This is a genomic window from Bartonella sp. AP9QHHD, assembly GCF_042195625.1.
Classification (GTDB): Bacteria; Pseudomonadota; Alphaproteobacteria; order Rhizobiales; family Rhizobiaceae; genus Bartonella.
On sequence record NZ_JBHIOP010000047.1, the window covers coordinates 57,672 to 113,963 of the forward strand.

Annotated in this window: 45 protein-coding genes, 1 tRNA gene and 1 pseudogene (1 of these 47 cut by a window edge); 24 read left to right on the plus strand and 23 right to left on the minus strand. The window is 37.4% G+C overall.

Features of this window, described 5'->3' with window-relative positions; translation table 11 throughout:
• Positions 1-207, minus strand: the beginning of a protein-coding gene (locus ACFIK4_RS03800) for a superoxide dismutase (RefSeq protein ID WP_375668539.1). Its footprint begins 396 nt before the window's first position; the window shows 207 of its 603 coding nt (coding positions 1-207); its start codon is at positions 205-207; its stop codon lies off the left edge, out of view.
• Positions 208-1,036: 829 nt separating this feature from the next.
• Here ACFIK4_RS03800 and ACFIK4_RS03805 point away from each other — a divergent pair.
• Positions 1,037-1,111, plus strand: a tRNA-Gln gene (locus tag ACFIK4_RS03805).
• 232 nt (positions 1,112-1,343) lie between these two features.
• On the opposite strand, the gene ACFIK4_RS03810 is transcribed toward ACFIK4_RS03805, so the two are convergent.
• The 3 genes from ACFIK4_RS03810 to ACFIK4_RS03820 are packed head-to-tail and all read right to left on the minus strand — an operon-like array spanning position 1,344 to position 4,790.
• Positions 1,344-1,808 (minus strand): toxin-activating lysine-acyltransferase, encoded by a 465-nt coding sequence (locus ACFIK4_RS03810; protein ID WP_375619328.1) that lies wholly within the window; start codon positions 1,806-1,808, stop codon positions 1,344-1,346.
• Complete coding sequence (locus tag ACFIK4_RS03815; protein ID WP_375619329.1) at positions 1,808-3,133, minus strand: HlyD family type I secretion periplasmic adaptor subunit; 1,326 nt, start codon at positions 3,131-3,133, stop codon at positions 1,808-1,810. The genes ACFIK4_RS03810 and ACFIK4_RS03815 overlap by 1 nt, the downstream gene beginning before the upstream one ends.
• Positions 3,123-4,790 (minus strand): peptidase domain-containing ABC transporter, encoded by a 1,668-nt coding sequence (locus ACFIK4_RS03820; RefSeq protein ID WP_375675038.1) that lies wholly within the window; start codon positions 4,788-4,790, stop codon positions 3,123-3,125. The genes ACFIK4_RS03815 and ACFIK4_RS03820 overlap by 11 nt, the downstream gene beginning before the upstream one ends.
• A 223-nt stretch (positions 4,791-5,013) precedes the next feature.
• Here ACFIK4_RS03820 and ACFIK4_RS03825 point away from each other — a divergent pair, with 223 nt between their 5' ends.
• Positions 5,014-5,304, plus strand: a complete 291-nt coding sequence (locus ACFIK4_RS03825; protein WP_375675040.1) for a hypothetical protein — start codon at positions 5,014-5,016, stop codon at positions 5,302-5,304.
• 1,417 nt (positions 5,305-6,721) lie between these two features.
• Here ACFIK4_RS03825 and ACFIK4_RS03830 read toward each other — a convergent pair.
• The 4 genes from ACFIK4_RS03830 to ACFIK4_RS03845 form a co-directional block, all read right to left on the minus strand.
• Positions 6,722-7,507: a DUF1499 domain-containing protein gene (locus ACFIK4_RS03830; protein ID WP_375620675.1), complete on the minus strand. Its 786-nt coding sequence runs from the start codon at positions 7,505-7,507 to the stop codon at positions 6,722-6,724.
• Between the two features lie 531 nt (positions 7,508-8,038).
• Positions 8,039-8,578 (minus strand): hypothetical protein, encoded by a 540-nt coding sequence (locus ACFIK4_RS03835; protein ID WP_375628219.1) that lies wholly within the window; start codon positions 8,576-8,578, stop codon positions 8,039-8,041.
• The gene (locus ACFIK4_RS03840; RefSeq protein ID WP_375675043.1) at positions 8,571-9,167 is read right to left on the minus strand and encodes a DUF1214 domain-containing protein; all 597 of its coding nucleotides are present in this window, start codon (positions 9,165-9,167) and stop codon (positions 8,571-8,573) included. The genes ACFIK4_RS03835 and ACFIK4_RS03840 overlap by 8 nt, the downstream gene beginning before the upstream one ends.
• Before the next feature lie 17 nt (positions 9,168-9,184).
• Positions 9,185-11,335 carry a transglycosylase domain-containing protein gene (locus ACFIK4_RS03845; protein ID WP_375668226.1) on the minus strand — a complete coding sequence of 717 codons (2,151 nt, stop codon included), beginning with the start codon at positions 11,333-11,335 and terminating at the stop codon, positions 9,185-9,187.
• Between the two features lie 346 nt (positions 11,336-11,681).
• Between ACFIK4_RS03845 and ACFIK4_RS03850 the strand changes: the two genes are divergently transcribed.
• The 12 genes and pseudogenes from ACFIK4_RS03850 to ACFIK4_RS03905 all read left to right on the plus strand — a co-directional run bounded on the left by ACFIK4_RS03850 (position 11,682) and on the right by ACFIK4_RS03905 (position 26,147).
• Positions 11,682-11,918, plus strand: coding sequence for a hypothetical protein (locus tag ACFIK4_RS03850; protein ID WP_273723886.1), 237 nt, complete (start codon positions 11,682-11,684; stop codon positions 11,916-11,918).
• Between the two features lie 21 nt (positions 11,919-11,939).
• Positions 11,940-12,605 (plus strand): response regulator transcription factor, encoded by a 666-nt coding sequence (locus ACFIK4_RS03855; protein ID WP_375649356.1) that lies wholly within the window; start codon positions 11,940-11,942, stop codon positions 12,603-12,605.
• Positions 12,605-14,023: an ATP-binding protein gene (locus tag ACFIK4_RS03860; protein ID WP_375668225.1), complete on the plus strand. Its 1,419-nt coding sequence runs from the start codon at positions 12,605-12,607 to the stop codon at positions 14,021-14,023. The genes ACFIK4_RS03855 and ACFIK4_RS03860 overlap by 1 nt, the downstream gene beginning before the upstream one ends.
• Before the next feature lie 240 nt (positions 14,024-14,263).
• Positions 14,264-15,034 carry a tetratricopeptide repeat protein gene (locus ACFIK4_RS03865; protein ID WP_375652309.1) on the plus strand — a complete coding sequence of 257 codons (771 nt, stop codon included), beginning with the start codon at positions 14,264-14,266 and terminating at the stop codon, positions 15,032-15,034.
• A gap of 77 nt (positions 15,035-15,111) precedes the next feature.
• Positions 15,112-15,591: a cytochrome c maturation protein CcmE gene (gene ccmE, locus ACFIK4_RS03870; RefSeq protein ID WP_375611160.1), complete on the plus strand. Its 480-nt coding sequence runs from the start codon at positions 15,112-15,114 to the stop codon at positions 15,589-15,591.
• A 7-nt stretch (positions 15,592-15,598) separates the two neighbouring features.
• A pseudogene (locus tag ACFIK4_RS03875) lies at positions 15,599-17,577 on the plus strand (heme lyase CcmF/NrfE family subunit).
• Between the two features lies 1 nt (position 17,578).
• Complete coding sequence (locus ACFIK4_RS03880) at positions 17,579-17,989, plus strand: cytochrome c-type biogenesis protein CcmH (RefSeq protein WP_375675046.1); 411 nt, start codon at positions 17,579-17,581, stop codon at positions 17,987-17,989.
• A 217-nt stretch (positions 17,990-18,206) separates the two neighbouring features.
• The gene (locus ACFIK4_RS03885; RefSeq protein ID WP_375611163.1) at positions 18,207-19,718 is read left to right on the plus strand and encodes a Do family serine endopeptidase; all 1,512 of its coding nucleotides are present in this window, start codon (positions 18,207-18,209) and stop codon (positions 19,716-19,718) included.
• A 72-nt stretch (positions 19,719-19,790) separates the two neighbouring features.
• Complete coding sequence (locus ACFIK4_RS03890) at positions 19,791-20,477, plus strand: response regulator transcription factor (RefSeq protein ID WP_273791552.1); 687 nt, start codon at positions 19,791-19,793, stop codon at positions 20,475-20,477.
• Entirely contained in the window at positions 20,474-21,856 is a 1,383-nt protein-coding gene (locus tag ACFIK4_RS03895) for an ATP-binding protein (protein WP_375620682.1), read from the plus strand. Before ACFIK4_RS03890 ends, ACFIK4_RS03895 begins: the two co-directional genes overlap by 4 nt.
• Before the next feature lie 90 nt (positions 21,857-21,946).
• Positions 21,947-24,871 carry a bifunctional [glutamine synthetase] adenylyltransferase/[glutamine synthetase]-adenylyl-L-tyrosine phosphorylase gene (locus ACFIK4_RS03900; protein WP_375675048.1) on the plus strand — a complete coding sequence of 975 codons (2,925 nt, stop codon included), beginning with the start codon at positions 21,947-21,949 and terminating at the stop codon, positions 24,869-24,871.
• A 451-nt stretch (positions 24,872-25,322) separates the two neighbouring features.
• Positions 25,323-26,147: an outer membrane protein gene (locus ACFIK4_RS03905; protein WP_375612993.1), complete on the plus strand. Its 825-nt coding sequence runs from the start codon at positions 25,323-25,325 to the stop codon at positions 26,145-26,147.
• A 1,364-nt stretch (positions 26,148-27,511) separates the two neighbouring features.
• Here the strand turns inward: ACFIK4_RS03905 and ACFIK4_RS03910 are convergent.
• From ACFIK4_RS03910 to ACFIK4_RS03930, 5 genes are all read right to left on the minus strand, one after another.
• Positions 27,512-28,396, minus strand: a complete 885-nt coding sequence (locus tag ACFIK4_RS03910; protein ID WP_375611167.1) for a metallophosphoesterase family protein — start codon at positions 28,394-28,396, stop codon at positions 27,512-27,514.
• A gap of 596 nt (positions 28,397-28,992) precedes the next feature.
• Complete coding sequence (locus ACFIK4_RS03915) at positions 28,993-31,089, minus strand: glutamine amidotransferase (protein ID WP_375675053.1); 2,097 nt, start codon at positions 31,087-31,089, stop codon at positions 28,993-28,995.
• Positions 31,086-33,884, minus strand: coding sequence for a DUF4159 domain-containing protein (locus ACFIK4_RS03920; protein ID WP_375638068.1), 2,799 nt, complete (start codon positions 33,882-33,884; stop codon positions 31,086-31,088). Before ACFIK4_RS03920 ends, ACFIK4_RS03915 begins: the two co-directional genes overlap by 4 nt.
• The gene (locus tag ACFIK4_RS03925) at positions 33,881-34,792 is read right to left on the minus strand and encodes a DUF58 domain-containing protein (RefSeq protein WP_375638069.1); all 912 of its coding nucleotides are present in this window, start codon (positions 34,790-34,792) and stop codon (positions 33,881-33,883) included. The genes ACFIK4_RS03920 and ACFIK4_RS03925 overlap by 4 nt, the downstream gene beginning before the upstream one ends.
• Positions 34,793-35,824 carry an AAA family ATPase gene (locus ACFIK4_RS03930; protein WP_375612988.1) on the minus strand — a complete coding sequence of 344 codons (1,032 nt, stop codon included), beginning with the start codon at positions 35,822-35,824 and terminating at the stop codon, positions 34,793-34,795.
• A gap of 245 nt (positions 35,825-36,069) precedes the next feature.
• Between ACFIK4_RS03930 and ACFIK4_RS03935 the strand changes: the two genes are divergently transcribed.
• Complete coding sequence (locus tag ACFIK4_RS03935) at positions 36,070-37,323, plus strand: CCA tRNA nucleotidyltransferase (protein WP_375612987.1); 1,254 nt, start codon at positions 36,070-36,072, stop codon at positions 37,321-37,323.
• A 485-nt stretch (positions 37,324-37,808) separates the two neighbouring features.
• Here ACFIK4_RS03935 and ACFIK4_RS03940 read toward each other — a convergent pair whose 3' ends face one another.
• Positions 37,809-38,285, minus strand: a complete 477-nt coding sequence (locus ACFIK4_RS03940) for a tRNA (cytidine(34)-2'-O)-methyltransferase (RefSeq protein ID WP_375612986.1) — start codon at positions 38,283-38,285, stop codon at positions 37,809-37,811.
• Positions 38,286-39,010: 725 nt separating this feature from the next.
• On the opposite strand from ACFIK4_RS03940, the gene petA reads away from it, so the two are divergent.
• From petA to ACFIK4_RS03960, 4 genes are all read left to right on the plus strand, one after another.
• Complete coding sequence (gene petA / locus ACFIK4_RS03945; protein ID WP_375611173.1) at positions 39,011-39,559, plus strand: ubiquinol-cytochrome c reductase iron-sulfur subunit; 549 nt, start codon at positions 39,011-39,013, stop codon at positions 39,557-39,559.
• A 4-nt stretch (positions 39,560-39,563) separates the two neighbouring features.
• On the plus strand, positions 39,564-40,820 hold the full coding sequence (locus ACFIK4_RS03950) for a cytochrome bc complex cytochrome b subunit (RefSeq protein ID WP_375611174.1): 1,257 nt from the start codon (positions 39,564-39,566) through the stop codon (positions 40,818-40,820).
• A complete protein-coding gene (locus ACFIK4_RS03955) occupies positions 40,814-41,710 on the plus strand; it encodes a cytochrome c1 (protein WP_375668220.1) in 897 nt (298 codons plus the stop codon). Before ACFIK4_RS03950 ends, ACFIK4_RS03955 begins: the two co-directional genes overlap by 7 nt.
• 110 nt (positions 41,711-41,820) lie before the next feature.
• Positions 41,821-42,261, plus strand: coding sequence for a PRC-barrel domain-containing protein (locus ACFIK4_RS03960; RefSeq protein ID WP_375611176.1), 441 nt, complete (start codon positions 41,821-41,823; stop codon positions 42,259-42,261).
• Positions 42,262-42,420: 159 nt separating this feature from the next.
• Here ACFIK4_RS03960 and ychF read toward each other — a convergent pair whose 3' ends face one another.
• Positions 42,421-43,524: a redox-regulated ATPase YchF gene (gene ychF, locus ACFIK4_RS03965; RefSeq protein WP_375661796.1), complete on the minus strand. Its 1,104-nt coding sequence runs from the start codon at positions 43,522-43,524 to the stop codon at positions 42,421-42,423.
• 265 nt (positions 43,525-43,789) lie between these two features.
• Here ychF and ACFIK4_RS03970 point away from each other — a divergent pair, with 265 nt between their 5' ends.
• The gene (locus ACFIK4_RS03970; protein ID WP_375611178.1) at positions 43,790-44,533 is read left to right on the plus strand and encodes a L,D-transpeptidase; all 744 of its coding nucleotides are present in this window, start codon (positions 43,790-43,792) and stop codon (positions 44,531-44,533) included.
• 221 nt (positions 44,534-44,754) lie between these two features.
• Here the strand turns inward: ACFIK4_RS03970 and pth are convergent, their stop codons facing one another.
• Together pth and ACFIK4_RS03980 are read right to left on the minus strand one after the other, a co-directional pair.
• Entirely contained in the window at positions 44,755-45,336 is a 582-nt protein-coding gene (gene pth, locus ACFIK4_RS03975) for an aminoacyl-tRNA hydrolase (RefSeq protein WP_375631640.1), read from the minus strand.
• A gap of 75 nt (positions 45,337-45,411) precedes the next feature.
• Positions 45,412-46,041, minus strand: a complete 630-nt coding sequence (locus tag ACFIK4_RS03980; RefSeq protein ID WP_375611180.1) for a 50S ribosomal protein L25/general stress protein Ctc — start codon at positions 46,039-46,041, stop codon at positions 45,412-45,414.
• Between the two features lie 292 nt (positions 46,042-46,333).
• Here ACFIK4_RS03980 and ACFIK4_RS03985 point away from each other — a divergent pair, with 292 nt between their 5' ends.
• Positions 46,334-47,833 (plus strand): helicase HerA domain-containing protein, encoded by a 1,500-nt coding sequence (locus ACFIK4_RS03985; protein WP_375612981.1) that lies wholly within the window; start codon positions 46,334-46,336, stop codon positions 47,831-47,833.
• Here the strand turns inward: ACFIK4_RS03985 and ACFIK4_RS03990 are convergent.
• From ACFIK4_RS03990 to lgt, 4 genes are all read right to left on the minus strand, one after another.
• The gene (locus ACFIK4_RS03990; RefSeq protein WP_375606345.1) at positions 47,830-48,762 is read right to left on the minus strand and encodes a ribose-phosphate pyrophosphokinase; all 933 of its coding nucleotides are present in this window, start codon (positions 48,760-48,762) and stop codon (positions 47,830-47,832) included. The genes ACFIK4_RS03985 and ACFIK4_RS03990 overlap by 4 nt on opposite strands.
• Positions 48,763-49,234: 472 nt before the next feature.
• Positions 49,235-50,026: a peptidoglycan editing factor PgeF gene (pgeF, locus tag ACFIK4_RS03995; RefSeq protein WP_375612980.1), complete on the minus strand. Its 792-nt coding sequence runs from the start codon at positions 50,024-50,026 to the stop codon at positions 49,235-49,237.
• Positions 50,027-50,128: 102 nt separating this feature from the next.
• Positions 50,129-51,208, minus strand: coding sequence for a class I SAM-dependent methyltransferase (locus ACFIK4_RS04000; protein ID WP_375620698.1), 1,080 nt, complete (start codon positions 51,206-51,208; stop codon positions 50,129-50,131).
• Complete coding sequence (gene lgt, locus ACFIK4_RS04005; protein ID WP_375675061.1) at positions 51,183-52,061, minus strand: prolipoprotein diacylglyceryl transferase; 879 nt, start codon at positions 52,059-52,061, stop codon at positions 51,183-51,185. Before lgt ends, ACFIK4_RS04000 begins: the two co-directional genes overlap by 26 nt.
• Positions 52,062-52,366: 305 nt before the next feature.
• Here lgt and ACFIK4_RS04010 point away from each other — a divergent pair, with 305 nt between their 5' ends.
• Together ACFIK4_RS04010 and ACFIK4_RS04015 are read left to right on the plus strand one after the other, a co-directional pair.
• On the plus strand, positions 52,367-52,612 hold the full coding sequence (locus tag ACFIK4_RS04010; RefSeq protein ID WP_273791228.1) for an accessory factor UbiK family protein: 246 nt from the start codon (positions 52,367-52,369) through the stop codon (positions 52,610-52,612).
• Between the two features lie 405 nt (positions 52,613-53,017).
• Complete coding sequence (locus ACFIK4_RS04015) at positions 53,018-53,518, plus strand: YbjN domain-containing protein (RefSeq protein WP_273724125.1); 501 nt, start codon at positions 53,018-53,020, stop codon at positions 53,516-53,518.
• Positions 53,519-53,563: 45 nt separating this feature from the next.
• Here ACFIK4_RS04015 and ACFIK4_RS04020 read toward each other — a convergent pair whose 3' ends face one another.
• Together ACFIK4_RS04020 and ACFIK4_RS04025 are read right to left on the minus strand one after the other, a co-directional pair.
• Positions 53,564-54,904, minus strand: a complete 1,341-nt coding sequence (locus ACFIK4_RS04020; protein WP_375611185.1) for an ATP-binding protein — start codon at positions 54,902-54,904, stop codon at positions 53,564-53,566.
• 8 nt (positions 54,905-54,912) lie between these two features.
• Positions 54,913-55,617: a response regulator gene (locus tag ACFIK4_RS04025; protein WP_375638076.1), complete on the minus strand. Its 705-nt coding sequence runs from the start codon at positions 55,615-55,617 to the stop codon at positions 54,913-54,915.
• A 144-nt stretch (positions 55,618-55,761) separates the two neighbouring features.
• On the opposite strand from ACFIK4_RS04025, the gene ACFIK4_RS04030 reads away from it, so the two are divergent.
• Positions 55,762-56,292: MBL fold metallo-hydrolase (locus ACFIK4_RS04030; RefSeq protein WP_375675064.1), on the plus strand; the 531-nt coding region annotated here is incomplete at its 3' end.

The window sequence follows — 56,292 nt, forward strand, 5'->3', positions numbered from 1 at the left end:
ATTAAACAAACCAATATTTTTTCCAAAACTTTTTTTAACAATATCTTCAAGGCTTTCATTTTCTAAGCCTAACTCTTTCACAAAATTATTGGTGTTGGTAAGATAAGCAAGGTGATGCTTATCATGATGATATTCAAGCGTTTCGCGTGACATATAAGGCGAAAGGGCATCGTAATCATAAGGCAACGGGGGCAATTCAAAAGCCATTTAAAAATCTCCTCGATTCTAATTGTTAAGCTTATTTCATAAGCCTAATTTGCCATTTACCGCATTTAAAAGCAAATGTTGAATACCTAGTTTGTATGAAATAGTTTTAATGTCTCTCTTTTTGTAAAAGAAGCTTTTAGGAAATGTATATTCATCAATCAAAAAGGGTATTGGTCTACATAAAGATTGCTTCTGAAGATTTTTTTACATCTATGAGTGGGTAATAAATATCATTATCTTTTGAATAAAAAGTAAATGGAAATAGCTATTATTCCTTGTTTTTGTAGCTCTATTTTTTCAAATACCATATAAAATGTTTTTAACAGAATATTAAGTGTTATTTTTTAGGAAATATTTTTCAATGTGCTTGATTTCATTTTATGGTGCTACCCATGAATAATATAATGTAAAAATTAGTGGACATTATCATCTTTATGCTTAATGCAAGAGCACAGCAGCACTATCATACACTTACCGGTTGCCAATGTGGTGACAGCTTTTTTCTTAAATTGAGAAAGATGGGATTTTAATATATCAAGAAAAGTAAATCATATGCAAATTTATTAGATACATGAGTAAACTGCAAGATTTTCATTTTCTGTTCCTAGAAAATCAATACAAAGAGCAAAATAATTGATGGATAAATGGTTCCTTCTTATGTTAAAATCACAACTGTATATCAGTTTCTGCTACGAATTTGTATCGATGGCAATGCCATACAAGACTCAGAAATTTTATGATAAAAAAGTAAAGTCTTTGATTTTCAGATATTGCGTCCAATCACAGGAATCGCTATAAGGTGCAGGAGTCGCTATAAAGCGTGTTTTTTTGGGGTATAGCCAAGCGGTAAGGCACCGGTTTTTGGTACCGGCATTCCCTGGTTCGAATCCAGGTACCCCAGCCAGTTCCGGTAAAATGTTAATAAAAGTTCGGCTTGAGAGTGGATCAATCCCCTTAACCTCTGTATTGCTATTCATAGCAAGTCTGGTAAGTTGAGAAACACTTATTTATAGTGGGTTAGCTCTAAATATGGTAAGGTTTTCTTTTACTATAGCTATCGCTTAAAGAGCTCTTTTAAAAGATTCTTTTCTACAAGACGAGGGGGAAATGATTTATGCGCACTTGCTTTAGAAAAACTATTTGACTGGATTTTTTGCTCTATAGCAACACCAGCGGGTGATTTTCCGTATTCCACCATCTTCATTACGCCGAACAGCGTAGCAATAATGCTGATTAGGAAACACATGCCGCTGCATGTCACGTACCATACCAGCAGCATGTCCATAGGGTGCCACACAATCAATAAACCACATATATTCTCCGCCTTGCCAATTCGCATCGGACAAAAGCTCTCCCTTTTCAAGCATAGATTGATGATTTTTTTCATCTAAAAAAGCCCAAGTGATAAAGGCACAAAATTCTCCACGTTCATTTTTATAGAGTTTATATTGCCCAGTCTGTAAAGCTGGTCCTAAATTTCGTTCGATATCCCAGATTCGCCAGCGGCGGTATAAGGGAGATGTAAGCATTAAAACAACCATAGCTCCTAACGCTGTAAGAGGATCTATGAGTGATGGTGATGGATTTTCATTTACAGACATTATCTTTCCTTTAGAGATTGTTCTAAAATTTTGGTGATAGGTTCAAAGAAATAAGAAATGAGACGCCGTTTTGAGGTAATGACATCCGTTGTCACAGTCATGCCAGGGATAAATTTAAGTTGTTTGTTATTCAAAGTGATGTGATCTTGGTCAATTTTGATTAAAACAGCGTAGACACCATTAATTTCTTTATCATAGCGTGCTGTAGCGCCTACATTAACGACTGTACCGTGGATAACACCGAAACGTTCAGGCGGAAAGGCAGAAAACTTGATGTAAGCGCGTTGGCCCTTTTCTAAAAAGCCGATATCGCTGTTATCAAAAAACGCTTCGACAATGAGTCCGCCGGCACCAGGGACAATGCGCATGAGAGTTTTACCAGCCTCTACAAAGCCGCCCAAAGTATGGATACTTAAATCATCGATACGTCCATCAACAGGTGCATAAAGTGATAAGTGGTCAAGATGGTATTGAGTGCTATCAAGCTTTGCTTTTAATCCTTGAAGATTCAGTTCTGTTTCACGCGAAAGTTGCCGATAGCGGGCGATTTCATCGGAAATGAGACTTTTCCGTTGTTGGCGGAGGGTGTTTATTTCGGCGGCATTTTCTTCCAAACGTCTTTGATTGGTTAAAATTTCATGCTCGACATTTTTAAAGTCATGTAAACGCTCTAAATAAACTGCTTGGCTAATGACTTTTGTTTCCATTAGGCTTTTTGCAGCCTTTAATTTCCCTTGGCTTAATTGACGATCATCTTCCAACCTATCTAATTGCGCATGTTGTGTTGCACCGCTGCGCTCGACGCGGTCCGCCTGTGCTTTTAGCGCTCTTAATTTATCTTGGAGAGATTGAAGGGTAGCGCTAATGAGTTTTTCCCCTTCTATTCTTGCAGTCGTGTTGCCAGAAGGAGGAACTGGCAGATAGGCAAGCCCTTTGGTCACAAAATCTTTATCCAAAGGATCACTTTCATGTAAAGCTGTTAAAATAGCTGTTGCGATTTGTGCTTGAAGAGTTTGTTGCGCGATATCTGCTTGAACACGTGCGCACTCATTGAGGGCTTCACGAGGATCTAATTGAATAAGGAGATCGCCTTGATGAACAAATTGCCCTTCTTTTACAAGAATTTTCTCAATGCGTCCTGTATTTTGCGCTTGGACCAGCTGAACGTAAGCGGTGGGAATAACACTTCCTTGCCCCCGTGCAACAATCTCTGTTTTTGCGATAAAGCTGCCGATCACAATAAAGAGAAATAAGGTGACCAAAACAGCAACAACCATATGAAGCGTTGGTGACAAAGGGCGCAAATAGGGAGCTTTATCTGCCATTTTTTGCCTCCAAATCAGTAAAGTTTAAGACGGTTGCATGCCGAGGAAAGAGGTCACTTTTGTGGGTAATAACAAGAACAATACGATCTTGTGAAAGTTTATATAAATGCTCAACAATTTGTGCACTGACAGCGTCATCCAATGCGGAAGTAGGTTCATCCAAAATAAGCAGGCTTGGGTTTATCAGAAAGAAACAAGCTAAAGCCAAGCGTTGGCGCTGACCACCTGATAAAAAACCACCTTGCTCTCCTACTTGAGTATTGAGTCCTAAAGGCAACTGAGCAATCAAATCATGGCAAGCACTAACATATAGTGCAGCGTCGATTTCATCTTTAGTGGCATCTGGTTTAGCAAGAAGCATATTCTCAAGAATAGTTCCGGAAAAAAGGCAAGGATTTTGAGGAAAATACGCGATTGTTTTACGCACGCTACGGACATCAAAATTCTGTAAAGGTTGGGCGTTAATCAATATCTTTCCGCTTGTTGGGGGGGAGAGTCCACAAAGGAGCTTCGCCAAGGTTGTTTTTCCGCACCCTGAAGGACCAAGTAACATAATTGGTTGCCCAGGTTGTAAACAGACATTAAGATGATTGATAATGGACTTATCTCCATAAGAAAAACAGAGATCGTTGGCTTCAAGATGAGGAGGAGCGCTGAGTTGAAGAGGCGGCTTTTCTTCTTCCCATTCTGAAGGGGAGTTAAGAATATCGCCCAAACGAAGACGAGAGATTTTCAAATGCTGCCATTCTTCCCATAGGGATGCAAGGCTTAAGATAGGACCAGAAACATTTCCAGCGAGGAGATGAAAGGCAATAAGTTGTCCTAGTGTAATCTGGTTTTGAAGAACTGCCTGAGCACCAAAAAAGATAATAAAAATAGTGAAAAGATCACCAAAAATATGGCTCATGGCTCCATTGAGAAGATGCAATTTACTGGTTGTAAGGCTTTGATCTAAACTACGGGCTAAAGTTTCTTGCATGCGTATTGTATGAGCTGGCTCCTTTACATGCGCTTTTATGGCTTCAAGATTGGTAAAACTTTCAATGAGGCGCGATTGATGGGCGGCTTGCAGAGTGAAAGCACGGCGTAATTGGCGGCGCAAGAAGGGACCGACTAGCGCTAAAGAACCCATTTGTAAAGGTAAAATGATAAGGACAATAAAGGTCAGTTTCGGACTAATGGAAAAGAGTGCCGCAAGATAAATGATTGCGAACAGAACATTTAGAACAGTTGTGGCGATGGTTCCTGTTAGAAACCCGCGAATTGTATCAACCTCTCCGATTCGCGTGAATAGTTCTCCCACTTGCCAAGTGCGTAAGACAGGCAAGGAAAGACTTAACAGATGGCTGTAAATGCGCCGCCCAAATTCTAATGTAAGCCGATTGGCTAAATAAGCGCCTAGGTAACCTGATAGAGTGCTAAGAGCCGTGCTAAACAGCATAATAGCAACCATCAAGACAACGATAGCATAGAGACTTTCAATACGTTGAAAAGGGAGAATACGGTCGATAATCGCTTGAAAAATAAAAGGATTCACCAAGCCGAGCAAACGTAAAACAACAGCAACGCAACTAAGTTCGATGACATAATAGATATATTTCTTTGTTGTTCTTGTAAACCAAGAGAACGATACTAGTTTTTCTTGTGAATGACTCATTTGAATTTATGATTTTGTTTAAGAGAAAGAGCGATGGATGTCGCATATTTAAACAGTATTGTAAATAGTATTATATACAAACAAAATGTATATTTTATTTATACAGTATTTTTATTGTTATTTATACAAATTATATTTGACATTTGCTAAAATGAACAATAATGAATTTTCCACTGTATCTTTGTGATACAGTTATTTTTAACAATAATTAAAGAGGTTTTATATGTTTCGTTCATTTGGTTCTAGTTTTTCTAATGGTTGGTCTCATGTTTCATCAATGAATTTTTCAAGCAGTGGATCACGACCTGGGTGTACTGTTGGAGATTATCTCTCTGCAGGATTTTCAATGGGACATAGGGGACATGATATGGGAGTGGTAATTGGTGGAGTTATGGGGGGGGTAACTGGAGGACCAATAGGCGCTGCGGAAGGTTTATGGTTAGGAGGAAGAGTTGGCTCTGGAGTAGGATTTGCCACAGGTATAGGAAATACAGCCTATGGATGTTATCGCTAATATAAAAATCAGCAGATATTTCTAAAATGAACAAGCTTGTAGGCATAATTATGTGTCTACAAACTTGACAGGAAGATTTAGGTGCATAATTTTACAAAATTATATATTTAATTTGGATTTTTTTTATGAATGATCTTATTCGTATTATTGTAGAATTATTATTTTCTATAGGTGCTTTATTTATATTTTTCTATACATTGTTTTCATATTATAAATCTAAAGGTTATAGTAAAAAAGAAATTTGGAAAAAAATTTTGTTAATAATATTTTTGTTCGTTATATTATTTTCTATAACATTTTTTATTTATATACGTTATTTCTATGAACAATGATTATTCATTATTAATTTATAATTATAGATTAATTTGGAAATTTTATTTTTTATATTATTTTACTTTATTAACTTTTGTATGATATAATATATGTTAATGTTTATTGTTTTTATATATATTTAATTTGGATTTTTTTATGAGTGATATTATTCGTATTATTGCAGAATTATTATCTTCTACATGTGCTTTCTTTATATTTTTCTATGCAATGTTTTTACGGTATAAATTTAAAGGTTATAGTAACAAAGAAATTGTGAAAAAAATGTTGTTAAGCACATTTTTGTTCATTATATTTGTTATATTACTTTCTATAACAGTTTTTATTTGTATACGTTATTTATATGAAAAATGATTATTTATTATCTTTATATAATAATGTTTTTGATATTTTATTATTTTGGAATTTTATTAGTTAAATATATGGGAATTTTATAAAGATTTTTTATATATAAAATTATATTTAATTAAGTTAAGTTTATTATTTGAATTATACTCTATTGCTCTCTCTCTTAAATCATTCATAAAGTAGATGAAATTTCAGTCTGGATTTTTTGTTATGCATACTTTTACTAGCTCCTTAATGACAGCAATTGGATTTGGACTTTGCATGTTTTTTTACAATAGATTTAAAGGTAAGAACTGGAGTATAAAAAGGACAATATTAACAACAATTAGGTTTTTTATATTATATTATGCTGCAAATTTATTAATTGAATATATGGGAATTTTAAAATAATATAAAATCAAGTTGTTATATTATTTTAAAAATATAATTATAAGGTGTTATTTGTAGAGTTATTTATAAAAAATAAGTTATTATTTTTATATAATATTAAACTTTAAAAAATATTTACTGATTACAGTTAGACAGAGACTTTAATATTATTATCAATATTTCTGTTTTTTATTTCCTATTTTTTTAATCTTTTTCATTATTTCAAGCATGGGTTGTTTTGAGATTATTATCTTTTGTATAAGGATTATCAATTTATAGTTTTTGAAAAGTGATTGTTTGCTTATGTATCATGATTTATTGAAAAATAGGCAACTTTTATGAAATAAAATGCCTTATTTCTCTTAGATTGTTATTCATCGTCTTGTGAGAGAGGAAGTGAGGCGATTTCTGTATCAAGGGCATCCATAAAATCGATAATAAAAGCAGCATTCGTTCCCAAATCTCTTAGCAAATAACGAGAAGCAGAACGCATATCAACAAAAGTTGTATCCCCTTCATTGGTTAAGCGTATCACAATGTCTGAAATAAAACCAAGGTAAAAAGTTTTTGCCATTGTTTCAATATAAAGCGCATTTTCTTCGCCTTTGAATTCTCGTTGCGCTACAACAGGCCAATCATACGCAGCTAAAACATTAAGAACAGATTCGCGAATACGGTCAGGTGAGCCATCATAACGGCGCCCCGATATTTCTGGCCATTGTGACATCTGTATTGCTGCTTGTTCAGTCAAAACACTTTTGAGTGGTAAAGCATCGCTGGGACGTATTGTGCGAAAAAAAGCCGGTGGTCTTTGTGTATCGGTAGAAACGTCGTAAAGAGCCGGTAAGGTAAACCAAAGTCCAAAAAAGAGCATCAATGGTGTGGCTGTTATCAACGAATAAATGATCCCTTTTAAAGCTTTCATTCCCCCTAGAGCACCATAGACCCACAAACTATGAAGTGCTTTAATAGCCAGAAAAAGAGAAATAATTACACAGCCAGTAGAGATTCCGATCAAAATTATGAAGTCAGTTACGTTAATGACGGAAAAACGTTGTAAAATGACTGAAAATAATAAAATAAAGAACGACAATCCACCAAATCGAGGGGACCATACTGCTGCTCTTGAAACGAACCGAACATATCTCTTCTTCATGAAGTTTTTCCCCTCGATTGTAAACTATAAGCCAAGTTTTTTCAGAGTGCTATCTTACAAAAAGCTTCTGCTCATAAACCAAAAATAAAGCACTTATTTTTGAGGTCAAGGATGCGTAATGTCTTATAAGTTTCCAGCGGTTATTTTAGCACTTCATTGAAAGTGATCAGTATTTCTTCTATAGTTTATCATGTTATTGATGCGAATTTTATGGGAATGTTTGTAAATAAAAAGAAATAAACTCAAATAACAAGTTCTACGGTTGTTAGCAGCATATATTTTTAGAACTTTACTCTTGATTTTTCTCTTCTGATTGCGGGGAGTTTTTTCTGTCAGATAATGCGTATCAAATAGGATATGATGATGTGCAATAGAGATTTCATTCTATCTCAATAAAAAATTTAGGGATCTACAATCAGATAAATCTGAATTCGAATATTTGATTAATAGAGAAAAAAGATAACCATTTTGATAGGCTTCATGTATTTTATAGAAAGGAAGGTGTTGTACAAATGAGAGGTTAGTCCGTTTTTATTCATAAAATATGCGGCAGGTTGCAGATGAAAGAAAAGCTTCACTTTCTTTTTTTGCAAGGGAAGAAGGGACAAAAATACGTAAAATAACAAACCCTTCATTCAAATTTTTAGCAACCAAAACTGAATTGGCATTTTTTTTAGGTTTTGATTTTTTGAGTTCTATGATTTGTATTGGTTTTCCAATAATAAGATCGAGTGTCGCATCAGGGGCGGTTCGGTCATTAAGGCTATAGAAAATAATTCCGTCGTGTGTGTAGGCTGCTAGTGACCAAAATTGGCGTGTTTTCAAAGCTTTTAAATGAACAGGTCCATTTTCAAGATTAAATCTGCAGACTTTAAGAAGAAAGAGTGGATCAGCAGATTGCTGAATAGGATTATTGGGCGTAAAATCAACAAATTGATAAGGGGCTCCGGATTTTTTTAGTGCTGTCCATATATTATTTTGTGCCCAATAGGGGATGAGAAAGAGAACGCAAATATGAACGATAATAGCGCCAATGATTGCAAGAAGTGCGGTATAAATAAATCTAGTCACAATTTATTTGTCCTGATGGGATTTGTTCTATTGATGGCATTGTAAGCTTTTGTAATGCCGTTGCAGAGATGATTGAGGTATCGTATAAGGTAAGAATAAGCCCGAATTCTTTTTGACTAACTGTTGCAAGCCAATTGCCGGCTTGCGGTGTGAGTGAAATATTGATGCGCAATGAGCCATCATGCTCATAGATAATATTGTCAGTGTGGAGTTCAAAAGGTATTTCTTTGGATGAAGTATAGGGTTTAAGGGATTTGTCAGCTGTATAAAGGGTAAAAAGACGGGTTTCAGGGATGGTGCCTTTGAGCAAATAATGACAGTGAGGATGAAGTGGACGCCCTTGGTTATCTTGCCAAATCTGGAATTGAATACCTTCAGTTCGTCCGAGTGAAACAATGCCTCGTTTAGCGGTGTGGGCGCGGGTATAAGGATCCATATTAGCGGTTCCCACCTGTGGATAAGCACTCCATTTTCCAATTCTAAAGAGTCCAAAATGAGGAAAGGAATTGAGCACATAATCGACACTCAGTGTTCCACATAAAATGGAAAAAGCGAAGATAAAAAAGAAAATGGTGATATTAAAAAACATCAGTGAATATCTTGAATTCAAAATGTTGAATCTCCAGTTGTTTTCATTTTCAAAGAAATTACAGATGTTTTTTTCAGATCTTTGTTAATCAATCGCACAATATTCAATGTTTCAGGAGAAAGCGTAGAGGGTATTGGAGGAGGAACTTCAGAATCTGCATGGGAAGAAAGTACTGGGGGCTGATAAGGAAGGAGAGAATCTTTAACACCATAGAGCTGTTTGAGCATGATATTTTGATGTGCAGCAAGCATGATGCGATGCCATATCATGGCAGGAACGCCACCCCCAAAAGCACGATTCATCGGTGAAAAGTTATCATTTCCCATCCATACCGCTCCTGTATAATTGCCTGTAAAGCCAACAAACCAAGCATCACGATAAGATTGTGATGTTCCAGTTTTCCCAGCGACGAGAGTCATGGGTAGAGCAGCACGCTTACCAGATCCTCGTGTCGTGACACCCACCATCATTTGGTTCATATAAGCTGTTGATTGTTCATTCAGAACTCGGTGTAGTTTTTTTCCGTTATGTTCGAAATCCCACACGACACGACCATCAATTGTTTTGATTTGCGTAAACCCATGACGATTACCAGCTATCCCGCCATTCGCAAAGACATTAAAGCCAGTTGCTTGATCCATGGGGGTCATGTTGGAAGTGCCCAGAACCATCGTTTTGTGTGATAAAATATGCGCGTTAATCCCCATATTCTTGATGAGATCTATGATGGGTTGGGTATCACGGTTAAGATATTGATAGGTGAGATACACAGGGACTGTATTAATAGAAAAAGCTAAAGCTGTTGCTAAATCAATTTTCCCCAAATAACGGCCAGAATTATTTTTTGGTGTCCAACCTCCCCAATTGATAGGAGCATCTAAAACGATTGTCGAGGGAGACAGTCCGTGTTCCAGTGCGGTTGCGTAAACATAAGGTTTGAATGAAGAACCAGTTTGCCGTCCGCCTTGTGTTGCTCTGTTAAATTGGCTCTTTTTATAATCTTGTCCTCCAACAATTGCGCATACGGCACCGTTATTATCGAGTATAACGGTGGCAGCTTGGGTTACGCGATATTGTTGACCATATTGATGTAAATGATATGCGATTGATTCTTCTGCTGCTTTTTGAATATTCGGATCAAGGGTCGTTTGAATAATGAAACTATGGCTTGGAAGTTGATTACGCATTTTTTTGACTTCCTCGAATGCCCAATCAAGAAAATAATCTGGCTGATTATTTTCTCTTTGGGGAAGTGCCTTAGCAGGGTGGCGATGCGCATTGATAATTTGGCTCTTCGTCATAAAGCCACTATTAACAAGATTAGAAAGGACGATATTGGCACGTGTTTGAGCTGCAAAGAGATGACTATGAGGAGCATATTTTGTTGGAGCTTTAAAGAGTCCTGCTAACATAGCAGATTCACTTAAAGAGACATGACGTATGTTTTTTCCAAAATAAAATTTTGCCGCTGCGGCAATACCAAAATTGTTTCCTCCCATATAGGCTCGGTCAAGGTAAAGTTGTAAAATCTGCTTTTTGCTAAAATTTGCTTCTAGCCAAAGAGCAAGATAAGCTTCTTTGATTTTACGTGTTATGGTTCTTTCGTTTGTTAAAAATAAATTTTTAGCCAATTGTTGTGTGAGAGTTGAACCACCTTGCACCACACCTTTAGCTTGCATATTTTGTGAAATTGCCCGTGTAAGTCCTTGAAAATCAATGCCCCAATGATCAAAAAAACGACGGTCTTCTGTAGCGAGAACCGCTTTAATAACAGTGTCAGGCATTTCTTCAACGGGGACAGAGATTGCCGGCAGTGCACCACGGTGCCCAATGGAATTTCCATAGCGATCTAGAAAAAGAATGGAAAAGTTTTTAGGAGAAGACCAATCTGTTTTGGTCAGTTCAAAAACAGAAATGCCCAAAATAGTGAAAAGAGTAAATCCCAACAACCCTAATGTCAGTATTTCATCGAGAACTTCAACGATAAAACGTTTCCATCCTTGAAGATGAAAATTTTGTGAGACGATTTTTGCCTTTTTCCAGAAAAAACTGTTAGCAGAACGAATGTGATAAAGCGCTGTGTCTAATCGTGCGTCTAATTCAATGAGAGCAGGACTATGAAATGGCTTACGGTGTTGCCCTTTCTTTTTTTTAAAAAAATCAAACATTTAAAGAGAGCCTATGGCAAAGCAATACAACCAAACAAATCTACAATAATTATATGGAGTAGAAGTATTTTTTTTCTATAGTTCTAACAGAGAAAGAATTTGTTTTAGAATTATGCATTTTTTGTAAGATAGTATATTAATATTTTATTATTTTATTGAATAAATTTTATTCTCATTATTAAAAATATTTTTTTGATTTTTTAAAAATTTGGAGTAATGTTAATATGTTCTTCTGTAAGATAGAGGATAAATTGTTTTCATTTGTGATTTTTTAATCGACTAAAAAAAACCATTATTTCTTTTATCCTTTATCAAGGAAGAGAAGAGATGGGTTATTGAAATATTTATGATGAAAAAAAAATTCTTGTTCGTAATAATAGCAGCTTTTTTAGGAGCAGATTCTGTTCTAGCTTCTGGGTGTGCTGAAGTAGGTAAGAAGGCTGCCGCACAAGAGAGCGGGGTTCTCGTCCGTTCAAAACCGGTTGTTCAGGATGGAAAGGACATGTGTGCAATTGTAGTTGTTGTACCAGCCCGTAATGGTGAAAAGTTACGTCGTGTTGAGTTTTTTGTTCCTGCTGATTAGTCTTTAGCAGATGGTGTTGTGATGCGTATCTTAATCGTTGAAGATGATCGGAATCTTCACCATCAATTAGCAGAAGCTGTAAGACGTGCAGGATATGTTTCCGATAGTGCTTTCGATGGTGAAGAGGCTTATTTTTTAGGGAGCACAGAGTCTTACGACGCGGTGATACTTGATATAGGTTTACCGCAGATTGATGGTATTAGTGTTGTTGAAAAGTGGCGTCAAGAAGGGCTCTCCATGCCTGTTTTAATGCTAACGGCGCGAGACCGTTGGTCTGATAAGGTGCGCGGTATTGATGCTGGAGCTGACGATTATGTTGTGAAGCCATTTCATTTGGAGGAGGTGATGGCGCGCTTGCGAGCATTAATTCGTCGCACTACGGGACATGCGACAAGTGCATTATGTTGCGGAAATGTTTTGTTGGATACAAAGACGTCTCGTGTTTTTGTGGATGGTCAATTGATTAAACTAACATCTTATGAATTCAGACTGCTTTCGTATCTCATGCATCATTGTGACAGGGTCATTTCAAGAACAGAGCTTACTGAACATCTTTATGATCAGGATTTTGATAAGGATTCGAATACGGTGGAAGTCTTTGTAGGTCGGTTACGGAAAAAGCTTGGAGTGAATTTGATTGAAACTATTCGAGGAATGGGATATCGCGTGAGAACGCGAGGTGATTAATGAATGTTTTTGAAGAGAATAATTGGTATAGGAGGTTCTTTTTTGTAATTACTCGATCTCTCAGTTTACGTGTTATGATCTTATCAACATTATGGGTTGTTATTTCTCTTTTATCGATTTCTGCAGTAAGTATTTTATTTTATAAGCGTTCGACTGAACAAAGCCTAGAGCGTATCCTTTCTGCTCAACTCTACAGTCTTATTGCAACAGTGACGGTGTCATCGGAAGGTACTTTGATAGGAGGGGCTGGGATTGATGATATTCGTTATTCTGATCCAACAACAGGATGGTATTGGGAAGTTGTTGCGATATCCCATAATTTAAAAGGAAGATTGACATCTCCCTCATTGGGAACAGGCGAGATATTTACACCAAGTGATGTTGATATACCTTTTGACAATAAATTCTTTCGCTCTTATCGGATAACGGGGAACAATGGTCAAAAGCTACAAGTGATTGAGAGTGATGTTGTTCTTGATAATAAAAATCATATTGCACGTTTTCGGCTTGTTGGGAATATCGATGAAGCTCATGCCCAGGTAAAGGAATTTAAGCGAACTTTGCAAATTTTTCTTTGGAGTTTCGGTATCGGGAGCGTTCTTATTAATATTGCTATTATTTTCTTTAGTTTTCAACCGTTGAAGCTTATTCGATATGCATTGAATGATATTCGCGAAGGAAGAGTTCATTATGTGAATACGGATTTAGTAAGCGAAGTGATGCCGCTTGTACAAGAGATGAATGCTCTCATTAATAATAATCAGCGTATTATCGAGCGATTTCGCACACAGGTTGGTAATCTCGCGCATTCATTGAAGACGCCTCTATCCGTGATTATGAATGAGACAGATAAGATGCGCGGAGAAAAGGCTAGTTTGTTGAGAGAGCAAACGCAAATAATGCAAGCTCAAATCAATCATTATCTTCAGCGTGCGCGGATTGCAGCACAATGCGATAGTGTTGTCTATCATACGTCTGTTCGCAGTGTGCTTGAACGCTTGGTGCGGGTTATGAAAAAGCTTAATCCTGAAAAACAAATTCAATTTATTATGGATGTTGATGATATTGTTTTTTCTGGAGAGAAGGAAGATTTAGAAGAAATTATAGGGAATTTGATTGAAAATGCTACTCAGTGGTCTCGCGCAAAGGTTTTGATCTCTTGTTGTTTAGAAGAAAATGCTGAAGAAACAGAATATTTTAGTATCTTTGTAGAAGATGATGGTCCTGGTTTAACAGAAGACAAAATTGATGAAGCATTAAAAAGGGGGCGGCGGTTTAATGAAAGTAAACTAGGGTCAGGCTTAGGGTTAGCAATTGTTTCAGATATGGTCAGTGAATATGGTGGGAATCTCTTTTTATCCCGTTCTGATTTGGGTGGGTTATATGCAAAAGTTTTATTACCTAAGATGGGAGAATAACATATTTTCTCCTTAAGCAAGAAATGTCTATAAAGTTTGTAAAGCAGTATTTTCAGATAATACATCAAAGAGTAGGGAAACATTGTTTTTAGTTTCTTTGTTTAATTGATATATATATATATAATAGATTTTATAATATTCTCCATGAAAAAATGAATTTTTATTAATTCACATCACTTTTCTCATGAAGAGGATAAAATGTAAGCGAGTTATTCTCTGTTCGTATTGGAAAAAAACGATATGCTCTTATTGATTTTTGCAGCATTTTTTCTGATTTTTCTGGCAAGTGTTCTTTTTCTTTCACTCCGTTTTGATGATGAGATAAAAAAAGAATGGAAAGTTCAAACCGTGGATGGTTATAGAAGCCATAAGCGTATGATTGAGTTTAACAAGCTTTATATGCATTATAAAAAAAGAAATATTCTTAAGGCTTTAAGTATCTTGTTTGTTCTCCTTATGACATGGAATATTTATGGGCTGACAGGCAATCCAGAAGTGAAAAGTTATTTTTTTAGCGAATTAATGGATAAGGATCCTCAAACTCTTAGTAAGCAAGAAAAGCTTATTCGTTTACAAGTGCTTTTTTTCCGTGCACCTCATGATGGCAAGCTAGCAGATGCGTTAGCGGTAGGGTATCTCGAAGAAAGCCTTTTTCAAGAAGCAGTGAATACTTATTTAGATGCACTTCGTTTGAATGGAGAAACAGCTCCAAGGCTTGTAGGATACGGTTTAGCATTGGTTGGTTATGAAGGGGGAGTGATAACGCAAGAAGCGCAAAATGCTTTTCAAAAAGCAGCAGATTTAGCGCCAACAGATTTTTATCCACGTTTATTGTTAGCCGATGCATTGCATCAAGCAGGAAAAACTGCACAGGCAGTGCAATTTTTACAAAGCTTTCTTGATACAATGCCTGAAAATTTTTCAGGACAATCACGTGTTAAAAAAATGATGATTCAGTTACGTGATTTATCGAGTAAGCATACAAAGAAAAGAAATCTTGCACCTATGTAGAAGATGTGCAAAGCTCTTAAAAAATAAAATATTGATACTTAATTATAATGTATTTAAAATTTTTTCGCAGAGTGTCTATGAACAGTCAATCTTTAAAGAATTCTGCCTCATGGAAGGTTATTTTAGAGCAGCGAAAAAAAAAGCGCTTACTGATCATATTATTATGTTGTTTGGTTATGACAATTGCAGCAAGTCTCATAGTGTATGCAATGCGTCATGCGGTCAGTTTTTTTAGAATGCCCTCTGAAATTACAAGAGAAGATATTTTAACGGAGCGCCCTTTGCGTTTGGGTGGCTTTGTTGAAAAGGGAACTGTTCAATATGTTGGAGAGAGAGGCGTTGTTTTTTTTGTAACGGATAACAAAAAACATGAAAAAGTAGTTTTCAATGGTGCCTTACCGGATCTTTTTCGTGAAGGTCAGGGGGTGATCGTAGAAGGGCATTTCGATAAACAGGGCTTTTTTATAGGGATGCGTATTTTAGCAAAACATGATGAAACTTATATGCCTAAAGAAACAGCTGATCGTTTGAAAAAACATTACATTATGGAGAAATAATTCGATTGTGCTTGTCGAACTGGGTCATATTTTTTTAGCTGCAGCATTTTCAGTAAGCTTATTAGGGGCATTTTTACCTGCTTTAGGTTTTTGGTGGAGAGAGCGTTTGTTAATGCAAACAGTTGTTCCTCTAACATATATTACTTTTACATTACTGCTTTTATCTTTTTTAGTGATAATTTATGCTTATGTTGTATCTGATTTTTCTGTTTTGAACGTTGTTGAGAATTCTCATTCAGAAAAACCGATGCTCTATAAAATTACAGGTGTTTGGGGCAACCACGAAGGCTCTATGTTGTTATGGGTTTTAAGTCTTGCTTTTTTTAGCGCATTGATGGCTTTTTTTAGCCAACATTTGCCAGAAGATTTTAAGACGCTTGTTTTAATTTGCCAAAGTTGGATTACAACTGCTTTTCTTTTATTTATTCTTTTTGTATCCAATCCATTTTTACGCGTAAATCCACCAGCATTGCAGGGAAATGGTCTCAATCCTCTTTTACAAGATATCGCATTAGCAATTCATCCACCGCTACTTTATTTAGGTTATGTCGGTTTTTCACTTTGTTTTTCTTTTGCCGTTGCGGCATTGATTATGGGACATGTTGATAGAATTTGGGCGCGTGGGATTCGTCCGTGGCTTTTACTTTCTTGGTGTTTTTTGACATTGGGTATTATGGTTGGCTCTTATTGGGCTTATTATGAGCTAGGATGGGGGGGGTATTGGTTTTGGGATCCTGTTGAAAATGTTTCGTTTATGCCGTGGCTTTCAGGAACGGCTCTTTTACATTCTGCTCTTGTTCTCGAAAAACGAGAAATATTGAAAAGTTGGACTCTGTTTTTAGCGCTGCTTACTTTTTCCCTTTCTCTGATGGGAACTTTTCTTGTGCGTTCTGGGCTTTTAGTTTCTGTTCATAGTTTTGCTGTTGATCCAGCACGCGGGCAAGCAATTCTTGCTCTTTTATTTTTTTTACGGGAGCTGCTTTTCTTCTTTTTGCTTTGCGTACCCCTATTTTAAAAACAGAAAGATTTTTTCAACCAATTTCACGTGAAGGGTTTATTGTTTTAAATAACTTGTTACTGACAACAATAACAGCAACAGTATTGATTGGTACGCTTTATCCTTATTTTATTGAGATATTAACAGGGCAAAAAATTTCTGTAGGGGCTGCTTTTTTTAACCTTACCTGTGGACCGCTAATGGTTTTGCTGTTGTTGTTTGTTCCGTTTGGGACAATGATGGCATGGAAACGCGGTGATTTTCTTGCAGTTTTTGAACGGTTGTGGTTTGTTTTTGTATTGGTTGGTATCGTCTGTTTTATAATATTTTACGCGACATCTGTGCGTGATATTTTTGCAGTTTTAGGGATTGGGCTTTCAGCGTTTGTTTTTTTAGGCAGTTTAGCGGATCTATGGGGAAAGAGTGGATATGGCAAGAGAGCTTTTTCAGTACGCGTTAAGAGATTTCTTGGATTGCCATGGTCTACTTTTGGTGCAGCAATAGCACATATGGGATTAGGCGTTACATTATTTGGTATTGTTTGCGTGGCAAGTTTTGGGCAAGAACGTATTTTAATCATGAACGTAGGGGATAGGGTGACGATAGCGGATAAAACGCTTCATTTTGATGCAGTGTATGATGGTGTTGGTTCGAATTATTCGACAATGGAGTTTTATTTTAAAATATATGAAAATAAAAACATTGTAGGTCATGTAACAGCCTCAAAGCGATTTTATTCAAGCCAAAATACATCAACAACAGAAGTTGGTCTTAAAAATCATGGATTATCACAGCTCTATATTGTACCGGGACATATTGATAATCGGGGTCTCGTTGTGCACATATGGTGGAAGCCTTATGTAATATGTATTTGGTTAGGGGCATTCATGATGGCTATGGGAGGATGTCTTTCTCTTTTGGGGTATTGGTTTCGCATTGGCATGTACAATAGGGTAGTGCTTGCTTTAAATTTTTGGAAAAGACATTGAGATGAAAAAAATTCTTTGGATTGTATTTTTTTTAATGGCAACGTTTCCTTTTCGATTAGCAATAGCAGTAGAGCCGGATGAGATTTTAAAGAATAAGATTCTTGAAGCGCGAGCACGCCATATTTCATCGCATTTACGTTGTCCTGTTTGTCAAAATCAATCAATTGATGATTCAGATTCTGCTTTAGCACGTGATTTACGGCTTTTAATTCGGGAAAGGCTAAAAATGGGCTATAGTAATCAGCAAGTCACTGACTTTCTTGTTGAGCGATATGGTGAATTTATTCTCTTGAAACCACCATTGAATAAGATAACTTGGTTTTTATGGTTCTCGCCTTTGATCATTATTATCATTGGCGTAAGTATCATATTTTTCCACTTCAAACGAAATAATCATGAGTTATGTGAATGAAAAAGAACAGTCAAAAATGTCATTGCATTAAAAAAAATGTTACATAAAAGAAAAAATCAGATCATCTGCAATGAGCAGACAATCTTATTGTAATTATATTAGGGAATACTGAAACCTTACAAAACTTTAATAATTTAGACAGAAAACGGTAAGGTCTGGTATTTTATAAGTGATCGGAATTGAAATAAAGGTATGATTGAATAGGAGCATAGAATAAATGGTTAAAAAGGCTTTCTTTAAAACATTTGTCGCAGTGAGTTTTTCTGCGATATTGGAAAGTGCACTGTTTTTTAGTGGATGTACATCAAGCTTGTGGATGACAAAGGCTCATGCAAGTTCTGTATTTACTTCGTTAATGCAACAACAGGGATTTGCCGATATTGTTGCTCAAGTGAAACCAGCCGTTGTAGCAGTACAAGTAAAGAGCAATAAAAAGAAAGAAGATAGGTTCTTTAGCAACTTTTTTAGTGGTCCAGGACTTGATCAATTACCAGATCAGCATCCTTTAAAAAGATTTTTTAAAGAGTTTTATGATTTTGATAAACCTAAAAATAAATTTCCGCACCAATCGCAGAGACTCCGTCCTGTTGCTTTTGGATCGGGTTTTTTTATTTCATCTGATGGTTACATTGTGACCAATGATCATGTGATTTCTGATGGAACAAGTTATACTGTTGTTCTTGATGATGGTACAGAATTGAACGCAAAGCTCATTGGGAAAGACCCAAAAACCGACCTTGCCGTATTAAAAGTGAATGATAAAAGAAAATTTTCTTATGTTGATTTTGGTGATGATTCAAAGCTTCGTGTTGGAGATTGGGTTGTTGCCATTGGGAATCCATTTGGTCTTGGTGGAACTGTGACAGCAGGTATTGTTTCTGCACGTGGACGTGATATTGGCACTGGTGTGTACGATGATTTTATTCAGATTGATGCTGCTGTTAATAGAGGGAACTCTGGTGGTCCAACGTTTGATCTTAATGGAAAGGTTGTTGGGGTTAATACAGCAATTTTTTCTCCTTCTGGAGGAAATGTTGGGATTGCTTTTGCTATTCCAGCAGCGACTGTAAAACAGGTTGTACAACAACTTATTGAAAAAGGTTCAGTTCAACGTGGTTGGTTAGGTGTTCAGATTCAGCCGGTAACAAAGGAGATTTCCGATTCAATAGGATTGAAAGAAGCCAAAGGTGCTTTGGTTACTGATCCGTTAAAAGGACCGGCAGAAAAGGCTGGTATTAAAGCGGGTGATGTAATTATTTCAGTGAATAATGAAAAAGTTGCTGATGCGCGTGAGCTGGCGAAACGTATTGCAAATATTAAACCAGGAGAAATGGTAACCATAGGGATTTGGAGATCAGGTAAGGAGGAGAGTATAAAGGTTAAACTCGCTTCAATGTCTGAAGATGAAAGTAAGAAAGAGACTTCAAAATATTCAAATGGACAGAGTGATTTAGATGAAACATTGGAAGATTATGGTTTGATTGTTATGCCTTCTGATGATGGTGTAGGGGTTGTCGTAACGGATGTCGATACCGATTCAGATGCTGCAGATAAAGGGATACGCCCTGGTGATATCATTGTGACAGTAAATAATAAACCAGTTAAACGAGTCTCTGATATTATTAACACAATCAAAAATGCTCAGCAGTTAGGACGAAAGGCTATACTCTTACAAGTGCGAACAAATGATCAAAATCGTTTCGTTGCTCTTCCAATTTTCAAAAAATAAGGCTTTAGTTGTAGGACAAATGTTTATTAAACATTTGTCCTACAACATAATAAAATAATGGAGATACGTTTTATGAAGATACTCGTTATTGAAGATGATCATGAGACGGGGCATTATCTCGAAAAAGCATTTTTGGAAGTAGGGCATTCTGTTGATGTTGCTTATGATGGAGATACGGGATACGCTTTAGCAACCACGGAAAATTATGACGTTATGGTTGTTGACCGAATGCTTTTGCATCGTGATGGTCTTTCTATTATTGCTGAATTGCGCGCTAAAGGCAATGAAACACCGGTTCTTATTCTGTCTGCTTTAGGGCAAGTTAATGATCGTGTAACGGGGCTGCGTGCAGGGGGAGATGATTATTTGACAAAGCCTTATGCTTTTTCTGAACTTCTTGCGCGTGTTGAAGTTTTACAACGGCGGAAAAATCCTAAAGAAGCAGAAACTGTTTACTGTGTAGGTAATCTTGAGCTTGATCGGTTAGCACATACGGTAAAACGAGGTGATAGAAACATTCTATTGCAACCACGAGAGTTTCGTTTACTTGAATATTTGATGCGTTATGCGGGGCAGGTTGTTACACGCACTATGCTTTTGGAAAACGTTTGGAATTACCATTTTGATCCACAAACGAATGTCATTGATGTCCATATCTCTCGTTTGAGAGCCAAAATTGAAAAAGATTTTGATGTTCCCCTTCTCCATACAGTGCGTGGAGCTGGATATATGCTGAAAGTACCAGATAACAAAGCATGAATCGTTTGATTAATATAATGCGCACGACGGCGCTAAGGCTTTCAGCACTTTACATTTTATTGTTTGGATTGGTGGCAACAGGACTTTCTATTTATATGACGGCATTTTCTGCTTCATTGTTAACAGAGCAAACTGAACAGGCTTTACATGAAGAATTAAAGTATATTGAAAATGCTTATAATTATGGGGGATTATCCTTATTAATGCGCACTATTGATTATCGTTCAAGACAACCAGGAGCATTTCTTTATCTTGTTACAGATTCTATGGGGCGTATTTTAGCAGGAAATGTAGCACGTATTGAATTAGGTCTTTTGAATCAGAGTGGTTTTATTTCTACCTCTTTTTTGTATTCCCGTTTTGGAGAACATGGCAAAACAAGTGAACATCGCGCTTTGGCGGTTATTGTTGATTTACCTAATGCTATGAAGATTCTTATAGGACGTGATTTGGATGAGCCAGAACGTTTTGCTGTTGTTATTCGCAAAGCTGTGATCATTGCACTTGCTGCAATGGTTGGAGGCGCTTTACTCATATGGTTTTTTGTTGGCAGGAGAGCTTTACAAAGGATTGATCATGTAACGGCTGCATCACAGCGCTTGATGGATGGTGATTTCAGTGGGCGTTTACCTGTTTCTGGAGTAGGGGATGAGTTTGATCGATTGTCAACCAATCTTAATGTTATGTTAGACCGCATTGAAGAATTAAATATTGGTTTACGTCAAGTATCAGATAATATTGCTCATGATCTGAAAACGCCGTTAACGCGTCTTAGAAATCGCGCTGAAGAAGCGCTTTCAGGAAATAAGACAAAGCTTGAATATCGTCAGGTCCTTGATAGGGTTATTGCAGAATCAGATCAACTTATTTGTACGTTCAATGCGATTTTAATGATTTCACGTATTGAGGCCAGCAGTGCAATTGAACATCTTGAAATGATTAATATGAAACTGATCCTTGAGGATGCTGTTGAGCTTTACGAACCTTTTGCTGAAGAGTCAGGTGTTTTACTTCAGTTGGGAGATATATTTGATAAAGAGCTAAAATTGAATCGTGAGCTTGTTGCGCAATCAATTTTTAATCTTATAGATAATGCAATTAAATATGCGCCTAAAGGTGGAAGGCAAGCGAAGGTTTGCTTATCAATGGAATATCGTGATGAACATTTATTAGTTGTTGTGAGCGATAATGGACCAGGAATAGCAGAGGATAAACGTGAAAAAGTGACAGAGCGATTTGTTCGTCTTGAAGAAAGCCGCACACAACCTGGGTTTGGGATTGGTTTAAGTATAGCAAAAGCGGTTATGAAGCTTCACGGGGGTGAATTGTTACTTGAAAATGCAAATCCAGGGCTTAGGGCTGTTTTGTTATTTCCTTAAAGATATTTTTCTTCACTTTCATACGTAACAACTATTTTAAAAGTATAAAGCAATAGAAAGGAAAGCAAAATGCTTTTCAAGGGAGCAGAGATGAAACAAGCTTTTTTAAAAACACAGCTTCTCCCTTTATGTCCTCTCGATAAAAGTGGTTCCCAATGGTTAAAAGACATGGAAGAACAAGCAAGGAAAGAAGGTTTAGAATCGCTTGTTTCCATCATTTCAGAGAGTGGAACGCAGATTGATTTTATCAGTTCGGTTATGACCTTATCTCCTTTTTTGCGTGAGGTTTTAATTGCCAACCCATCATATCTTAGTGCTTTATTAAATGTTGATATAGAAACAAGGCTGAGCGAAATTATAGATGATATTACAGCTATTGATAAAGATGAAGCTATAAATGAAACTTCATTGATGGCTGCTTTAAGGCGCAAAAAACGAGAAGCGCATGTTCTTATTGCTTTAGCTGATTTGGGTGGTGTTTTTACTTACGAAGTTTCATGTGCTTGGTTGACACGTTTGGGCGAAGCAGCATTAAGTGTAGCACTACGTTTTCTATTAAGAGAAGCGCATGATCATGGTAAGATCAATTTATTAAGCCGTGAGAATCCAGAAAAAGACTGTGGTTTAATTATTTTAGGGATGGGAAAGTTAGGAGCAGGGGAACTTAATTATTCTTCTGATATTGATCTTATTGTTTTCATTGATGAAACATCACCTCATATTGGTAATCTTTCTGAAAGTGTTGACGTATTTTCTAAAATGGTACGCCGATTAATCCGTATCATTCAAGAACGCACTGCGGAAGGATATGTTTTTCGTCTTGATTTTCGTCTTCGTCCAGATCCAGGTTCAACCCCTTTGGCCTTACCAGTAAGGACTGCATTGCGTTATTACGAAGGGCGTGGGCAAAATTGGGAACGAGCAGCCATGATTAAAGCACGTCCAGTTGCTGGTGATAAGAGGGCAGGTTTTAACTTTCTCAAAGAGCTTTTTCCCTATGTGTGGCGGAAATATTTAGATTATGCTGCTATTGCTGATATTCATTCGATCAAACGTCAAATTCATGCGCATAAAAATTACGGTCAAATTGCAGCTTATGGGCATAATATAAAGTTAGGTCGTGGTGGTATTCGTGAGATTGAGTTTTTTGTTCAGACACAGCAGCTCATTGCTGGTGGACGTTTTCCTCAATTACGTGGACGTCAGACAGTTGCAATGTTAGCAGAACTTCACACGCTTGGTTGGATCAGTGAGAAAACGAGAAATAGCCTTATAAAAAGTTATGCTTTTCTTCGAAATGTGGAACATCGTATTCAAATGCTTTTCGATGAACAAACACATCTTCTTCCAAATGATACTGCTCAATTCACGAGTGTTGCCTATTTAATGGGTTATCAAGACAGGAGCAGTTTTATCCGTGATTTATTAAAAACACTTCAGATTGTTGAAAAACATTATGCTGCACTGTTTGAGAATGAGCAAGAACTTGGTTTAGAAATTGGTAATTTAGTTTTTACCGGTGAAGAAGATGATCCGGAGACATTAATAACATTAAGCCGTTTAGGCTTCGAAAGAGCAAGTGATATTTGTCGTATTATGCGCACGCTCCATTTTGGTCGTTATAAAGCAACGCAATCAGCCGAAGCACGCGAGAGATTAACGGAATTAACACCAGCTCTTTTGAAAGCTTTTGGTGGGACAAAACGAGCTGATGAGGCGATGTTACGTTTTGATGGTTTTTTACAGGGCTTACCTTCAGGAATTCAGCTTTTTAGTCTTTTGCAGTCTAATCCTTCTCTTTTGGATATGCTTGTCCTTATTATGGGGGCTGCTCCACGTCTTGCAGAAATTATTGCACGCAGGTCCCATGTTTTTGATGGAATGTTAGATCCGAATATTCTTTCAGAATTACCGACCAAAACGTACTTAGAAAAACGGCTTGAATATTTTCTTGAAAATGTTCTTTCTTATGAGGAAATTCTTGATCATTTAAGGATTTTTGCAGATGAACAACGTTTTTTGATTGGTATTCGAATTTTAAACGGTACAATTACAGGAGAAAGAGCGGGTTTTGCTTTTACTGCGCTTGCTGATCTTATGATTACAAAAACATTTGCTACCGTTCAAGAGGAATTTTCTCGTCTTCATGGTCGTATTAAAGGAGGGCGTGTTGGCATATTGGGTATGGGGAAGCTTGGAAGTCGCGAATTAACAGCAGATTCCGATGTTGACCTCGTTTTGCTTTATGAACACGATGATGATGCAGAAATATCTGATGGAGAAAAGCCTCTTTATATCTCTCAATATTATACGCGTTTAGCACAGCGCCTCGTTTCTGCTTTATCCACTCTTACAAGCCAAGGTATTCTTTATGTCGTTGATTTAAGGTTACGGCCATTAGGCAATAAAGGACCTATTGCTATTTCTTTTCCATTTTTTAAAAAGTATTATCGCCAAGAAGCATGGATATGGGAATATCTTGCTTTAACAAGGGCTCGAGGCATTGCAGGAGACCCTGATTTTTTACAAAAGCTAGAAAATGAAGTGTGTGCAATTATTGCTATTTCTCGTGATAAGAAGGAAGTTGCAAAAGAAGTATGTGAAATGCGTGCCTTGATTGCAAAAGAAAAGCCGCCAAAAAATCAATGGGATTTAAAAACGATGTCTGGTGGCATTATGGATTTGGAGTTTATTGCTCAATTTTCTCTTATTACGCATGTCATTGAGTTTCAAATTGGAGCGACGACAGCGGATATTTTAGATCACTTACCAAACAGTTTTCTTAATCAGTCATGTATTGCTGATTTACATTATGCCTATCGTCTTTATACAAATTTGAGTCAAATTATACGGCTTTGCTTAAATGATTCTCTTGATCCCAATGACATGCCACCTGGATTAAGTGACCTTTTGTTGAATAGTGTTGGGGAACCTGATTTGCTTCGTGTTGAAAAATTAATTGCAGAAACTGGGCAATTGGTCTGTTCAGTTTTTACAAAAATCATGAAATATTAAAATAATTCTATAAGAATAAATAAAAATTATTAATTCCATTTTTATATATTAATTTTTGTCTTTCATTTCATAGACGCTTGAGAGGGTTAGAGTGAAGTTCTCTACTGTTTTTTCAAGTGTGATGAAAAAATTCTCCATTCTAGGTATCATTCTTTATACAAAAAGCGGTGAGTGATTAATTTAGTGAATCATATTTTTTATGAGCGTTATCTCATTTTTTCAAAAAATTGACATTATAATTATTTATATAATTCCAAGTAATAATGATCAATATGAAGCTATAAAAGCTACTATAGATTAATAGCTTCTGGAAATTATAAATAATATTTAAGCTTTATTTAAAACTAATTTTAATTTTTTAACTGTGTCATTTTTGCTATAGATTTTTTCAAAAAATTGTGAAACGATTTACCATTATTTATGTATCACATTAGCTTTTAGGGGAGCAATTATGATTACAAAGTATTTAGCCTCAACATCTATATTTTCTTTAATTTCAATTTCTGTAGTACAGGCGTCGGATATCGTTATTCCTGAACAACCTGTTCCTGTTATTCCAGCACCTGCTTTGTCTTGGACAGGATTTTATCTTGGAGGACAGATTGGTAACTTTTCAGGTAAAACAACTGCAAGTTATTTAAAACATGAGACAGGGATATGGAATCCAATTGGAAAGGAGAATTTACCTAAACTTTCTGGTTTTATCGGGGGAGTTTATGCAGGTTCCAATATTGATATCGATAATAGTTTTATTATAGGTATTGATACAGATATTATGTGGTTTGGTAAAAAGGATTCTAAAGATGTCAATCTACCGAAAAAAAGTCCAACTGAAGAAACACCAAAACTTGTAGAAAAAACAAGTCTAACAAGAGATTTGCATGAGGAGGATTCGACAACACCTATTAAAGCTGTACGTCATACTTTAAAACAAAAATGGGCTGGTGCTACACGGGTGAGAGTTGGTTTTGCGATTGAGCGTATGATGCCTTATATTTCTGGAGGGATTGCTTATACGCAGCTTCAGAATATTTTTGCGGCAGTAGCTGATAGCAAAAATGGAGAAGTTGATTTTTCTGATTGGTTGCATGATGAAAAAAAGACCATGATTGGTTATACCCTTGGAGGTGGTATTGATTTTGCAATGACTGATAATATTATTGTACGTGCAGAATATCGTTATTCAGATTTTGGCAAAAAGAAGTTCATACAGGATAAATTTGAAATGGGCTACAAGACAAATGATTTTCGTGTGGGTGTAGCTTATAAATTTTAATTTTTTGCAGAATTAAACACTTCAAAAGTCTCATTTTCGAATGAGGCTTTTATTTTTCAGATATGTTCTAGTAAATATCCTTTACTCAAAAGAGCTACTATTTTATTCGAACAATACTTTGATTTGTAAACATAAATTACTTTTTGTCATGTTGAGTGAGAGACCCAAGTGTCATAAGATTTTCTCATTTTAATTGAACCGATCAAAACCATGTCTTTTGCACGTCAAAAAGAGGGGGCGTCGTGAGATAAAAACATTAAAGAAAGAATAAAAATGCTTCTTATGAACCATTTTAAGTGCTAAAGGCTGTCGCTACATTAGGGGGTGGCAAAGTGTGAGATTTTGATACTAGCTTGCTTTTCCATAAACGTGAAGATGGTGTTGCTAAATGGACTTAACATTACATCATTCATAGGTACCGTCGGGAAATGGGTTTGGGTGCTTTAAAAGATGCTTTTTTAAACCAACATGTGAATTGGCAAGCTAATGGCATTTTATTTTATTTGAAAGATTTTTCATACAATCAACTTTTCTGTTTTGCGGTATCGTAAAATATTTTATTTAATAACAAAAAGCTCGCAAAAAAACTCTAAAGAACGTAAAATTACATCCGCAATATAATTCAATAATAAAATAATTATAAAGAGTATTATAAAGTGATTTATAGGAAAAAATAGAGAGAAAATTAGGAATTTATTGAGATATAAAAAACATTATTACCTATGTCTGTTATCGAAATATAATCTATTATTTTCCTAATTTTTTAATGTACGATAATAAATTTCGAGTGAAATAGTAATGGATCATTTCAAATCTATTTACGATAAATCAATCAACATCATTTGTTTATGAATCACAAGTAGGTTGGGTTATTTAAATTATATACTTTAGTTATTATTTGGCTTTTTTAGCCATTGATTTTCAGGTATAGAAGCTGAATGAGCTTCTCTATTATTCTATAAAATATCATCATTGTAATATTATAAGGATTTTACGCATTAGATGCTTTTGGAGGAGTGGATGATGAAATTCAAAGCAGGGTTTATGTGTAGAGCTTTGTGAAGTAAATCACATGCGCAATTAGCAGCTGGAACCCGTGAGACAAGAATCCGAATTATTTATAAATCAGATGTGGTAGAATTTTCGTCCTTTAGAGCGGGAAGGAAGAAAACCGATAAGTTTGTAAAAAGCTCGTTACATAAGTGGGGCAGCAGATGGAATTCTCTGAGAAAAATTGATCTATTAACAGAGAAGGTGAAACTTTGTCTTTTAAGGAGAAAAAGGGAAATAAGAATTATGATTTCCAAAGGGATGTGAAATAAAAATATTTTCGTTTTTGGTTGTTTTGGCAACTATGAAGGTGTTTAAAGATTAATTGTTTCAGTACATGCAATCTCGTTTTTGGGGTTGATAATGCTATAACGTTGTAATTGGCAATGCCATTGATTTTGTAAGCGTTCAATGGAAAATAAATTAAAGCCTGCGGGTGGTTTTTTATCACCAAAAGCTTGTGATGCAGAAGGAACACCAACAATAGGAATTTTTTTAATTGGTCCTTCAATGTAATTCAATGTGGGTAAATGAGTATGTCCGTGAAGAATAAGCTCACAACCGTGGTATTTGATAATGTCTAGAAAACGTTTTATATCCCGTAGTTTTTTATGCCAAGACGTTGCCTTTGGAAAGGGGGGGTGGTGAATCATGACGACACGAAAAAGGTTGCGCTGTGCTGCTTCCTTTAAAAAGAGCGGTAAAGTTTGCGCTTGCATTTTACCAAAATAGCCAGAAGCTTGAAAAGGCAATGTCGCAATGGCTGAAGAAGCTGCTATGATGGCAACATCTTTGCGAATGCGCATATAAGGAAAGGCACTTTTTTGAGGGATGTCACCTGTAATCCAAGGTTTAAAGAGAGTGCATGCTTTTTGTAAAGCGCCGCGGACATAGGCATCGTGATTTCCAAATGTCAAAGAAATATCTTGAGGTTTTCCTAGGTTAAGTAGCCAACGATGAGCTTGTACAAATTCTTTATCGAGAGCAAGATTTACAAGATCACCAGAGATCACAAGGTGATCAGGTTTTGTTTTGTTCAAGGCATCTATTAAAGTTTCTAGGACATCTGTTGCCATCTGACTCTTACGTTTTTTTTGCCAGTTCAGATAACCGGTAAGACGTTTCCCAGAAAGTTCAAAAAGGGAAGGTTGCGGGAGAGGGGAAAGATGTACATCCGATATATGGGCAAGATAAAACATAAAAGCTCGTAAAGTATTAAAAACGATTTAAAGAATAAACATAAGATAAGTTAGTGCTTAAAGGCAAGAAAGATTGTAAAATGAAAATTAGCTTGCAAAAAAGAATGTCTCAAGCGGAATGTTCCAAATAGAATATCCCTAATAAAATATCATTGTGTTGTAGATTCACATATTTGTAAAAAAAACATTTCTCAATGCGTTTGAGCTAATTTCACGATGGTACTCGATATTATAATGGAAAGCTTCTGTGAACTATATAGGGCTTACTGTACACTACCATCTCTACACTTATACAAGGTGCAAATAAAAAACATCATACTATTTTCCCCCAATTTTATGAAAATCCTTGCTTTGCTTTAAGAGGATTCATAAGAGGTATTTCACTCTTTTCTTCAATGGTTTCTATCCATACAGCATCCCTTCTAATAATACGCAAGAGAATGTTTTTTATTGTTTTAATATGAGGATATTGGAAATAAGGAGAATTCCACTGTATTTTGAGTTATAAATCAATACGTTATCTAATTACAAAAGACAAGTAAATACGTAAAAAGATAAGCTGAATTTTAAAACTATTATACGAAATCTCAGACTTTTTAACGGCCTTCATAATACCACATGCTGCTCAACAGTAAAAGGCAAGCAAGCAGTGCAAAAAAACCAGAAAATATCGAAAAATAAAAGGTATTGATTAAACGGGTTTCTGTTGCTTCTTTCAGAACAATTGAATGTGCTGGGGAAGAGGACGGACTTGTTTTTGATTGAATCAGCTTAAATGGAGGAAGATGAATGTTTTCTTTTCCTTCAGGGTGTAAACGTCCGATGTAGCCACCAGTGTGCTTAATAATGGGGGCTAGTTTTTCTTGTGTTGAAATCAAGTCAAACAACTCAAGATTATCGAGCATCCCTACAGAAGAAAGTATTGTTAAACCGCCATTTTTAATGTTAAAAATTCCTGTCTCATCAGTGGTCACAGTTGCAGTAAAAAGGCCTTCTTTCTCTTTGGTCAGAGTAATATTTTCTTTTTTTCCAGAGGGAAAGATTATTTCAGCGGGTTCTGGATGGTCTTTTAGAGTTTGGCGGCGAATTGTTAAATGATGATGGCTGCTAGTCGCACTTAATTTTTCTTCCTCAAGTTCTGGTTCTTTCATGAGCCAATGGGCAATACGACGATAAAGAGCAGCATAAGGACCACCGCCTTCGAAACCTCGTGCCCAAAGCCAACTTTCATCAGAAAGCAACATGCCCACACGTCCTTTATCAACATGGGAGAGAAGTAAAAGTGGTTGTTCATCCGCTCCTTTCATGAGGGCGATTCCGTTATTTATGTTTTGAATAGCAATTTGTCGCAACCATTGCCCCCATTGAGAAGCGGGAAGGTTAAGTGTTGCAAGACCCCTTGTGACAGGATGGCGCTCACCTTCTTTGGTTAATGTGGGGCGAAAAGGTTTTTCAATAATAGTTCCATTGGGCAATGCCGGTAGAATGCTTATTAAAGGTGTTTTCGCAAGTGAGTTTTTTTGGGTAAATTCAGGTCCTGTTACCATCAACAATGCACCCCCCTTTTGTACATATTGGGCGATATAATCATAATAGATTAAGGGGAGAACAGTAGAGTGCTGGTAGCCATCAAGGATGATGAGATCAAAGTTATTAATTTCTTCAACAAAGAGTTTTCTTGTGGGAAAGACCACTAAGGATAATTGGCTTGAGGGCGTATTATCTGCTTTGGTGGGGGGACGCAAAATAGTAAAGTGAACAAGATCAATATTGGAGTCACCTTTCAAAAGGTCTCGCCATGTCCGTTCTCCATTATAAGGAGCACCTGAAATAAGAAGAACGCGTAAATTTTCTCTGATTCCTTCAATAATTGTTATGGCGCGGTTGTTTTCCAAGCTTAGTTCACCTTTGTGTGGATCAGTTATAACTTGGATAATATTTTTTTCAGCATGAGGAAGGGTAATTTCAGTTTGAAAAATCACGCCAGGAGTTACAGAATAATGGCCAATGTCTTGTCCATTGACGCTTAGTGTAATATTTGCTTTCTCTGATATTGTTTTTTTGGCGGGGCCTTTATCTTCTACCAAAATGGAGAGCGTTTGTGGTTTGTTGACAAGGGCAAAGCGTGGAGGAGAAATAAACTTGATTTGGCGATCAAATTCATCTGAGTATCCTGTAATCAGGGCATTGAGAGGTGCTTCATGATGAAGGTCTGATAGGTCAGGGATGTCATGCACTTGTCCATCGGTGATAAAAATGGTTCCTGCATAACGAGAGAACGGTACATCAGATAGTGCTTGTGTTAAAGCTTCAAACAAATTCGTTGAGGGTGCATATCGATTATCAGCAAGTTTCCCAGCTTCAATAAAGCGTGGTTCAAATTGTGGATAATGCGCCAGTGTTTCGACTAATTGCCTGCGCGCTTCATCACTATCATTTGTACGTGTTCCAAATGATTGGCTTTTGCTGCGGTCAATGACAATGCCTACTGTGCTTTTCAGTGGTTCGCGCTGTTCTTTTATGATCATTGGATTGAGCAAAGCAAGGATAAGGGCGCTTAATGCCATCAGACGAAATAAAGAACCTTGCCGTAGCGTAACAAGACCAACAACGACAAAAAGAATCGATATTCCGCTTAAGAGCAGAATCCAAAAGAGTGGTAAAAAAGGCTGAAAAGTGAAAAATGATATCATTGCCTTCTTTCTCTTTTAAAGCGTTCCAAGAGTGCTGGAACATGCACTTGATCCGCTTTATAGTTTCCTGTAAGCACATAAAGGACAATATTTAAACCTGCACGAAATGCCCATAGACGTTGCATTGGATCATTGGGAACAAGGGGATATTTCCATGCCCCTTTTTCATCGAGTGCCCAAGCCCCAGCAAAGTTATTTGCGGTGATGAGAAGGGAGCTTACGTTATCGCCGTTGGCAAGAGAGTTTTTATTTTTTTTGTTTGTTGATGAGGATTCAACCCATAAAGGTGAACCACGGTAGAGACCAGGAAAATCTGGCATAATATAAAAAGAACGTGCAACAACATGATCTGTTGATGCTGGCTCAATGGATGGAATATTTAACTTTTTTAAGATATCTCGTAATCTTTGCGTTTCTGGAGTAGCGTCTCCTTCAAGATTAAGATTGCTCTTTATCTGATCGCGCGTGTCAAATAAAATTGTTCCCCCATGTTTCATAAAGTTATTTATTTTTTCAAGGCTTTTGGGGGTTGGTATAGGACTCTTAACATCAATTGGCCAGTAAATAAGAGGATAAAAAGAGAGTTCATCTTTATCGAGATCAAGTGCTGTAACAGAGCCAAGGGTAAGCATTGTGCGCTCTGCGATAAATTGACTTAACGCTTCTAGACCACTTTTACTCGTTGTATCAATTTCATGATTATTGGTTATAACATAGGCAAGATGTGTTGCGCCAGCAGCTTGTACACTATCATGATGATTTTCTTTCGTTTGTGCATGAAGAGTTGGATCATATGAAAACAAGGCAATAAGACTTATAAAGGGGACGAGAAACATATTACGCCGTTTCATGAAAGAAAAAATATCTCCCATCCATAAAATGAGAAAATTGTCAAAGGCGAATAATAAGATGGCTAATCCTAAAAGTGGACCGATAAGATTTTTTTCTTTTGTATCGTAAGATAAAGGGCTTTTATTAAGAGAAGTTGGCAATGATGATTGTTTCATCAAGTGCGACGAATGAGTTAAGAGATTGAGTGCATAAAAATTGTTTTTGGCACCATAAAGTCCTGGGGGAGTATGGTAGGAAGGATGGGGTGGATTTTGAGAGTCAAAGATCAAAGGAACAACATCAGAGGGTGGTACTTGTAATTGTCCGTCAATGGCTATAGTTCGCCAAGGGTTTTGTATCACTGTTCTTTTTTCTCTGTGTGTTAGGTTTGTGTTTTCGTTAGAACCTAATGTGATTAATTTTTGCAGCATTTGTGCAAAAAAGCCAGAAAGAGGAAGGTTAGACCATGTTGGGTCAGGAGCAACATGAATGAGAATGAGGGTTCCTTTACCACGTTTTGCTGCGGTAACAAGAGGAGTTCCATCCGAAAGGCTAAGCCACGTTTTTTCAAAAAGATCTGGGGTTGGTTCTGCGAGGATTTGGCGCGAGACAGTAACATCTCCTGGAAAGGGAAGACCAAAGAAAAAGCTATTTTTTGCAAAAGGGGCAAGCTTTTGTGGTTTTGTCCAAGACATAATACTTCCAAGGGAACGTTGACCTGGGCGCAGTGGTATCGGAAGAAGGTTATCGTAATGTTCTGCGCTACTGAGTTTTTCTCCTGCAAAGCGGATGAGTGTTCCCCCTTTATTCACAAAATCAGAAAGTTTTTTTTCTGCTTTTGGGGGTATGTTAACAATGTCACCCATAATCAAAACAGATGGATTTTGTTTAAGCAAATGATCAATATCCGTTGAAAGTTCTCTTCCACCGGCTGTTATAAGCTGTGTATGACCTTGTAAGGCTTTGATAATGTAATAAAATGGAGCAAGTAAAGGCTGTGCCATTTCATTGGTATCGGGTGAGAGAAGAGCAACACGGCTTATCCTGTTATGGCTATCTACCAAGAAGGTTGCAGCAGCATGGTTTTGATTGTTTATTTTTATCCAAGCGATATCATTGCGTAGTTCAAGTGGTACATTAAAAGGAACAAGTGCTGTTGTTTCTCCTTCAGAGAACTTGTTCGTAAATTGACCGAGAAGTTGATTATTTGAATCGTAAAGGCTGAGTATAGCGGGAGTATTACTGTGTGTTGTTGAGCGGATAATACGCGCGCCCATGTTTCCATTATTATTTTCTATGGATGTTATGCCGGTTAAATCGGAAATATCAGTCAAATACCACAAGAAGTTTCTAGGTTTTAATTCTTCAAGAAGAGCAAAAGCTTGCTCATCTTCATTTGTTTGTAATCCATCACTTAAATAAGCAATATCAAGAGGTTTTCCTTTGGTTCTTTCGCTGAGTTTTTTGAAGGCATGCACACGGTTGACAGGCCAAGGACGCGGTTGCAAATGCATTAAATGCTGTTTTATAATCTTGGCTGGTTGGGGCTCTATATTGGAGATATTATTTTCAGCCGTTGCAACAAGATAAATATTTTTTTGCTGTTTTTCTGCCTGTGCAAGGAGCATTTCAGCGATAGAGATGCGCTGTTTCCATTCTTTTACAGAAACCCAACCATTATCAATAATGAGTGCAAGGGGTTGAGATCCGGAAAAGCTTATTGGTTTTTGATTCCAAGTGGGGCGTGCTAGAGCTATGATAACAAGTGCCGCTATGGTTAAACGCAACAAGAGCAACCACCAAGGTGTATGTTTTGCTGTTTCTTGTTGATGAGTTGGTTTGGGTAAGAAGCGAAAAGGGGGAAAAAGCTCTTTACGCGGAGATGGAGGAGTTATCCGCAACAGCCACCAAATGACCGGTAGGAACAAAAGCCCTAGTAACAGAAAGGGAGCAGCAAAACTCAAAGTGCCCTCCTTTTTTGCAATGGAGAGTCGCTCATTGTATTTGCAAGATGAAAAATGGTCTCTGTTAAAGGTTGATCTGTTGTACTAACGTGATAAGACCATCCTTGGCGTGCGCAAAAATTTACCAATTCTTGTCGCCTTGCGTGATATAGTTTACAATAGCTCTTACGAAGATCTTCTGCTTTAGTGGAAACATGTTTCTCTTTCGTTTCGGGATCCAAAAATTCTGTGTGACCTGTGTAGGGAAAGCTTTCTTCTGCGGGATCAGAAATTTCAATTAAATGCGCTGTCACTTGTTTTGTAGTTAAAACGGTTAAATGTTGGATGATTTTTTCAGGATAGTCGAGAAAATCACTCATTATAATGACATGTGAAAAGCGTGTAATCGTTGAAAAATCCGGAAATAAATTTTCATCTGAATGATTTTCTAAAGCAAAGGCTATTCGTTCTACGACATTGGATGTCATTGTGGGGGACATTAAGTTAGGAATAGCAATATGTTCGCCACTGCGTGCAAGAAGGGATGCCAAGGTAAGGGTAAGAATAATGGCATGATTACCTTTAGAGATTTTAGAAAAGCGCGAACAGTAATGCATTGATGCGCTCTGATCAGGACAAAGCCAAACGGTTTGTGTCATTTGCCATTCATGTTCACGGAGATATGTATTTTCATCACGCGCTGAGCGACGCCAGTCAATGCGGCTAATGGATTCTCCTTCCATATAGGGACGAAATTGCCAAAAGTTTTCCCCATTACCGCTTTTACGTTGTCTATGCCATCCGGTTATCAATGTATTAGCGATATGACGCGCTTGTAAAAGGAAATATGGCATTTTGCCAGTATCCTTATGCAGTTCATTTGCCAGCGACAATGGAGGCTTTTGTAAAACTTTTTTGCCAAGAGCCATTCAAAGAGCATCTTTCACAAGGTTATTAATAATATCTTTTACGGTTATATCTTCAGCACGGGCAGAAAAATTAAGAGCCATGCGGTGTTGTAATACAGGATAGGCCAATGCTTCAACATCATCAAGTGAAGGGGCTAAGCGTCCATAATAAAGAGCACGGGCGCGAACACAAAGTGAAAGGGCTTGTGATGCCCGTGGACCAGGTCCCCAAGAAACATAAGTATTAGCAAGGCTATTGTCTTTATGAGGGCGAGATGAGCGGACAATTTTTAAAATAGCTTCGATCACACTTTCTGAAAGAGGCATTTTGCGAACGATATTTTGAATTTTTTGCAATTTTTTGCCGGATAAAATTGGTTTTGCATTTGATTTTTTTTCTTTTGTTGTTTCTAAAATAATCCGTCGCTCTGTTGTGAGGTCAGGATAGTCAATATCGATTTGCATCAAAAAGCGATCCAGTTGTGCTTCAGGAAGTGGATAGGTCCCTTCTTGTTCGAGAGGATTTTGCGTTGCAAGAACATGAAAAGGTTGTGGCAAATCATAACGGTTACCTGCAACAGTAACATGATATTCTTGCATAGCTTGTAAAAGGGCTGACTGTGTCCGTGGGGAAGCACGATTGATTTCATCGGCCATGAGAAGTTGCGTAAAAATAGGACCTTGAATGTATCGAAAAGAACGTTTACCGTCTTTATCGGAATCCATAATTTCAGAACCAATAATATCCGATGGCATTAAGTCAGGAGTGAATTGGATGCGTTTTTCATCAAGCCCTAAGACTGTTCCCAATGTTTCAACAAGACGTGTTTTTGCAAGTCCTGGAGCACCGACAAGAAGGGCGTGACCACCAGCAAAAATAGCGATTAAAGCATATTCGATTACCTGATTTTGCCCAAAAATAACTTTGTCAATTTCTTTTTGTAAAATATCCAATTCTTTGTGTGCCGTATCAATATCATCAATAATGACTTGAGCTTCATGATTGATATTGACCTTTTTTATAGAATTGGATGATGGATCATGTTGACTCATATTTCTTCCTTAAGGCGTTTGTCGCAAAAATGGTAATTTTCTCTGCATGATAATGGATATCTTATTGTTTGTAACAGAAAATGAGAAGAAATGAAGTATCATATGCCGTTTTTTTTCATATTCGTATAGAAGAGAAAAGTTTCTTTGGAAGAATAGACGTGCTTTATAAGGGATGTCTTAAAAAATTTGTTTTATGAAGAGAGTTTTTTAAAGCAATGAAGACAACTTTTTTGAAAGGTTAAAGGGTGAATATAAGACAGAACTTCAAACAGGTTGCGTGGTTACAACAAAGTGATATCCAAACACTTCTTCGTGTTTTGTCTGTGGAGGGGGAAGAGGCGCGTATTGTAGGGGGAGCAGTGCGCAATCAACTGCTAGGGCAGCCTATTAGTGATATTGATATTGCAACAACCTGTTTGCCGCAACAGGTTATTGCACGTGTAGAAGAAGCAGGATTTAAAGCTATTCCTACAGGGATTGCTTTTGGTACAATAACAGTAGTTGCTCATTCATGTTCTTATGAGGTTACAACGCTTCGCTGCGATATTGAAACAGATGGTCGTCATGCAAAAGTGGCATTTGGTCGTGATTGGAAAAAAGATGCTGAACGGCGAGATTTTACGATAAATGCGCTTTATTGTGATGCTGCTGGCAACCTTTATGATGATGTGGGAGGTTTGAGTGATATTGCTAGCCGAACAGTTCGTTTTATTGGGGTTGCAGAAGATCGTATTGGCGAAGATTATTTGCGTATTTTACGGTTTTTTCGCTTTTTTGCGTGGTATGGAGCAGGGCGACCTGATGTGCAAGGATTGAAGGCATGTGTTCGTTTAAAACACGGTTTAAAAAAACTTTCTTCTGAACGTATTTGGGCAGAAATGAAAAAGCTTCTTGCGGCGTTTGATCCAACGCGTGCTCTTTTATGGATGCGACAAAGCAGAATTTTGGCACTCATTTTTCCTGAAACAGAACGATGGGGTATTGATGCAATTCACGCATTGGTGAAGACAGAACAGGATCTTGGTTGGAAAGTTGATCCATTGTTACGGCTAGAAAGCCTTCTTCCTCCTGATCCCATGCGTCTTCATGAAATGGCACAGCGCTTGCGTTTTTCTCTTAAGGAAACAACGCGATTAAAAGAATGGGCAGAGTTAGAAATAATAAACCAAAACTGTTCTGATCATTTTGTGCAAAAACTGATTTATTTTCATGGACGACAGCCAGTTTTAGATCAATTATCGTTGTCTGTCGCTGCATCACATCTTGATCATCTGGAAAAAAGTGATGCTTTGCAAAAAGCAGAGGGTTATGTCAAGCTTTATCAATTTGCCCAAAAATGGCAAATTCCAACTTTTCCTATTAATGGTAACGATTTAATAAAGAAAGGTTTTACAAAAGGTGTACTTTTAGGAAAAAAGCTTAAAGAGCTAGAAATGATATGGATTGAAAGCGGATTTTTAATGGATCGTCATGCACTATTAGAAAAAATTGATTTATAATATTTCTGTTTATAAACTCACTGTTGTTTATATTTTTTAAGTCAACATATTAATTTATAATAATCATTATTTATGTGAAATAAGAGTTCACAATATTGTAAGGTTATTTCAAACCTGTTCATATTACATCAATCAAAGTTATTGCCTTACACGTCACAAGTGAGGAAAAATGATTACAGAGAGGAAAAATGTCTCTTATGAATCATCTCAAAGATAAGGATTCTCGAAAATGAGAACGAATAAAGAGAATAGTGGTAGCGGTTTGCACCTTGTATGACCATAAAGAGGGGGATGTTCACTGGATTTTTACTATGAGGAGTATTTAATCATTCATAGGTGGTGATATGAGGTGATATGAAATGGATGTGATGGGCACTAAGAAATGTTTATTTTACCAGCACTTAATTGTTGGAAAATGATAGGCATTATACGCTCTAACTGTTCTTTATATGTTGTATTATTGTTTTTCGTGATAATTTATGTTTTTATAGATTACAGTTTCTTTCATGATAACCAATTTGGCGTAATGCTTCTCCTGTTGTTATGGCTACGCTCATGGCGAGATTTAGAGAGCGTGCCTGTGGTTGCATGGGAATTTTTAATGTGTAATCGGCCGCTTCATGAACATAATCGGGAACGCCAGCTGTTTCACGACCAAAAAGTAAAACATCATTTCTTTGATAGCATATCTGCGTATAGCATGTTTTTGCTTTTGTACTTAAAAGCAACAGGCGGCGGTTAAAGTGTTTCATGGAGCTTATAAAATGTTGCCAATCAATGTGTCGTTCTAAGGAAGCATATTCGAGATAATCCAATCCTGCGCGTTTGAGATTACGATCCGACAGATTAAAGCCTGCAGGTTCAATAATGTGCACATGTAAACCAAAGCAAGCGCTAAGACGTAAAATCGTTCCAGTATTACCAGCAATATCAGGTTGGAAAAGAGCTATATGAAGTGTCATGTTCTCTGTAATATGATTTTTCTTTCGACTTTGTAAAGAAGCACCACAATTTATTCGAAAAATATGCTTTGAGAAATACATGTTTTTTACGGTTCATTTTTATTCCCTTTAAATTTCAGGGAAAAGTTATGTATACAGGTCTGTTTGGGATCAGAGAGAAGCTCCCTATTAGGGACTTCCTTTTATTGAGCAATCCATGAAATGACTTGGCTCATTATGTTGAAAAGTGGGATATTTAATGAGATTAGATCATCAATTTTAATTAAAATCAACAAAATATGCTTTTTATGCAAAAACAGAAGCGAAAAAAATACTCATGCAACCAGTTGGAATTGAGGGAGGGAGAGATGCTGTAAATGTGTTAAAGAAATAACCGATAAGCTCAACTTGTTTACTGAGATATGGTCATAACAAGACTATGTTTCTTTCTTTAGAAGTGTTTATTTACATGCTATCTCTGATTTTCACGGGCGGGGGAGTAATTTTGATTGATTAATATGAATAGGTTTGAAATGAAAAAACCTTACGGTGTTTAGGGATTTCATTCACTCTGTAAAACGATGAATTATCATTATAAAACAGTTTTTTGTATAAACCATACAAATGGCAGGAGTGTTTTACGGGGATGTTTTTATGGTTGAGGTAACGGAGTGATCAAGCATTGTACAATGGGAGAGGGTATGGTAAAAGAATGTTTTAGCAAAGTGTCTCTTTAAGTTAAGGCCATGGGTGAGCAAACGAGGCGGGATTTTCTGTTTTTGGTAACAGCTGTTGCAGGAGCAGTTGGAATGGGAGCGGTTGTGTGGCCTTTTATCCGTCAGTTGCGTCCAGATGAAGCTGTTTTGGCATCTTCCTCTGTTGAGGTTGATCTTTCTGGTATTGAAGAGGGGATGTCAGTAACGGTAAAGTGGCGAGGACAGCCTGTTGTTATTCGAAATCGTACGGCAAAAGAAATTGCTGATGCGCGCGCTACTGAATTGAGACTTCTAAAAGATCGTCAAGCGCGCAATCCTAATCTTGAAGGTGAAAAAGAAGCGACGGATTTTGCACGTTCAGCAGGTAAAGGACGTGAAAATTGGCTTATCGTCATTAATCTTTGTACGCATTTAGGCTGTATAACACTTGGGCAATCTGGGAAATTTGGAGGGTGGTTGTGTCCATGTCATGGGTCTGTTTATGATACAGCTGGAAGAGTGCGGTCGGGTCCAGCTAACTATAATTTGGCTATTCCTCCTTACCAATTTCTTTCTGATACTTTGCTCAAAATAGGATAAGGTTATGACAAGGTTTTCTCCTTATTGTCCTAAAAATGCACTTGCCCGTTGGTTTGATAAGCGTTTTCCTCTTCCTCGTTTTTTTTATAATGCATTTGTGATTTTTCCTGTTCCGCGTAATCTTAATTACTTTTATACATTTGGCGGTATTTTGACCATTATGCTTTTATCACAGCTTTTGACTGGTATTGTCTTGGCTATGCATTATGTTCCGGATATTCATTTGGCTTTTGAAACCAGTGAACGATTTCGGCGTGAAGGGCAGTTTGGTTGGCTTTTTCGTCCATGGCATTGTGTAGGCTCTTCGTTTTTTTTTATTGCTGTTTATATCCATTTAGCACGTGGACTTTATTATGGTTCTTATAAAAATATGCGAGAAATGGTATGGGTTACAGGTATTTTTATTTATATCATCATGATGGCAATAGCATTTTTTGGTTATGTGCTTGTTTGGGGGATGATGTCTATTTCAGCGGCTTCAGTGATTGCAGGGCTTTTAAAAACGATACCTTTGGTGGGGACATGGTTGCATGAGACACTTCTGGGTGGTTATGTCGTAGGACAACCAACGTTGAATCGTTTTTATGTTTTCCATTATGTTTTATCATTTATTTTGCTTCTTTTTGTGGGGCTGCATATTTGGGCAATTCATTGTGTTGGGCAAGGCAATCCAACGGGTCTTGCTATACAATCAGATAAGGAAACAGTTCCATTTTCGCCTTATGCGCTTATCAAAGATATTTTTGCTATTACTGTTTTTCTCATCTTCTTTGCCTGGTTTTTGTTTTATATGCCCGATTATATGGGGCAGGCTGAAAATTATAGTGTGGCAGATCCTTTAAAGGCACCTCTTCGTGTGGTTCCAGAATGGTATTTTTTGCCTTTTTATGCGATGCTTCGTGCTATAACTTTTGATATCGGTATTTTCTCTTCAAACTTTGTTGGCTTTGTTTTATTCGTCAGTTCGATTTGCATTTTAATTTTTGTGCCATGGTTAGACCGCTCTAAAATATGTTCAGCAAGATATCGACCTGTTTATAAAATTTTCTTTTGGGCGTTGGTTATTGATGTCGTTTTTCTTGGTTGGTTGGGGTCAAGAGAAATAAGTGACAAAATTCTTTTATGGACACAATTGGCTACGGTTTATTATTTTATATTTTTTTTGGTTATTTTGCCGATTTTGCCAGCGTTTGAAAAAAATTGTTCTCTTCCTTCTTCAATTATGCAAGATTTAAAACAGAAAAAAAAGAGACTATGGTAAATGTTTTTGTCGGGCTGGTTGTTATTGTTGCTATGAGTTTTTCTGCTCAGAGTTTAGCGAGTGATGCCTCTGATCAGGAAGAAGGATTTATTTCTTTTCCTTTACAGGTTCCTAAAAAACAAGAATGGAGTTTTTCAGGTCCATTTGGGCTTTATGATAAGGCGCAATTGAGGCGCGGATTAAAGGTTTATAGACAAGTTTGTTCCAGCTGCCATGGGCTAAAATATGTGGCTTTTCGCAATTTAAAAGATCTTGGGTATGATCAAGAACAGATCAAAGCTTTGGCGGGGCAATATGAAGTGCGCGATGGTCCTAATCGAGAAGGAAAATTTTTTAAACGTGCTGGGGTTGCAACGGATTGTTTTCCTTCTCCCTTTTCACATGAAGAAGAAGCAAGATTTATTTTGAATAGTGCTTATCCTCCAGATTTGACATTGATAGCACGTGCACGTGGGGTATCTTTGCCGTTTCCTGCTTTAATTACTGATGCATTGTCTCATTATGATACAGCTGGTCCAGATTATATTACAGCTCTTTTAACAGGATATCAGAAGGCACCGAAGGAGATAAAAATTGCGAATGGTTATTGGTATAATCCTTATTTTATTGCCGGTAATTCTTTAACTATGGCTCCTCCTTTGAGTGATGGTATGGTTGCTTATGAAGATGGAACCCCAGAAATCATTGAACATTATGCGCGCGATGTTTCTGCTTTTTTGATGTGGGCTGCCGATCCTCATATGGAAATTCGTAAAAAAACCGGTTTTCGTGTTATTTTATTTTTAATCATTTTTGCAGGGTTTGTTTATATTTTAAAAAATCGTATTTGGTGTGGTTTAGAAGAAGAATTAGAGAAAGAAATAAAAGACGAAATAAAGAGAAAAGGGTAAAGCGATAAGGCTCAAAAGAGTATAGAGTATAAAGAGCATAAGGAACAAATCTTTTTATGATGCATTGAGGTTTTATAAAGTAAAAGCAAAGTAAAAATGGAGATGTTAAAATGAAAAAAATTGCATGTACTACTCTTATGTCAATTTTGATGGTTTCTAGTACTTATGCTCAGTCTTTTGAAGTGCCTTCAAAACCTGAAATGATCTCTTCGACGGGTATTGTACAGGTGGGGATAGATAAGTCTGTGCGTTATGTGACACCTTTAGCAACGGATTTTGTTGCTTCCAGTCTTATAGGCGCCAATGTATATAATATAGAAGATGAAAATATTGGTGAAGTAAAAGATATTATTTTACGTGAAAATAATATTGCAGGATTTGTTATTGCTGTTGGTGGTTTTCTTGGCATAGGCGAGAGTTATGTGGTCGTTTCTCCAGAAACAATCCAGATGACAAATGATTATGGTAAATGGAAACTTATTACAAATGCGACAAAAGATTCTTTAAAGAACGCTCCAACATTTAAATACGAAGGGCGTTGGACACGCTAATTTTATATTTCTATTCTTTAATGGACCAAGCTGTTGCTATCACAATCATATGCTAGCAACAGTTTTTTTGTTCTAAAAGCTCTTGAGAATTTTTGCGACAAGATTCCAAGGAGCTATTATCAAAGTTTTCAAGATAAACTATTAAGACAGAGTGAAGATTTAAGTATTATGTTTAAATAACATGATATCGCCATCTTGCACAATGTATTCCTTTCCTTCATCGCGGGCTTTTCCTGCTTCCTTTGCACCGCTTTCTCCACCCAGAGCAATATAGTCATTATAGCTGATGGTTTGGGCACGAATGAAACCGCGCTCAAAATCTGAATGAATAACACCAGCTGCTTGGGGAGCTTTTGTACCACGCGTAATTGTCCATGCTCGTGTTTCCTTAGGCCCACAGGTGAAGTAAGTAATGAGATCAAGTAAATGGTAACCAGCGCGAATGAGGCGATTGAGACTCGGTTCAAAGAGTCCTAGAGCATTGAGATATTCTGATGCTTCAGCATCACTCAGTTGTGTAATTTCCGCTTCGATAGAAGCAGAAATGATAATGCTTTGCGCATTTTGCTCTGTTGCCATTTTTTCAACTGTTTGGGTAAAGCTATTTCCATGAGCGGCGTCATTTTCGCTTACATTACAAACATAAAGTACAGGCTTGGAGGTTAAAAGATTCAAACTCTTAAGAATGTGGTGTTCATCGGAAGAAATATCTTTGAGTAATAACCGGACAGGGTTTCCCTGTTGCAGTATGTTTAATGCTTTTTCCATAATAGGTAAAATTGTGAGAGCTTCTTTGTCTTTTCCGGTTGCTCGTTTACGGATTTGTATGATTCGTCTCTCAAGACTTTCAAGATCCGCAAGCATGAGTTCGGTTTCAACCGTTGTCGCATCACAAACAGGATCAATACGTCCCTCTACATGGGTAATATCTTCATTTTGAAAACAGCGTAAAACGTGGACAATAGCATCGACTTCGCGAATATTGGCTAAAAACTTGTTTCCTAAACCTTCGCCTTTTGAAGCTCCTCGCACAAGCCCCGCAATATCGACGAAGTTAATGCGTGTAGGAATCATTTCTTTTGAACCAGCGATTGATGCAATTTTTTCCATTCGTAAATCTGGAACAGCAACTTCTCCGGTATTGGGTTCAATGGTACAAAAAGGATAATTGGCAGCCTGTGCAGTGGCTGTTTTTGTTAATGCATTAAAAAGAGTTGATTTCCCGACATTAGGTAATCCGACAATACCGCATTTAAAGCCCATGAGAGTCTTTCTTTTCTATTAATTTTATGGTCAAGATAAAGCTTCCTTTTTATAGCATATTTTCAGAAGAGTTATAGTCCTGGTCTTGCGATAAGTGAGAAAAAAGTCTAAAGTAATAGGTATCTACTTTTTTACCTTAGTTCTTCTTACCTTATTGTTCTCCTTAGTTACAAGGATAAGAAAACTTCGAATTAATGTTAATATTGTGCTAAGTTTTTCATGGTATGCAAATCTGCATAAATAATTAATCGGAGAAAATAGAAGAGTGTTATCTCGTTGTGCCTTTTTAATTGCAGCACTTTTGGCTTTGGCTGGATGTGCTACACGTCAGTCAGATATGTCATCGGTACCTTTTCAACAAGTTCGATACATTCCACCAGAAATACAGGCTTTGTATGGTCCTGTAACGAATGAGACCTATTCGTTACCTGCTGTTGATCTTGCGACAATTGATCCAAAATATTGGCGACAAGAGGTGATTTATTATACATCTTATGCGCCTGGAACATTGGTTATAGATACGCAAGAGTGTTTTCTTTACCTTATTGGTGAAAATGGAAAAGCTTTGCGTTATGGGATTGGTGTCGGTAAAGAAGGCCTAGCATTTGAAGGTGAGGGGGTTATACAGCGCAAGCGTCGGTGGCCAAATTGGGCTCCTACTGCAGCTATGATGGCTCGAGAACCAGAACGTTATGGTCATCTTGGGAAAGGAATGCCACCAGGGCCCGATAATCCATTAGGTGCGCGGGCACTTTATTTGTTCAAAAATGGGAAAGATACACTTTTCCGTATTCATGGCTCACACGAATCGTGGTCAATTGGGCGTGCTATTTCAAGTGGGTGTATCCGTTTGCTTAATCAAGATATTATCGATCTTTATGATCGTGTTCCCATTGGTTCGCGTGTTGTGGTATTGCAAAACAATAGGAGTATTCCTACAGTTTATAGTCAACAATCAAATGGTTACGATCCGCTACAGTCGACCATTCAGCCAAATGATTTTTTTTAATTTAGGGGAGAAGATTGGAGAGAGCTGTGTTTGCTGTTCAATCTTCTCTTTCTCTCAAAAGAGAATATAAGCCTTTCTTCTTCAAAGGTGTATACAAGCTTGTATTCTGTTCTATTTTCTAGCTTCTCACGTTGCCAACAGATTTTGCCTTTGAGAAAGTTTATAAGAGGATTTTTTTAAGAGTTCTTATTCATATTCTTCACGCGACAGGGGCACGCAAGCTAATGGTTCTGATTGTGTTTTATCGTTTGTGAAACTTCATTCATAAAGAGGGATTTATCATCTTTTATAAGGAGAGCGATATTTTTTGCAATTGTCTCTAAGAGAGGGGATAACCATTCTTGATCAGATTTGGTAAAATTCCCCAAGACATGTTGATGAACAAGTTCTTTGCTTCCAGGATGACCAATTCCTATGCGTATACGACAATAGTCAGTACCACAATGGGCATCAATAGACTTAATGCCATTATGCCCATTATGTCCTCCACCAATTTTTATACGAACTTTCCCCGGTGACAGGTCTAGTTCATCATAAATGATGATCAAATTCTTTAAATCTAATTTATAAAATCGCAAAGCTTCACCGATAGCTTGACCAGAAAGATTCATGAAAGTTTGTGGTTTTATAAGAAAAATTTTCTCATTATTTATGAAACCATTGGAGATTTCTGCTTGAAACTTCTTTGACCATGGAGAAAAAGAGAAGGACTGATAAATGGCATCAACAGCCATAAAACCGATATTATGGCGGTTATTTTGATATTGTAAACCAGGATTGCCAAGACCAGCAATAAGCCACATGTGTATCTTCAGTCAAAGTATGAGTAAGGGTAATGTCTCATAAATTAAGGCGGAAAAATTCCCGCCTTTTGAGTTTTATGAAGTTTGTGTGTCTTCTTCATCATTTTCTTGTTCAGAAGTTTCATCGCTGACATCCATGCCAGCAGGAGCTGCAATGGTTGCAATGGTAAAGTCTCGATCTTGGATGATGGGAGTCACATCTTTTGGCAGTTGCACTGCTGAAATGTGAATAGAATCACCAATAGAGTAGCTGGAGAGATCAATTTCAATAGCTTCAGGAATAGCACTTGCTGGAGCTGTACATTCAATTTCGTGCCGAACAATATTGAGGACACCACCCTTTTTAAGTCCAGGTGCCGTATCTTCATTGAGGAAGTGGACAGGAATATTCACTTCTACAACGGATTTTGCTGAAATGCGCAAAAAGTCTACATGGAGGGGAAAGTCACGCACGGGATCTAATTGATAATCTTTTGGCAAAACCATAATTTTTTGCTTGTCAAGAATAATCGTTGCAATGGTGGTGCGAAAGCCACCAGCATGAATTTTGTAGAAAATTTCTTTATAGGGAACTGTTATTGCCAAAGGTGGTTGTTTTTCACCATAAATGACAGCAGGAATAAGACCGTTGCGGCGAAGTTCACGGGAGGACCCCTTACCAACCCGCTCGCGTTTTTCGGCCTTAAGAGTGTAGCTTTTGCTCATAATTTAAGTCCTTTTTACATGATTGGAGATCCTTCAAAAACAGTAATAGTTTTTGCATGGATATGAAGATATGCGCTAACCAACAGCGATCACTCCATTCTACGTTGCCTCCAAGGGTGTCTACGCAGAAGTTTGTTCTATAGTTCAAACTATTCATAGATGCAAGAGTTGTGGGAAAAATCGATGATTTCTACCGTTAAAAAGGAGGAAATGTTACAAATTACGGTGTGGATGGAGAATCAACCAATATGTGCTGGCACTGATATGTTCAAAATCAAACACTGGAGATGTTATGAAGGTTGAGATTGCCTTGGGTGAGATGTCAGAAAGTCGTGCTTTGCATAAATCGATGCCAGCACTTCTTGATTTGGAAGAATTATTGGCGACACGTCTTCTTGTACAAGGTAATTCTGGTTCAGGGAAATCACATCTTTTACGCCGTCTTCTGGAGCAAAGTGCTCAGTGGGTGCAGCATTGTGTAATTGATCCAGAAGGCGATTTTGTAACTTTGGCAGATAAATTTGGTCATGTTATTGTAGAGGCTCAACGGAGCGAACTAGAATTGACACGTATTGCGCATCGCATTCGACAACATCGGGTTTCGGTGGTATTTAATCTTGAAGGTTTGGACACTGAACAACAGATGCGTGCTGTAGGGGCTTTCCTTGGGGCACTGTTTGATGTGGAACGTGATTATTGGTATCCTATGCTTGTCGTTGTCGATGAAGCACAATTGTTTGCTCCAACTGCAGCAGGAGAAGTTTCTGATGAAGCGCGTAAAATTTCTTTGAGCGCTATGACCAATCTGATGTGTCGAGGACGTAAACGTGGTCTTGCTGGTGTTATTGCGACACAACGTTTGGCTAAGCTTGCCAAAAATGTTGCGGCTGAAGCTTCAAACTTTTTAATAGGGCGGACTTTTTTAGATATTGATATGGTGCGCGCCGCTGATCTTTTGGGGATGGAGCGTCGCCAAGCGGAAATGTTTAGAGATCTTGAACGGGGAAATTTTATAGCTTTAGGCCCTGCTTTATCACGACGTCCCTTACCAATTATTATCGGTTCTGTTGAAACTTTGGCACGCTCTTCTAGCCCTAAATTAATGCCACTTCCAACAGAGCGGGATGATGTGCAAGAGCTCGTTTTTACTGCTTCACCAGAGGAAATTTTAACGCCATTTAAACAAACACGAGAGCCGATGAGGGAAAAGTCAATGCACGAGATGTTAGAGGAGGTCGTGCATAAAAAACAAGAGTTGTTAGAAGAAAACCCAAGTTTATTTCCTGAACTTTCTGATGTTGAGCGTGACGGGCAAGCAGAACATATTATTCGGGAAATTCTTGAGGATTCTGAAGCTTTTTATCGTTCAACAGCGGTGCTTTATCAAGATTTTTCAGTTCGTTGCCGTATCCATGGGATGTCAAAGGTTCCTTTTAATCTTTCACAATTTCGGCGTAAATTGGCTATTGCTCAGGCTTTTGTTGATGAACAAACGGCTGTCAGTGAACATTGGAAACATATTTTGCAGATATCAGAAAGTTTGGAAGAAGATGTTCAAGGAGTCTTCTTGAACGTGGCACAGGCCGCATTAGGGGGAAAGCCATGTCCATCTGATGCATTTTTAGCACGTCTTTATGGGACTCATTCTTTAAGCCGTGCACGCCGACTTTTAACCTACTTTGAAGAGCGTGGACTTATTGTTATTCACACGCATTTTAGTGGTCAACGTATTGTTGCCTTTCCTGATCTTGGTGTTGAAACAGCACCGGGAGACCCCAAGGAACCACTTTAACCAAATAAGCTGGAAACCGATTGTTCTGCTGCTGTCCTTGCTATTGCTTCTCCCATAAGGTCGGCAATGGGCAAAACACGAATATTATGGGTTTTCTCAATAGCTTGTGTTGGCATAATTGAATCTGTAATAACCAATTCTTTCATCTCTGAATTAGCAATTCGCTCGATTGCATTACCAGAAAGAACACCGTGCGTGATATAAGCTGTGACACTATTGGCACCATGTTTAAGCAGAGCACTTGCTGCATTGCATAAAGTTCCACCTGAATCAACAATATCATCAAGCAAAAGGCAATCTTTTCCCGATACATCTCCAATGATATTCATAACTTCTGATTCACCGGGGCTTTCGCGACGTTTATCCACAATAGCGAGCAAACTGTTCAAGCGCTTGGCAAGCGCGCGCGCGCGAACCACACCACCCACATCAGGTGAAACAACGATAACATTTTCAAGAGAATAATGCACTTTGACATCGCGAGAAATGACAGGAACAGCATAGAGATTATCCGTAGGGATATCAAAAAAACCTTGAATTTGTCCTGCATGAAGGTCCAATGTTAAAACACGATGGGCCCCTGCTTCAGTAATGAGGTTGGCAACAAGTTTTGCAGAAATAGGAGTTCGTGGTCCTGGTTTTCTATCTTGGCGGGCATAGCCAAAATAGGGGATAACAGCTGTAATACGACGCGCAGAAGAACGACGAAGGGCATCAATCATGATGAGTAATTCCATCAAATGATCATTTGCGGGATAGGATGTAGATTGCAAAACAAAAACATCTTGTCCACGTACATTTTCATGCAGTTCTACGAAAATTTCTTGATCAGCAAAGCGCTTTACAGTTGCTTTGCCTAAGGGGATGTTCAAATAATTTGCAACATCTTCAGCTAGGCGTGGATTAGAATTTCCGCAGAAAAGTTTCATAGTAGAACCTCTGAATCATCATGGTGGGAATGCGACACGGTTTTTAATTTCTTTTTATTAAATTGCAAGAGAACAATTACAAAAGCCTTACAATTTTATCGATTATTATTAAAGAACTATGCAGTATGTTTTCTCTTTTTCCAAAAGTTTATTACTTTTAGAGCAAAGTTTTTCTCCATGCGGCAAAGAAATACATATTGATTAAGCTTTTTGGTTATTACTTTATAAAAATACTTTCAATATGGGGAATGTTTCATATTTAAGATGAATGAAGGGGAGTAATAAAAAGAAGTATCATCTTGCCTTCAATCATTATAACTAAACATTGAAAATGATCATAGCGAAGGCTATCATATTTTATGGGCTGCTAGATAATTTCGTGAAAAAAGCAAAGTACAATGGGATTTATTTTTACATTTGGGTAAAAAGTTTAGTTTTGCAGTTTTGGTATTGTTCTCAAGCATAAAGGGGCTCATCTTTTGTTTTTCAGCATAATAGCAGAAATCTGCCGTCCGTAATCGGGTTCGTTGCGGTGTATTGCACGGCGATAGGAGAAAAAACGCTGTTCATCTTGATAGGTACAAAGCTCTACACAAGAAGCATTAACACCTGCTTCTTTGAGTTGGTTTATAATAAATGCCCATAGATTAAAATAAAAGCGATTTATTTTGTCTGTTTTTAAAAAATATTTTTGGTATTTGCTGTGGTAATCAATAAATTGGTCGTAAAATTCATTTGTTACTTCATAGTGATAGGGGCCAATACAAGGTCCAAGGACTGCTGTTATTGATTGTCTTTTGGCTCCTTGTTTTTCCATAACAGCAATTGTTTTCTCGATAATTCCATTTAAGCTTCCACGCCAGCCAGCATGAGTTGCAGCGATGACTCTAGCTTGTGGATCAGCAAACAGAATGGGGCCGCAATCTGCTGTAAGAACCCCAATAACGAGTTCTGGGGTGGTTGTAACCAGAGCATCAGCTTGAGGAGGTGCACCGATAGTTGCTTGATGAGCTACGACAACGTTACAGGAGTGTATTTGATTAACTGTGACTAAATTTTGCGCTTCAATAGAAAAATAATTGGCAATCAAAAGACGATTCTGTACAATATATTCAAGTTGATCATTTGAACCTTTCCCAACATTAAGACTATGATAAAGATTTTTTGAAACACCACCTTGACGTGTAAAAAATCCATGTTTTATTCCATGGGGGTGTAAAGTAGAAAGATTTTTTGCAAGAATGGGATGAGGGATAGATTTCATAAAAGTTCCTTATGGAGATTATTTAAAGTGAGGATGGAGATGTTCATATTTGTCAATGAATATTTCAGATAATGATGTGCTTATTGACAAAAGCGCCGATCATTAAAATTGGGGAGGTATGGAGATATTTTTATCACTGAAATGTAAAACTTTAAATAATTTTCCCATCTGATCTGGACTAGCGAGCCGTTCGATGTCTTGGCGGATTTTGTCTTGCAAAGGAGCACTTTTGCCAACTCCAAGCTGGTTTGCGCGCTCCAGTAGCCCCATTTTAAAAAGAAATTCTCCTTGCTCTAAGATTTCAGCAAAACAGCCCTGTTCAAGAGCTATGTTTTTTAAAAAAGAAAAATCAACATGGGATGTTAAATCATGTTCACCAGGGGCATCAAAAACATCACGAAATCTATGTTTTGAGAGTGCTTGCAAGGTATCGCCAAAGGCAAGCTCACAAGCACCATAGTCGATAAGTAAAGCAGAACCTGTCACTTGCACTAAATGGTGGCTGATTTGTTGCATGAATTGATGCCGTAAGGGGGCATGTTCAAAAATTGTTCCGTCAGGCACTTTAGAACAATAGGTTTGTAGACAAGAAGAGGGAAGTTTATGCGGGGCAGCAATAAAGATGAAATCTCCATTTTGATTGACTGTAATGCGGCGCTCTTTCCATTCTCCATTGACTTTAATATATTGGTTGATAGGGAGTGTATCGAGAAATTCATTAGCAATGAGGAAGAGAGGATTTGAAGGAATTTGATTAAAATTTTCAATGCTATGGATTTGTTTTTGATAAGAGAAAAGGCGCTTTTTTTGTTCTTTTGCAAGTTTTTTGCTTATTTCGATCAGAAAAATTTCAGCAGCATTAAATGCCGTTTGAGAGAGCTTTTGGATAGTTCGCAAAATGTCATCCATCAAAGTTCCTCGTCCTGGACCTATTTCAGCGAGAATAAAAGGGTGAGGGCACCCTTGAGCTTTCCAGCTTGCAAGAGTCCAAATGCCAATCATCTCTCCAAATAATTGGCTTATTTCAGGTGCTGTAATGAAATCACCAGCATGTCCAAAAGGGGTTTGTGTGTGATAATAACCAAATTGGGGATCGGTGAGTGCCAACGTCATATATTGGCTAACAGTGATTGGTCCATTAAGGACAATAATTTCTTTAATTTTTTCTTTGAGATTGGCCATTTTCTGTCGGTTTATATTTAAAGGCGTGGAGAAGAAGATAAAACCCTACAAGAAGCATGGGAAGAGATAAAGCCATGCCATAGGTAAAACCAGTAGAATGGAAAAGAGTCGAAAACCATTCTGGATCTTCTTGAGGCGCACGGTAAATTTCAGAAATGCTGCGTGTTACTGCGTAGCCTATAATAAATGTTCCTGATACAGTACCGGGACGTTTTAATGCTTTGAACCCAAAAATAAGAAGACACAGGATGATGAAGAGAAGAAATCCTTCCATAAATGCTTCGTAAAGCTGGCTTGGATGGCGCGGTAAATAGTAAGGATCGAGAGGAAAACAAACAGCCCAAGGACGTGTAGTAATATTACCCCATAATTCTTGGTTAATGAAGTTGCAGATTCGTACAATGCCGATACCAATAGGAGCACCTGCAGCAATGATATCAAACATGGCTCGTATGTTAATACGATTTTTACGGGCAAACCAGATCATAGCAATGATAATACCAATAAGTCCGCCATGAAAGGACATTCCCCCATCCCATACGGCAATAATAGCACTTGGATGGTTAAAATAGTAAATGGGATCCCATACAAGAACTTGTCCTAAACGCCCTCCGACAACAACACTTATGGCAGACCAGACAACAAAATCTCCGATTTTTTCTTTATCCATAGGAGGATAGTTTCTATACCATAGAGATGTTTTTTTTAATAATTTTTGCGCATACCACCAAGCAAAAAGAATACCCAGCACGTAACCAAGTCCATACCAATGAAGTGTTATGGGACCTAGCTGGATAATAACAGGATCAAGAAAAGACGGAAAAGCAATGGCTGGACAGGCGAGATTGTTCATGAATTAAGCATTTTACATTATATGAGATGAATATGAAGTGACTCTAATGGTCAGAAATGACAGATGAATACACAATGGTCAAGTCAGTAGGGAGGCTAGTCAGAAAGGGAGATAGATTTCCACTGATTTATCGCGGTAAAAAATATGGTGATAAAAGGAATATTAAAAAATCTTAAACAAAATCATTATGAAAAATCTGCACAGTATGTAAAATATAGAGTAAAAGGAACAAATTACAGTATCTAAATGTTATGAGAATACGCTATAATGCGTGCGTCAATAATTAAAATTTAAGGAAAAAGGTTATGCGTAATGGATCAAATCGTATTCTTGATGAATTAGCAAAATTAGCAACGGATGCTGCTGACGTTGCGCAAGGCATACGACGTGAAGCTGGAACAGCTTTTCGTGTGCAGGCTGAAAAGATAGCAAACAAACTTGATCTTGTTTCTCGCGAAGAGTTTGAGACTTTTAAGGAGATGGTGCTGAAAATCCATGCTGATAACGCTGATTTGAAAAGACGCCTTGATGATTTAAAAAAAGATGATTAAAAAAAAACGCAGACACAAAAAAGTAAAATAGTTTAAAAAGAAAGAATCTTCAAAAAAATATCCCCAATTTTTCAATATGATGCGTGAAACTAAAAAATGCTTAATCTTGAGTCTGTTAGAGCGGAGCATTTGTTTATTTTTGATTTTTTTTTGGGTAAAGTACATTTTTTTGAATCAGGGGGGCTGGCGCTATGAAATTGTATCAATACACTGAAAAGACTTGATGATTCGTTTTATGACTATCAGGTTGCCCTAAACAGCGCGATTGTGTTCTGGGTGTTTGTGTACTGTCGATGTTTTTATGTGTATTTGTTTGGTGTAAAGGTTCTGATTGTAGCAAAATATTGTTACAGTTGAGACGGTTTATATTCTGTTGACAATGTTTTAAGATGATTGAGGATTGTGATGAGGCTTGCATTTTGCGCCACAGAAAGAAAAGAGCACCCTGTTGACTTTATCGAACAGATTGCCTGTGAATATGATTGGTCGTTTGAGCGGGATGCACAAGATGAAATTAGCGTTTGTGTGGAAGGAAAACGCGCAAACTATCGTCTTGCTTTTTCATGGATGGAAGAGCATGAAGCACTTCATTTAGCTTGTTCGTTTGATCTCTCTATTAAAAATGCTCGAACAGCTGAAATACAGCGCTTATTGCTAGCAATTAATGAAAAGTTGTTGTTGGGACATTTTGATTACTGGCAAAGGAATAATTCAGTTATTTATCGACAAGGTCTTCTTTTGGCTGGTGGGATGCATCCATCTCATATACAGGTTGAAACATTGTTGATACATGCACTTAAAGCCTGTGAAAGCCATTATGTTGCATTTCAGATGGTTGCTTTGTCGGGAGAAAGTGCTTACAAGGCACTACAGTACACTTTGTTTGAAACTGTAGGGAATGCCTAAAATATACAGTCTGTTATTTTTACAGACGGTTTGCGGAAATATTGCTCATAGGGGGACATCAAGAATAGCGCGCACTCCCCCGAGTGGGCTCTCATCTAATTGTATATTGCCACCATGGCTGCGTGCTATGTCTTGAGCAATAGAAAGACCAAGTCCTGTTCCACTTGCATCTTGATTTCGCGCTTTATCAAGTCGAAAGAATGGCTTAAAAACTTCTGTGCGCATATTTTTATGAATTCCAGGTCCATTATCATCGATTATTAATATAAAAGATTCTTGTTGAGAGTTAGCGGTTAGTTTAACGGTCGTGCCGTAACAAAATGCATTTGATACAAGATTGCTGACCAAGCGTGTAAAAGCACGGGGACGTACTTGTATTTCTGTAGGACCTTCAATAGTGTAAGAAAATTGACGTTTGTGAAGACGAGCATCGGTGGAGAATTTTTGCATAAGAGCATTTAAATCAAAAGTCTTGACACTTTCACTTCCTTCACCACGAGCAAAAGCAAGATAATCTTCTAACATATTTTGCATGTCACTTACATCTTGCTCAAGCGGTTTAATATCAAAGTCAGTATTTACTAATGCCAGCTGAAGTTTAAAGCGTGTAAGAATGGTTCTTAAATCATGACTTACTCCTGAGAGCATCATGGTACGTTGTTCAATTTGGCGTTCAATACGTTCACGCATGCGTAAAAAAGCGATGCCTGCACGTCGGACTTCATCAGCTCCTTGTGGTTGAAATCCTTTTGGTAAAGGACGACCGCGTCCAAAGCTTTCTGCTGCTTCAGCCAATTGTTGAATCGGTTTGATTTGATTGCGTAAAAAGTAAATTGCTATCAGCAATAAAACAAGAGCTGTTCCTACCATCCAGCTTAAAAAAATAGCAGTATTGGAAGCATAGGCTTGGCTGCGTGGAGCAAAGACGCGTAAAATGTTGTGACCAAGGTGGATACGGATTTCAACAAGATCAGAATCTCCTACGGTATCGATCCAGAAGGGACGGTTAATTTGGCGGGTGATTTCTTCACTTAAAAAATAGTCAAGAATTGCAAAAAATGGCTTAGGTCCTGGAGGGGGTAAGGAGGTAGGAGATAGAATAGAAATATTTAATCCCATACGTTGTTGTGCAATACGCTTGATATCTTCATAGTTATCTTGTTGGGGATATGTTTCAAGAATATCAATAATGGCTGAAATATCATGCACGACAGCCGTTGAAAGACGCTCCGTTACCATTTGCCAATGGCGTTCCATAAAGACATAAGCAATCACCGTTTGCAGAAGCACCATGGGAGCAATGATAATGATCAAAGAGCGAGCATAAAGCCGTTTAGGCATTTTTTTCGTTAACCATCGAAGAAAAAATCTTAAAGGTTTGATCATTCTTGTGCCTATTCAATAGAGAGTTTATACCCTATTCCTCGCACGGTTTGGAGCCATATAGGCAGTGCTGGGTTTTTTTCGATCTTACGACGAAGGCGGTTGATCTGCACATCAATGGCACGTTCACTTATATTGCTGTCATCGGTCGCGAATTTATGGCGCGGAATTGTATCGCCTGCATTTTCGGCAAACATGACCATCATTTCTTGTTCTTTATCTGTTAATTTAATAATTTCTCCTCCTTTTTTGAGTTCGCGTCGTGAAATTGAAAATATATAAGGACCAAAAACTATTTGCTCAATTTTAGGTTGGTGAGGGGGAAAACCACGTCGTAAAATGGCGTTGATGCGAAGGAGAAGTTCACGAGGGTCAAACGGCTTAGCCAGATAATCATCTGCCCCTGCTTCTAATCCACGGATACGATTGTCTATTTCTGATAAAGCTGTTAACATAAAGATAGGGACATCTTTTGTTTGGCGGAGTGAATGAGTGAGATCAATACCGTTTTCGCCAGGCATCATGACATCAACAATAAGAAGATCAAAATCTAAACTTACTAACAGTCGTCTTGCTTCATTCGCATTAGCTGAAACTGAAACACGAAATCCATTTTTAATGAGAAACTGAAATAAAAGATTGCGAATACGTGTATCGTCATCAATCACAAGAAGGTGAGGGGCATCGTCACACAAAACTTGAACGTGATTGCTCATTCTTAAAAAAACCTTGATAAAAATTTAGTTTACACAAAATGCAAGTTTACATAAGTTGTATAAAGCTGTCGAGCAGCACCTTTACCTTAAAGGAAAGAAAGTTTTATTTATAAATTTAAAAAAGTTATTTTTGAAAAGGATATTATGGGTAGTCTTAATATACATATTATTCCAGTTACGACATTCCAACAAAATTGCACTTTGCTTTTTGATAGTGAATGTAAAACGGGGGTTCTCGTTGATCCTGGTGGTGATTGGCCACGAATTCAAGACGTAATCGAAAAGAATGGTGTTATCGTTGAGGCTATTTGGATAACACATGGTCATTTTGATCATGTAGGAGCAGCAATGCAAGTGAAAGAAGCGCTTAATGTAAAAATTATCGGTTCACATCGCGATGATAAGCCTGTGATGGATGCCGTGAGCGAAAGCGCAAAAAATTATGGCATCACTGATGCTTGCATCTGTATTCCTGACCAATGGTTAGAAGATGGTGAGTGCGTTCATTTTGCTGGACATGTGTTTAAGGTTTTTCACACCCCAGGACATTCCCCTGGTCATGTTATTTATTTCAATGAAAAAGAGCGCTTAGCTCTCTTGGGTGATGTTCTCTTTCGTGGTTCTATTGGACGTACGGACTTCCCCTTCTGTTCTTATGAAAAATTGATGCAATCT

Coding starts and splice junctions, on each gene's coding strand:
- ACFIK4_RS03850 (WP_273723886.1), top strand. CDS start 11,682: ATGATGAAAAAAAAATTCTTGTTCGTAATAATAGCAGCTTTTTTAGGA.
- ACFIK4_RS03810 (WP_375619328.1), bottom strand. CDS start 1,808: ATGTCTGTAAATGAAAATCCATCACCATCACTCATAGATCCTCTTACA.
- ACFIK4_RS03955 (WP_375668220.1), top strand. CDS start 40,814: ATGGTAAATGTTTTTGTCGGGCTGGTTGTTATTGTTGCTATGAGTTTT.
- ACFIK4_RS03890 (WP_273791552.1), top strand. CDS start 19,791: ATGAAGATACTCGTTATTGAAGATGATCATGAGACGGGGCATTATCTC.
- ACFIK4_RS03905 (WP_375612993.1), top strand. CDS start 25,323: ATGATTACAAAGTATTTAGCCTCAACATCTATATTTTCTTTAATTTCA.
- ccmE (WP_375611160.1), top strand. CDS start 15,112: ATGAACAGTCAATCTTTAAAGAATTCTGCCTCATGGAAGGTTATTTTA.
- ACFIK4_RS03985 (WP_375612981.1), top strand. CDS start 46,334: ATGAAGGTTGAGATTGCCTTGGGTGAGATGTCAGAAAGTCGTGCTTTG.
- ACFIK4_RS04000 (WP_375620698.1), bottom strand. CDS start 51,208: ATGGCCAATCTCAAAGAAAAAATTAAAGAAATTATTGTCCTTAATGGA.
- ACFIK4_RS03910 (WP_375611167.1), bottom strand. CDS start 28,396: ATGTTTTATCTTGCCCATATATCGGATGTACATCTTTCCCCTCTCCCG.
- ACFIK4_RS03830 (WP_375620675.1), bottom strand. CDS start 7,507: ATGAAGAAGAGATATGTTCGGTTCGTTTCAAGAGCAGCAGTATGGTCC.
- pth (WP_375631640.1), bottom strand. CDS start 45,336: ATGTGGCTTATTGCTGGTCTTGGCAATCCTGGTTTACAATATCAAAAT.
- petA (WP_375611173.1), top strand. CDS start 39,011: ATGGGTGAGCAAACGAGGCGGGATTTTCTGTTTTTGGTAACAGCTGTT.
- ACFIK4_RS04025 (WP_375638076.1), bottom strand. CDS start 55,617: ATGAGCAATCACGTTCAAGTTTTGTGTGACGATGCCCCTCACCTTCTT.
- ACFIK4_RS03885 (WP_375611163.1), top strand. CDS start 18,207: ATGGTTAAAAAGGCTTTCTTTAAAACATTTGTCGCAGTGAGTTTTTCT.
- ACFIK4_RS03895 (WP_375620682.1), top strand. CDS start 20,474: ATGAATCGTTTGATTAATATAATGCGCACGACGGCGCTAAGGCTTTCA.
- ACFIK4_RS04015 (WP_273724125.1), top strand. CDS start 53,018: ATGAGGCTTGCATTTTGCGCCACAGAAAGAAAAGAGCACCCTGTTGAC.
- ACFIK4_RS04010 (WP_273791228.1), top strand. CDS start 52,367: ATGCGTAATGGATCAAATCGTATTCTTGATGAATTAGCAAAATTAGCA.
- ACFIK4_RS03980 (WP_375611180.1), bottom strand. CDS start 46,041: ATGAGCAAAAGCTACACTCTTAAGGCCGAAAAACGCGAGCGGGTTGGT.
- ACFIK4_RS03855 (WP_375649356.1), top strand. CDS start 11,940: ATGCGTATCTTAATCGTTGAAGATGATCGGAATCTTCACCATCAATTA.
- ACFIK4_RS03820 (WP_375675038.1), bottom strand. CDS start 4,790: ATGAGTCATTCACAAGAAAAACTAGTATCGTTCTCTTGGTTTACAAGA.
- ACFIK4_RS03840 (WP_375675043.1), bottom strand. CDS start 9,167: ATGTTTTTTAATATCACCATTTTCTTTTTTATCTTCGCTTTTTCCATT.
- ACFIK4_RS03880 (WP_375675046.1), top strand. CDS start 17,579: ATGAAAAAAATTCTTTGGATTGTATTTTTTTTAATGGCAACGTTTCCT.
- ACFIK4_RS03845 (WP_375668226.1), bottom strand. CDS start 11,335: ATGTTTGATTTTTTTAAAAAAAAGAAAGGGCAACACCGTAAGCCATTT.
- ACFIK4_RS03860 (WP_375668225.1), top strand. CDS start 12,605: ATGAATGTTTTTGAAGAGAATAATTGGTATAGGAGGTTCTTTTTTGTA.
- ACFIK4_RS03950 (WP_375611174.1), top strand. CDS start 39,564: ATGACAAGGTTTTCTCCTTATTGTCCTAAAAATGCACTTGCCCGTTGG.
- ACFIK4_RS03925 (WP_375638069.1), bottom strand. CDS start 34,792: ATGGCTCTTGGCAAAAAAGTTTTACAAAAGCCTCCATTGTCGCTGGCA.
- ACFIK4_RS03900 (WP_375675048.1), top strand. CDS start 21,947: ATGAAACAAGCTTTTTTAAAAACACAGCTTCTCCCTTTATGTCCTCTC.
- ACFIK4_RS03960 (WP_375611176.1), top strand. CDS start 41,821: ATGAAAAAAATTGCATGTACTACTCTTATGTCAATTTTGATGGTTTCT.
- ACFIK4_RS03915 (WP_375675053.1), bottom strand. CDS start 31,089: ATGATATCATTTTTCACTTTTCAGCCTTTTTTACCACTCTTTTGGATT.
- ACFIK4_RS04020 (WP_375611185.1), bottom strand. CDS start 54,904: ATGATCAAACCTTTAAGATTTTTTCTTCGATGGTTAACGAAAAAAATG.
- ACFIK4_RS03940 (WP_375612986.1), bottom strand. CDS start 38,285: ATGACACTTCATATAGCTCTTTTCCAACCTGATATTGCTGGTAATACT.
- lgt (WP_375675061.1), bottom strand. CDS start 52,061: ATGAACAATCTCGCCTGTCCAGCCATTGCTTTTCCGTCTTTTCTTGAT.
- ACFIK4_RS03825 (WP_375675040.1), top strand. CDS start 5,014: ATGTTTCGTTCATTTGGTTCTAGTTTTTCTAATGGTTGGTCTCATGTT.
- ACFIK4_RS03930 (WP_375612988.1), bottom strand. CDS start 35,824: ATGAGTCAACATGATCCATCATCCAATTCTATAAAAAAGGTCAATATC.
- pgeF (WP_375612980.1), bottom strand. CDS start 50,026: ATGAAATCTATCCCTCATCCCATTCTTGCAAAAAATCTTTCTACTTTA.
- ACFIK4_RS03815 (WP_375619329.1), bottom strand. CDS start 3,133: ATGGCAGATAAAGCTCCCTATTTGCGCCCTTTGTCACCAACGCTTCAT.
- ACFIK4_RS03865 (WP_375652309.1), top strand. CDS start 14,264: ATGCTCTTATTGATTTTTGCAGCATTTTTTCTGATTTTTCTGGCAAGT.
- ACFIK4_RS03990 (WP_375606345.1), bottom strand. CDS start 48,762: ATGAAACTTTTCTGCGGAAATTCTAATCCACGCCTAGCTGAAGATGTT.
- ychF (WP_375661796.1), bottom strand. CDS start 43,524: ATGGGCTTTAAATGCGGTATTGTCGGATTACCTAATGTCGGGAAATCA.